The following is a 50,458-nucleotide window of genomic DNA, read 5'->3' as shown; positions in this document are numbered from 1 at the left end:
TCGACACCCGGCAAAACGAGCGACTTCAACTGGCGGGCCGGGTCGTTGGTCAGATGGAACGACGCAATACCCATTGCCGAGGCGGCCATCGCCCAGGAAGGTGTCGGGCTTTTCTTCAGGCCGGCCGTGGTGAGGAAAGGCGAGTTGGTCAGATTGCCGAACGTGGTGAGCTGGCCGTAGGTGCCACCCATGAACACGAAGCCATGGCAATCGAGTTTCGAGGTCGCGAGATAACGTACCCGCAGCCACTCGGCCGTTTTGGCAAGGTTGGTCGCATCCGCCCAGGGATGGGTGAGCTTGGTTGCCCAGGTGCTGGCAAGAAGATCAAGCGCCGGCTGTACGTCCGGATTGCCGGAACCGCCCGCCATGGCAACCACGGTGCAGGTGAGACCGGCCGGGAGCGGCTGGACTTTGGTATCGACGCGCAGATCGATCTCGTTGCCGACCTCACCGCCGTGGCGGGACGTGACGGTGACGACGCCGGCTACGGCCGTCGCGGTCACGACCATGTCGAGATCGGCATTGATCGCGGCGGCAAGCTTCGTCGCCAGTGCGGCGACGGCATCGCTGGACAGTGCCGTCATGCGCACCTGCCGGCCGCCGATCTTGAAGCGTAAGACGACGGAGCTGGTGGGCGAGCCGGCAAAGGTGAAGGTGCCGGTTGCCTTCAGCGCGCCGCCGGCGTCTGCGGCAGCGATGACGAAGAGCGGCGTATTGCGGTTCGCCTTCTTGAAGTAGGCAACCTGTTCCGCGCCGATCGAACCACGGCCGAAAAGCGCCACGGCCTGATCGGCGCGCGTGACTTCCTGGATCACGCCGGCAGCAAGCGTGCCGGTGGCAAGCTTCTGGCCAACGATGAAGGCCTGTTCGGGCCAAGGCAGAATGCCGACATTGCGATAGTTCGGCCCGATCTCGATCAACGTACCGGGTTCAAGGCGATCGACGGGGATTTCGTTGAAATCCATTACTTGTCTCCTTCAGACTTCTTCACCGGAGACCGCTTTGTCTCGGCAGGGGTTTCGGTCGTTGCCTCGATCTGGGCGAGCTGCGGCGGATCAGCCGGTGCTTCCGGCTCGGCAACCTGTACGGTCGTCTCGATTAGATCGCCGTCAGCGATGCGCCGGCGCGTGAAATGCGTCTTCGGATCGGGCAAACCTTCCTTCGGCCATACGGAGCCGTCCGGGAGGTGGACCGTGCGGCCCTCGGCCGCGATGAGAACTTTTTGAGTGGCCATGGCCGGGTTTACTCCTGGGGCAGTTGAATTTCGTCAGGGATGGTTTCGGTCGAGCCGTTCACAGACCAGGTGATGCCGAGCGCCTTGAAATCGTCGGGCTGCATCTTTCCGGTCGCAGCGGCACGGGTGGCTAAGCTGAAGGTGAAATCGATCTGGGCAATCGCGATGTTGTCGTCGCTCCAGCCATCAGCAATCACGCTGTTGGAAAGGGTGATGTTGGTGACGCCCTGGCCATCGAAGTTGACGCCCTGGAGAAGCACGGAGGCGACATCGACCATGGCGTCCATGCCTATATCTTTGGTGTCGCCTTTGAAGCGGGCTTCAAGGCCGCTCGAAACGCTGTTTATGAGGATCAGACGCCAGAGCATATTGCCCTTCAGCATCCGGCCGTTATCCGGGTCCGGTTTCATACCTGTCCACGCAAGCCCGATGAAGGGTGTCTGGCGCGCAATGCGCTTGAACTCGTTGAGGCTCAAAACCTGCGGCACGCGCTCGATCAAGAATATCTTTTTCGGGAATGCGATCCGAAGCCGCTCGATGATCAGCGGTTCCTGGTTGCGGATGGGCATCAGGGGAAAGCTGTCCATCAGAAGCCCCTCAAGGTTTCGAAGGTGACGATGCGGTCACGGTCGGAGATGCGCGGGCCGGAGCCGACCGCATTGCCGCCTGTCGGTGATGCCAACTGAATGTCCAGGTGCACGACTTCCTTGGCGATGTTCTCCAGCCACTTGATGACCTCGGTGCGGTCCTTCGTCATGCCTTCGGAAGGGCTGGAACGCTCGGTGTTGGCGAGATCGTAAAGCGCAAGGATGCAGGTGGCACGCACCATGTCCTTTGGCGGGTTGGCGATCGGCGTGAAGTATCGGCCGCGAATGTAACCGTTGATCAGCTCGGTTGCGTCGATCAGCGCGGTATTGACCTTCTCGACGTTCGGTGCCTCGATCTCGCGATCTTCCGTATTGGAGAGACGCACGATCTGCGTCTCTCCAAAGCGGGCGATCATGTCGGTGACGGTGGCGTACATGGCGAAGTCTCCAGTGGGGAAAAGGGCTGACCCGAAGGCCAGCCCCGGAAAAGTCAGTTCGATCAGCAATAAATCCAGCGGCGGTAGTGCAGAGACTGCCCGCTGGTCAGCCAGCTTTCGCGATAGATATCCTTCAGCTTGCCGATGACCTTGAAACCGAAGACCTTCGGCAGGGGCAGATGTGCCCAGAGGAAGGCGGCAGGCTTGGCCACGGCGTGCACCACGAGGCGCGCGATGTTGATGGCGAAGACAACGGTGCGCTCGGCAAACGTCGAAAACGCTGTGAGGCAGGCGAAGAGTGCGAGGCTGAAGTAGCCGTAACGTCGTGTCATGCAGATTTCCTCTTGGGTTGGCTTTGGGGTTTTGCCGCTGTTCCCGATGGCCTCTTGCGAGCCTCGTGCCATCGGAGGGCTTCGGGGCGATTGGTCCGGCGTGCTGATCCGGTGCGCCAGCCCCTCGCGGCGCTCCCGTCAGGGATTACTTTTTGGGCTTGGCCTTCCCGGCGTCGGCATTGGCCTCGCCAGCACCGCCCGCCTCGGTGCCAGACTGGTGGCTTTCAGAGGCGGAGGCCTGCATGTGCGCGGCCTCCAATACGGCGACTTTGTCTTCAGCCGCCTTCAGTTTCTTGCCGAGGACGTCCATCGCGTTGTCGTGTTCCGCCTTCGCGTCGGCGAGCTTTTCGGCGACGGCGTCCGCAACAGCCTGGTTAAAGCTGGCCTGAAGCTTCTGGCGTTCGATCTCGACACGGGCGGCCAGTGCATTTTCGATGTCGGCGCTGGAGACTTCGGCGGCCTTGCCGTGGACTTCCTGCACGATGAAGGCCGGATCGGCTTCGAAAGCCTTAATCTCATTTTCCGTCCAGCGGCCGGGTTCATAGATTGCCTGGGCGGGATGCTCGATACCATTGCGGCGAATGCCCGGTATCGAGCAGATGATCTGGATTTTCGACATGTGTGGTTCCTTGGGCTTCGGGTTTCGGGAAAGCGGCGGGTGCGGCCGTTTTCCGGAAACCCGCCAGCAATCGGGAGGATGACTGCTGGCGGTCGATCGAGCGATGTAGAACGCTCGACCATTAAGGTCAGGCGAGGTGCGGGATGACTTCGACGCGAGCCGTCTTTGCCCAGACGTTGGTTTCACCGCCATTGATGAGCGCAGCTTCGACAACCTGTCGGGCCTGTGCTTCGAGGGTCGGCGGCACCAGCAGAACGGTTGGCCGGATGGCCTTGATCTGGCCGTCACGCTGACGAATGGTCTGCATCGACGTCCGAGCTGCCGTGTAGTTCGCAACGTTCAGCGTGGCTTTCGACTTGTAGGCAAGCTGCCAGAGACCGAAACCGGCATTGCCGCGCGTGTCGGCACCCCAGACATATTCGGCCTTCCAGAAGACATTCGGGTCTTTTTCGTCGAACATCTGGGTCAGCTTGATCGGCTTGCGGCTTTGCCAGACCATGGGCTTCAGAACCTGCGTATCGTCGATCAGATACCAAGCGGGGCCGCCACCATCGGTGAAGTTCGAAACCGAGATCACATTGCCCTGCTCGTTATAGCCGGGATGGTCGGCATCGAAATAATACTGCCCGTCATAGCAGAGCGTGCTTTCACCCTTCTTGAACAGCGGCCATACAAGGCTGTCAGGGAACGCGCCGCCATCCTGGCCGAACTGCGCGGAAACGGGCGCGAAGATGCCGACCTGATCGTCCTCGATCTGTTTGCGTCTGACCTTCAAGGTCTTTTCGAAATCGCGGTTGGCGATCTGGTAGAGGTTCCCGCCGATATCATGGGCAACGCGATCACCGATCCATTCGCGGAAACCGGGCAAATCATCCAGGCGCGGATACTGATTGGCGAAGGTGGTGGAGTTCACCGTCATCGCGATCTTCTGGTAAAACGGCGTAACCGTTGCCATCGACTGGTTGAAGATGGTGGAAAGCGAGGTGTAGATGCCCCGCAGATTGGCGACGTTAATGTCCATCGTGGTTCCTTAGAGGGGCTTCAGCCAGACGCCGTCGGCGTCGATGGCATCGATTTTTCCGGCCGGCAGCAATGCGCCGGCAACGAGCGTGAAGGTGTCATCGGCAGACGCGTAGACCGTCTTGCCGATATCGGCCGGGGTTGCGCCTGCCAGCGGGATGTTCCTGATTTCCTTTTTCAGGTTGATCAGGCGATCGCCGGTCGCGCCGTCGCGGTTATCGACGGCCTCCTCGGCGAACCCGATCAGGGCGACGCAAGACGCGTGAGCAGCCGGCACGGCGGCAAGAGCGGCTGTCACGCCGCACATCGTGCCACCAAAGATGCGGACGCCGGCAAGAACGGGATAACCGTACCCATTGCCAGAGCGGGTTTTAGGGCGAATGTCAGCCGTAGCCGTCATGTCACAGGTCCTTTCCGAAGAGCGCCTTGTGCTCCTTCTTGAAGGCTTCCGGATCGACACCCATCATGGCGCCAACGGAAAGCTCTTCGCTGGTTGCGGTCTCGCCCTCCTTGGGCGGCTGACGATTGCCGAGGCCGCCGGCGTTGAGCGACGGCATCACCTTCAGCTCCGCTTCGACCTCGGCCGGGTTCTTCATGTGGCGGGAGATGAAGTGCTCGCGCAGGGAAGGAACGATCTGCATCTTGGCGATCGCGGCGTCGATGACGGTCGTGGCCCTTTCCTTGGCGGTATCGGTGACGAGGGTTTCGACACGGGTGTTGAGCGCCTTGACCTGAAGCTTCAGGTCGGCGTTTTCCTGTTCGACGCCGGTCGCGGGCGTCGTCTTCGCCTGAAGGGCGGTCACGAGGGCGTCAGCGCCGACCGAAACTTCGACGCCAGCGACTTCCGCCAGCTTCGACATCAGGGCCGCATGCGCGGTCTGGGCAGAGTGAGCCGCAGTGAGCGCCGCGAGGATCGCGGCTGCATCTGCGGTTTCCGGCAGGCCAAGCGCCTTCCGGAGAGCTTCCAAATCCATGGTGGTCTCCAAGTTCTGAGAGTGAAGCGATTTGAGGTTGAGGTTGGGATCGTTGGTCAGCGCCACGCGCAGCAGCTTGTGAACCGCAAAGGGAGCCTTGGCGCTGTGGGTGAACACCGGGGAAATGTAGCCGTAGGCTTTGCCCTGCATCATAGCGAGGCCGTCAGGCGTCCATTCGACCTTTGCCCAGACACCATCGTCTCGGCGCTCAAGGGCTGTGAGCCAGCCACGGGCAGGCGCGGAAAAACCCTGCTTTGCCGCAAGGTCTGTCGAATGGTTCTCATCGACCGGCAGCTTTTTGCCCTCGGCGTTGAAAGCCGCGATCAGCGCGTCGGCGTTGTCGAGCACGTAAGGGCCGCGACCATCGACGCCGGAGAAACGCCCGGTCGGAAGGACATGCAGCCATTCCGGCGCTGTGGCGGCCGATTGCAGGGCAACGATATGGGTCGAGACCGGCACAGCCGAGGCCGAATGAAGTGCAACAACAGTGGTCGAGATCAGGTTTCGCATGGTCCGGATATGCCATGCGCAAGGGGTGTGCGTTCATGCCCGCCAATACGGGCGGGACTGGCTTGAAAGAAATTTCAGCGGGAGGAATAGCGGGCCACAAAACCGAAGACGGTTTCGGCGATCATCGCTTCGTCATCCGACGATATACCGAGGAAGGGACGTGCGGGCAAGGTAACACTGTCGGCTTTGATAAGGTTCCCGCCGATCCGGAACCAGAGATGCGTTGCCCGAACCGGCACGATCGTCGCGCCGAACTGGTGAGCGGCCGCATAGATGACATCGGTGCCAATCTGCACCTCGTCATTGCTCGCCCTGGCATTGATGCTGTTCCGCAGCCGGCCGCTTTCGGTCAGGATGCGGGAATTGCGCTTTCCCTCGGCATAGCCCGTGTTCAAGGCCTGCCACGCCTGGCCGTCCGGATCAGTCTGGGTGACGAAGCGCATATGGGTCGAGCCGACAAGGCCGACGCCGATCGCGCGCATGACCGGCGTCGTATCCGTCATCAGACCTTCGAGCTGGCGGAAGCCGCGCCGAACTTCCGAATCGAGAACCTGTGCCGTGATGGAGATTAACGCGCCGCTCATGCGAAGAACCTCACTGCCAGCCGGAGCCGAAGGCGTCGGTCAGGTCGGAGCGGGAGACACGCTGGAGTGAGGTCATGTAAACCGTCTTCCGATCGGCCTTCATAACGATATCGACATCGGCCCGGTAGAAGACGCCATCATGCTCACCGACGAAGGCCGACCGGCCGCGATTGTCGCGCAGCAGTTTTCCCGATCGGACCAGCTGGCTGGGAATGACGCCGATAGCGTCAGGCGTCAGAGCTTCAGCGATTTGCGCCTGGCTGCGAATGGTGTCGGCCGTCAGGCGGATTTCCGTGCCGGCAGCGACATCGAGGACGGCACCCGTTGCCTTGTTTGCGGTCGCAACCGGCGTCCAGGCACCATCCGGCCATTTGCCCTTCAGCGCCGATTGAACGAAGGCGGCGACCTGCACCTGGTCGGCGCTGACAGCTTTCGGACCAGGTGCGGTTTGCGTCAGCCAGGCAGCGCCGGGATTGTAGGCGAAAGACGGATCGATGCCCCGCGGCTGATCCGTGCCGAGCTGGTCAAGGTTGGGCGGAGTGTCGGGCTTGGATTTGCCGAGGCGGCGCAGACCAAGGCGAGACACGGGCGTGACGAAGCAACCGCACCGGTAACCGTTCGGTGGGTACATCTTTGCCCAGACAGGATCGGTGGCGTCGTAGCAGTCGCCGTCCCATGCTTTGTGCTCCAGGCGCGGATGCAGCGCGCCGGAATGATTGTACATCCAGTATGGAAACGCTTCGAGCGTATCCGGGTCGCTCATCTGGGCGTAGCGGCCGGCTGCATAGGCGGTGCTGAGATTGGTTTCGAAGATGACGCGGGAGCGCCAGCCGCGCGTACCCTTGTATTGCCAGCCATGGCGCGCAACGATCGCATCGAAGTCGGCGCGGAAATCTTCGAGCGTAAGGCCCTGCTCGGCGGCCTTGACGATTGCCGCTTGAAAGTCTTCGACCAACGCCTTTTTGTTTGCGCCGGCCACCATGAACATCTTCGAATGAGCTGCGTCCCAGACATCACGATGGCTTTCTGTCGGGACGGCGGTTTTCTGGCGAAGGAAGTCGATCGCCTCGTCAAACGGCAGATTGATCGCACCCACCGTCGTCGCCATCAGAGCAACGACCAACGGCTTAAAAATTGAAGGCGGTTTAAAGGCCGTGGAAGCGTTTTTCGGGCCGGAAGCTACGGATGCCGCAAAAAGCCCCCTGAAGCGCGCCAGCGGGCCTCCCTTATTCATCGTGATCATCCTGCCTGGGGCGGTCATCTCGCCAGTTGAACGGGTCGAAGATTGCCAGACCGAAGAGCGCCCGCCAGAAGCTGCCGCCAACATCGGTAGATTGTGCGGCAGCTGGTTTAAAGGGTGGCGGAAAAACGGTCCTGCCACCAGGCAACCTGATCGGACCCTGCGTAATCTTGCCCATGTCAGCCAGCGCCCTTCAGGTCATCGATGAGCGCGGCCTGCCCGATCAGGTGCGCCATCGTCATGCTGCGGGCCATCGCTTCGGCGAGATCCTCGGCTGACAAATCGAGATCCGCGAGTTTGCGGGCGGCGTCCCGGAGATCCGTGGCGGAAGACAGGATCTCGCGAACTTCATCGATCATGCCGTCCATGGCGGCGGCGGCGTCCTTCTCTAGGCGGTCTGTCAGCTTTTCGAGCAAGTCCGGTTCTTTGCTGGAATGCGCCGAGGCGAACAGCCGATCGAGGCTCTGCTTTGCGGTCAGCGGTTTCGGCTGTGGCTTGTCCCCGGGCGGAACCGTCTCGACACGGCCGCCGACAAGATCGGCCCCGGCCGCAGGTGTCGGAATGCCGAGGCGGTCACGAAGATAGCTGGCCTCGGCCGTCAGGCCATGCTTGGCGAGCTTGTCGAACGCCTCGGCAAAGTCCTTCAGCGGCACTTCGTCCGGACGCCCGATATGAATTTTCGGGTACTCGTCCTGGGGGCCGAAGTTAAAGGCGATGATATTGGGAACTAGCTGCACATTGAGCGTGTCGGATGCGTCGAGTGCGTCAGAGCGCTCTATGTCTTCCTGGACGAGGCGATGCTCCTTGGCCACGGCGTGGCCTCCGGAAACAGCATCCGTCGTTGTCGTCTGTCCCAGGATCAGCTTGGAGACCTCGCGATTGTGCCAATCCGCCCGGCGTTCATACATGTCCGTCGAGCTGCTCTTCGAACCGACTTCCTGAAACTCGATCAGCATTTCACGCGGGATGATGGCGGCGCAGTCGCCGGCAATGCCGGACACGGCTCGCCACAGGACATCCTTTTCCTGCTCGGTTGCGCCACGGCCATATTTGCCGATGCGGAGCGGCTGGCCGTAGTTCTGCATGAAGACGGCCCAGTCCTTGACCGTAAAGCTCTTGAACATCCACAGCCAGACAGCGACGCGGGCAATGCCAGAGCGGATCGTCAATCCCGATTTGGCCTTCGACCGGTGAACAATGAACTTGTGCGGAATGAGCGGTTCGCCGGCAACGCCCTCGCGCAGCAGCAGGGTTTCGCCGTCCATGCGGTCGAACGTGAACCAACGTTGTGTCCGCCAGATCAGAGCACGCGGCAGGATATTTCCATTCTTGTGCTGCCAGTCGGTTTCCAGAACGGAGATTGCCTTGCCGATCGCATCGAGCATGTCGAAGAGGCTGGAGCGCAGCACGCCTGTCTCGATCCAGTCGCGCAAGAACTGGGCATGCTTTTTGTGCTCGGCGCTGTCCGACGCGGATGTAACTGTAATCGGCAGCTGTGCCACCGAACGGCGGCGCGTGGCGAGCTGCGCAAGATAATGGCTATCGCGTTCCTCGATATCCTCGGCCAGCTCGAAATAGGCCTCAACCTCGCCCTGGTCAGCTGCTCGCAGAATGGACGCGAGCTTAAGCGGCGTCATGCCATCGGCCGGATGACCGGAAATCCACTGGCGGACCCCGCCCACCTGTGCGCCGGCCACTTCTTCCGTCAGCTCGGCGGCGCTGACGACCTTGCCGTCCTGATCCTTCATGGAGCTGGCGAGGTGACGAGAAATCTTCTGCTTCTTCTTTTTCGCCATCAGAGCGATCCTCTCAGGTAGATATCGACAGACCCGCCACGGCGGTCATCGTCATGCATCGGCGGGCCGCCATTGTGGCCCTGCATCAATTTGGTGGGCTTGCGGTTGGTCTCATACTCGTAGGCGATCGCCTCCTGGTTGGAGGCGAACCATGCCAGCGCGCCGGCTGGCGCGGTATCGCCATGGCGATCGTAACCGTCAGCGCCTTTGGTCGAATGTTCGTCCGGAACCTTGATGATGCCGTTGACGTAGGAAAGCGCCTGGTGATCGGCGAGGACATCGGCGTCGTTCGGAAACAGGACACTCTTGTCAACAAACGCCTCGATATAACCGGGCATGTTGGCCGCGTACCATTTGGCGGAAAGCATCACCTCATGGATGCATTCCCCCCAGCGCTGGCGGGCTTTTTCCGCAAGGTACTGGCCGTTGCCTCGCGCATCGAGCGCGCCGCCGATCAGGCGCGGCAGGGCATCGCCGACGTAGAAGAGAATATCGCGCTGCTGGTCGAAGGGGATGTTCTTCAGCTCAACGATCAGGCGGGCGCGGCGGATGAGATCAGCGCCGATCTCGAAGACTACGATTGCTGTCTTGTCACCAGAGCGGGCAAAGTCCTCGCCGAAGCTATGTTCACGATCCTTGTCGAGCCGGTCTAAAAGGGGTTTTAAGAAGCCCTCACAGAACTCTTCAGCCTGTTCGGTACGCTCGAAATCGTCGAGGTTCTTGAACTCGTCCGGCCGGTCCCACCGAATGACGGCTGGCAGATCGGCGGACATGCAGCGCTCGATCAGGACGCGGGTTAGTGCGGAGCCTTCCGCCTCGGCCGGGATCGCGTCCAGCTCCTGTTTCATCTTGGAGGTGCGCGTGCCGTAGGCCGAGCGGATTTTTGCTTCCCAGGCGTCTTCCTTTTCCTGCGACCACTCGTCGCCCTTGATCAGGCAGACGCGTTTGAACAGGCCGTTCTTGACGGCATCGCCGAAGGTGAAGGTGTGGAAGTTGAAGCCGTTCTTTCCGGCCTCGGCTTCCTTGATCAGCTCATTAAACGGGTTGCTGACGCCGTTGTGCGAGGAAATCACACGGACCTTGCCGCCCCAGATCAGAAGGGCGGCGACGGAATCAATGACTGCGCGAACATCACGGTGGAAGGCAGCTTCGTCGATGCAGACGGTGCCCTGGAGACCGCGAATGTTTTCCGGTCGGGAGGACAACGCTTCAATGCGGAAACCGGACTTGAAGCGAATGACATAGCTGGAGATCGCGTTCGTGGTGCCGTCGTCGCGCTGATCGAAGAAGATGCCATCCTCGATCGTCAGCAGTTCCTTGGCGACTGTCTTAGCGAAATGCGCGGCGTAGCCGATGAACTCCCGACCCTTCGGCTTGGTGTCGGGGATATAAAAATAGTTCTGCCCGCCTGCCGATCGCTTGGCGGCGGCGATAAGCGTTGCATCCAGAGCCTCGGCAAAGGTGATGCCCGTACGTCGGCCTTTGGCGCAGCCCTTCAGCAAACTGTCGTCGGCAATCCACTCGGCCTGGTGCTCCATAAGGACGCCTTCAGCCAGTGGATCGAGATCAGCCGGAATATCGGCACCACGAGGCAATTCGTCCGGCAACTTGGCCGGATCGATCGGAAGCACTGGCGGGTCGGTCCATTTGCCTTGCGGCAAACCGGGCAAGGCTTCAGCCACGCTGTTCCTCCATGCAGGCGAGACCGGTCCCTTTGCAGGACCGGCAATCGTTCTTCAGGTCATAGACGGTGCTGGAGATCGTACCGTCGCGCCGGCGGTTGATCCGCTTGATGGCGCGACCGGTGCCATCGCACCTGCTGCACGGGTCTTTCGGAAGGGCAACGGTCATTGCTCGCCATCCTTCTTTTCGGCTTCCGGAGAGACCTCGGGAACGGATTTCGCTTTGACCTTTTGCCGCACGCCAAGGAAGTCGCGACGGGCGCGGGCGATAGCCTCTTTCGAAATGCCGGGTTCGTTGGACAGCATGTCGAACGCCTGTTCTGCCTTGGCCTTCATCTCGGCCTCGATGCGGCGCGCCTTTTCTTCGGCTTCCAGCTTCAGGCGGCGGTTGGCGCTGGCCGTCTGGGCGATGGCAAGGTTTTTGATGGCGCTGGAAAACTCGGCCGCGTCTTTCGAGGACAGCCCGCCATTGCCGACCTTCATCATCGCAGCATCGAGCACGAGAGCCTTGAACGCTTCCGCCGCCACGATCGTCAGATCATCGGAGCCGGCCGCGTCGAAGCGATCTGCAAGGGTGCTGGCGATCTGACGTGCCTGTTCGACCGCCTTGGACAGATTAGCCAGGCGAACGGAATAGCGGCTAAAACTGCGATAATGCGGGATGTCGAAATCAAGGCCCTGTTCGCCCTGGAGAGCAATCAGCTTTTCCTTGAACTCGTGATAGACATCGACCTGTGTCCGGTCGAGGTTCGCCAGCTCCTTCACCGCCCAGGTGACGATCGGCTGGCACTCGTCCGGAAGTTTGTCGATCGAGGAAAGCCATCCACGGCCCTTGCTGGACATGGTCAGGCTCCGCTGCGAGCGCTCGGGCGAAGAACGCCGGGGATGCTGATCAGGCCCTGCAGGTGAAACTCACCACGCTCGGCAAGGCGGGCAATCTTGACACTGTCCGCCTGGACGATCGTCACAGCACCCATGTCGCGCAGGAAAATAAACTGTTCTTCCACCCACTCGCGCGGCTTGTCGATCAGCAGTCGCGTCAACAGGTAGACCTGCATGCGCGCCGACGAAATCGCCTGATTGTCTTCCTTGGCAAGCTCCTTCAGGATCGCCAGACGGGCCTCTTGTTCCATCAACTTCTCCATGATCATTTGTCGCTGCTCTCCAGCAGATATTCCTGCAGACGCGAATTGGTGGCGGCGATCGGCTTCAGCTTCTCGTCCATCGTGTCGAGCCGCCCGAGCATCCGTTCCAGGGTGACTTCCAGTCGGTGGGTGGTTTCGCGGTTCGGCATGTGCGCCAGATCGTTCTCGATCTTCTGGATGCGACGATCATGCGAAACGAGTGTGCTTTCCGCCTTTGCCATGCGCTCGGCGAGCTTCTTTTCGCCTTCGGACATGATGTTGCGAACAGCAGCCACGAGATTGAGGGTCGAAAGCGCAAGAGCAACCAGCGCCGTCAAAAGCGAAAGGTCGAAGCTCATCTGCGCCCCTTCTCGAACATCGTCTGACAGACGATGCACCGGGTGGCCGAGGGCAAGGCAATACGGCGCTCGCGGGCGATATCGTTGCCGCAGTCTTCGCATTCCATCGTTCCCGGCGTGCGCAACGCGCGTGAGGCAGCGGCGATCGCTGCCTCACGTTCTTCTTCGGTGCGCTTCTCGGCCAGATCGAGCGCGGCGTTTCCACCAAAGTTCATCTAAGGGTCTCCACCGACTGGCGGACGCTGACACCCTGGATCATCTCCGGCAGCTTCGACATGATGATCTCGTTCAAAGCCTTGGCGTTGACGCCGAGCTTCGCGATCGCGTCCGGGTTCTTCTCGATGACGTATTTTGCCGCGTCCGCGATGATCGCTTCGCTGACATGCCCGCCGATGTGGATGACGCCGGCCTTCGCCAGGGCAAACCGGACGGCATTGGCGGCCGACTGATGCAGGGCATCGCGCAGTTTGCTTTCGATATCGATGCGCTGTTTCTCGTCTGTGATCGCCAGTAGCGAAATGACGCGGGCGCTGATCCAGGCGACCAACACCGGCCCAACGGTCGAGAAGAGCAGAACGACAACCGGCTGCACGATCGTCCAGACTTCATACCAGATCGAAGACGGTGCTATGACCGGGGCAGCGTCCTGGGCGAAGGCTGGCGTCAAAATGAACCAACTGATGCAGGCGAAAGCCACCACTCCAGCAAGGTAATAAAACAGCCTGGCCATGATTTACCCCTCGACCTTTCTGGCTTCGCGCAAGGCGAGCGTGATGGCGGCATAGGCCTCGGCAACCTTCACCAGGGCGTTTGCAGCGGTGACCGAAGACGGGTCACGGCAAACCACGTCCGCCGCATCCCAGGCGGCTTTTTCCCTGGCGACGACGGAGGACTTGATGGTGCCGGTGCTGGCAACAACCACGAAAGCGCTATGCGCCGTCGCAGCGGCCGAGCAGACCTGCGGCAAAATCTTCTGGATCGCATTGTCGATCGATCCGGTGGACTGGCAGGCGGACAACGCAAGCGTTGCAGCGACTGCGACGAAGACAGACTTGAACATCGTGGACCTTTTGATGATGGGAGGTTGGATGGGCATTGCGCGTCAGGCCTCGGTTTTCGAGACCTGAGCGCCGGCGCTGGAAAGCTCGACCTTGCCGCCGATCGGTGCGTCGGCCGTCTTCGGCCAGCGGACACCGCCCGCGACGAGGCGGCTTTTTTCGATACGGGTGATCGAAACCGAATTGTTCTGGTTGCCGCCCAACACATGGTAATGCGTCCGGTCCTCGCCGACATAAAGTCCGACATGAGCGCCGCCCTTGCGTCTGAAGACGAGGATTGCGCCGCGTGCGATCCGACCCTCGACGCCGAATTTTTTCCAGTTCATGGCACCGAGCGGATTGGCGGGAAGGGCTTCTTTCGGAAGCGTGGCGGCGATCAGATGGCCGACGAAGAGGCCGCACCAGGGAATATCGTCATCGGTGAAGAAGCTTGCGACCCAGCCGCCGAGTTTCTTGGCCCAACCCATGATGATCGGATTGGATTTCGAGCCGGCGATTTCCTTCAGGCCCATGAAGCGGCGGGCCTCGCGCATCCAGACGGGCTCGGCCGGAACCACGACCTTGTCGTGAACGACAAGCGTGCTGCTCGGGTTTTTGCTCTTTACGCCACGAAGGAGGTTTACGGTGGCAGTATCAGCGCGGCCGGTCTCATTTAGGCCTGCTGCATGCTGAAAACGCAAAAGTGCTGCGATAACCTCACGGCCATGAACGCCGTCTGTGATGCCGCCATAAGCGCCGGCGACACGCAGGCGGTCGATCAGCCATTCATCAAAGGTCTGGGTGGTCAAGGAAAGCCCCGTCAAGATGGCAACTGGCGGACATCGCGCGGGCCGATATGGGGGCAAATTAGAGTTTGGGGGGGAATAAATTCAGGCCCGCCGTGACGGGCGGGCCTTTAAAACATCTCAATCTGGCGGGGGTCTTTCTTTCGCCTCGGCTTGAGCGGCTCCCGGTTTCGAGCACGCTTTAAAAGCCTTTCAACACCGCTTTCAGTGAGGCCGAGGCGTTTGGCAATCTCGCGATTGCTCATTTCGGCATCGACATAACGGCGGGCGCGAAACTCTCGCGCCAGAGGCACTCTTATATATCCACCCGGAATAGCTTTGGCTAGCCGGTATGCAGCATCAACGCCGATCGTCGCCGGAAGTTCACTTCGCTCCGGATCGGACGGCACGTAAAGCCTGACGCCGGCATGCGCCTCTACCAGGGCGAAGAAACCATCCTCGCCAAGCGTTGCGTAGAGATCGATCGTATCTTCATTGGCCACGGGAAATCCTGTTCGAAATGATGAGCTGCTCTTCTGTCAGCGCCCGCAGGCGCGCTTCCAGCTCGATGCGTCGATGGGAGAAGCGCGGCAGCTTGGCGATCCTTGCCGCCAGTTGGTCGCGCCGGGATTGGAGAACGTCGATCGCCTGCCGGTCCGGCCAGCCAAATAGCGGCATGCCAGTCGGGGGAGCGACGTTCCCGGTCATCACTTTTTGGCCTTCTGAGCTGCCTTGTGCTTGCGCACCTGGCTACCGAGGTAATTCATGACGGACATCCATTCGGCATCTGTCACGTCGCGGTATGTGGCCTTTTGCTTCAGCAGTTCCGTCACGAAAGGCCAAAAATCGTCGCGGCCGCCACCCGGTGCCAGGATCGCCCACTGCGCGCGGGCGATCTTGTAACCGTGACGTTTTTCGTAAGGCTGGCATGTAACAGGATCGGCCCACGCGACACCCGCCCGCGCAAGCATCCCCTTCAGCGCTTCGATGACGCTCGCGCCGTCGCTGCCCTTATGGACGAAACGCATGTCGGAAATGTTCGGCAGCTGCCGGCCCATGGCGAAAGCTTCAAGCGCACTGTCGCGGCGATCGTCAATGACGCCGAGATTGTAACAGGCGATCCAGAGCGCCCGCATCTTCGGCAGGTATTTGCCGGAAAGAGGACGCTTGCCGTCGCGGTCGTCCTGGCGAACCGGTGCAGGACGTTCGTCGTTGCCGCGCAGGTTATCGAGGACCTTCTGGCGCTCGGCTTCCGTCATGTCCTTGGTGGATGTCTTGCCGGTCAGAATATGCAGCTTGGCGCGATAGGCAAAGTCGTCCAGGCCGAGTTTCTTCTGCTCGATCTTGATGGCGGCAATGGATTTGCTCATTTCGACATCCTCCGCGCTGCGTGTTCTGCAATGTCGGACAGGCAAAACTCGGAAGATGCGACTTCTTCATCGTCGTTGATGGTCATGATACGGACAAAGAGCTTGCCGCCGTTCGAGAGAACGAAATGACCGTCTTTCTGGAATGCATCGACCAGCGCCGGAAGGAGCTGCTCGGCTTCAAATGTCCTCGGCATCGTATGCCTCGCTGATTTCGGTGGTGGTGAAGGTGGTTTTGAAGACCGGCACGAAAAAGCGCACATAGACGAGCTGGACGGACCAGCCCCGGCTTTGCGCCTTTTCCCAGGTGTCGCGTTTGCGGTATTTCGATGCGATCGCCTTGGCGGAGGTCTCGCTCCATGTTTTCGGCTGAAGCTTTCCGGACGGAGAGCAAAGCACATAGCCTTTCGAGAAGGCCGCAGGAATTTGGCGTTTACTCGTCATGCAGCACCGCCTTCGGGTCTGGGGCGGCGCGCCAGCGACCAGGCGCTGAAGGCGCTATTCTGGCAGCGGGAGCATGGGCGCATCTTGCCGTCGATATCTTCCACCACTTTGGTGTCGTCACAGCACAGGCATTTTACGGGGGTCATTGCGGCCTTATTCATCGGCATCCCCATAGTAGGGCAACTGTTTCGCAGGAGCCGGAAGCGCGAGCAAGGGCGCATCCGTCTTCTTGGCGGGAACTTTGCGGGGCGTTTTCGCAGCCTTCTGCTCGGCTTCGATTTCATCGAGCTGGTTGAGAATGCTGGCCATCTGGTAGCGGTCTGCCGTCTCGATCTCGATCTTGATCGTGGACTTTCCACCCTTGGTGGCGGCCGAGAAGGATTTCAGGGTGGCGTCAGAAAAATAGATGCTGGTCACTGCGCACCGCCTTCCGCATCATCGAGCACGGCATCGATGAGGTTGCCGTCAGCGATCGCCGTAACAAGATCGGCGATCAACCGGTCGGTGCTCACGCCGCGCTTGGCGGCGTGAGGGCGAAGACGCTGGCGCACGGTGAGCGGGATAAGATCGGCAACCGTGGAACCCGATAGAGAAACCCTCTTTGCCGATCGGTTTCTGGCCCGCTTCGCGCAGCTTTCGAGGCCGGAGGCAGCGTTTTCGCTGATGCCAAGGATGCGGGCGATCTCGCTGATCCCTTTACCCTGCTCGCGCATGGCGAGGACAGCAGCGGTTTTCGTGGCGTAGCCCATGATCTCCGTCATGCCGCACCGCCCTTCGAGGCATAGTAAGCAAGCCTTTCCTCAATGCCCGGCACCAACCCATTGTTGAGCATACCGGCAGCTAGACGCGCATCGCCCATGACCGTGAGCAGGACGGCCGCGATGGCATGTTCTGCCGTCACAAGTATTTGGGCCTGCTTTGCGATCGGGTCGCGACCGTCGATAATCGTTTTGGCGGCTGCGATGGCGCGTACGGTATCATTGGCGCTCTCGCTCATGCCGCACCGCCCTTCGCGGGCGTCAGATGCCGCGACACCATCGCCTCGATTTCGGTGAGCGGTACGTTGGCGCGAGCAACGCTGGTGAGTTCCGCGACGAACCACGTGCACATGTTCTCGTCGAGCGCCGCCAGTAGCGCTTTTTCCGGGTTGGCGATGATGAGGCGTTTTAAATGCCATTCAAGCGGATCAACGGGCGAAGCGGCAGGTGCAATGCGCTCACCGCGCGCAATGAGGAAAGCGCAGAAATTGGCGACATCGACAGGATCACCTTTTTCGACGTGCTCTCGCAACATGCGGGAAAGGTCCGCATTCGTGCATTGCGTAGGATCGTCCCAACCGCTGCGACCCTTCCTGCGGGCAAGGAACAGCTTGTTTTTCATCCTCGCCGCAGCGATGAGCAAATCAACGGCCTCATTGTCCGCGTGCGGATAATGGCCGTCATCAACCGGCAGCGCCGATCCCGTCGGCTTCGTGGCCTGCTTGGCTCTGATCGCCTCGATCTTCGTCCAGACGCGGGCAAGCTCGGTCTTTGCCGCTTCGTCCATGTCGATACCGTGCGAAACGCAGAACGAGGCCAGCGTGACCATAGTGCCGCCGATCTCCTGGTGAGGTTCGCCGGCCGGTCGGCTATAGACGTAGGACAGAAGCGACATGACGCGCGTGGCCGGATAACCGACCGACTGGACGAGTTCTAACGCTTCCTCAATGAAACGATCGGCGCGCTCTGTCTTATCAGCGGCAATGGCAGGGCCGAAGCATTCGAGCAGCCACTTCGCAACGCCGTCCTGGAAAGAAAGCTTGCTCATGCCGCACCGCCTTTCGACACGACATCGGTGTCGAGATTGTTATGCACGAAGGCTTCGACGCCAGCATCACGCGGGTAGCCGTAGCCCTCGACAAAATAGTGAGGCTCAAAATCCGTTCCGGACGCCGCCAAACGCGCGATGTGTTTGGCATGCTCCTCGAACGCACCTTCATCCGTGCCGAAGTCGGAGATGCATTCGTTGAACTCGGCCATCAGCTTAGCCGTGAACTTGGTTTCATCAATGCGGACGGTGATGCGCTGCGTTACATCAACAACAAAGGTTTTCATGTCGAGCCTCACGCGTCAGCAATGTTGAGGGAGATGCGAACCCACTCCGCATCGTGCGATTCCCGGAAACTGAAATGCAGGTACTCTTTCGAGCCGATCACCCGCACAGCCGCGTTGATGGCTTCCATCGCCTTAACCCAGCGCGGATCGTCGCTTTCGATCTTGAACAGTTCGAATACGGCGTCCTTGCTGATCTTGCCGGCCTGATCGACATTGAAGGCGCGAGTGACGAGGCCACGGATTTCGGCGCGGCCGTCTTCCGTCCACTCGTTCAAGCATTCGTCGATAAGCCCTTTCGCGACCTGCAGCTGCGGCCCGAACTCGATCAGCTTGTTTACACGGGTCTCAACAGACATCAGCCCGTCGATCGTGCGGTATTTCTGGTTTCCGGCTCCGGCGCGGCCGCGCTTGACGAGGCCGTATTTGGCCTCAAGGTTACGATCGAACTCGGCGATATCGGCGCGGGTATGCGCCTTGAAGCGCGCCAGTTCGGCGGAAAGCGGCTTGGCGAACCCGATGATCTTGCGGACCATCTGGTCCTCAAGGAAGTCTTCTGCCTTCACCAGGGCAAGCGGCGTCAGGCCGCCGTCGGCGTTGGTGACATATTCCTTGCCGTTGACGACGGTGATGCCGGCTGCGGCCTTTTCTTCCAGAATTACAGCTTCCATGGGTAAAACCTCATAAATTAATGTGAAGGGGATCAGGCCGCGTCGCCACCGGGCGGCGCGGAAGGTGGTGAATTGTCGGGCTTGGCGCGGAAGGGGATGACGTTGCCGCCATCCTCGGTGTCGGGCCGCATGAGACCGAGAACCTCGGCCGTGACCCGGTTCATGTTGGTGATGAGCGCCAGGCGATCTTGCGAGGCGCGACGGTTCCACTCCGCCTGCGACCAGGCGTTTTCGAGCTTGCGGGCGAGATCGGCAATGCGGCCGATGTGAACGATGACGTTCGCCGAGGTCACCTGATCAAGGTTGATCGTGCCACGTTCGGTGATGACGCCATTCAAATCACGCGCCAGCTGAAGCAGATAATCGGAAACGCATTCAGGCTTCGCCGTCATTGGAAGGCTCCTTTACGAGGCTGTGAGGGCATCTGTTCCGGCACGCCTGGAACATGCGGACGGAGTTGGCGCTGGCGGTCGAGAAAGGCCGTTTCTGCCAGCCGAGGCAGACATCCCGGCCGATCTCCTGCAGGACCGGGCAAACGACCGTCTTGTGCATCAGAGCGCCGCGCACGATCTGCTCGATGCGGTTGACATCGCCGGGATAGCTGTTCGACAGCAGCTGGCTGACGGTCGAGCCGGAATAGCCGATGCGCTTGCCGATCGCCGTCTGGTTCTCGGCATTGCAGGCTTCGCCGAGCGCGACGATCCAGTCCGGGGCAGAGCCGCCCCAGGCGGTGTGGGCCTTCTCGACATTGTCGAGTTTCAGCTTCAGAACCGTCATGGCTGCACCTCAACGGTCACCGGCTCGCCAAAAATCTTCTGGGCGTTCGGGTCGTAGACGGTTTCGGTTTTCAGGAGCTTCGGCGCTTCGGGACCGGTGTTGCGGATGAGACGCCAGATCGTCGGCTTTGAGCTGGTCCCACGCTGCAGCACGATCAGATATTCGGCGCGCAACAGGCAGGAGATATAAAGCCGTGACGAACGCTGAGCGACCTTCAGCGTGTCGGTCGATGCGTGCACCGAAATATCAAGCAGCGTGAACCCGTTGCGGAAGAATGGCGAGCGCATGGCATTCCAGAGCGCCTGGCGCGCTGTCATATGATCGGCGATCAGCGTGCCATCCCGCTTGAACACGGGGGTGGCGGACTGCCGGACGGCAACGCGGAAGAACGCCATGCCGCGCGGGTTCTGTTCGCCAGTGCGGTTGATAAGCTGCGCTTTCTCGCACATGGCAAGGAACGTCGAAATCTGTTCCCGGCCACGATTGTTGGAGAAGTCGAAGATATCATCGACGCTGAAGGACTGGCCGCGCATCTCGGCGTCCATCATCAGTTTCCAGTAATGGTCCTGGCCGGTCAGGACGCGCTGTCCCTTGGCGACGGCGATCTTGAGGGCGATCGACATTATGCGGCCTCCCTTCTGGTCGGCAGACGCGACCGGGAGAAGTGACCGGAACCACCTTCGTAGGTGGCAAGGTCGATCGAACTGACGCCCGCCTTCGCCGCCGCCTCGGCGATCGCGTGCAGGGTGTTGCCGATACGGCGTACCCGGCCTTCGCCCTCGATCCGCGCCTTGTCGAGCAGGTCAGCCGCGATCTTCAGCTGCGGATAGAATGTGCGGGCGAGCGTGTCGGTATCAGCGAGATCGCACGGGCTGGCGAATTTGGTGTCGAGCACCAAATCCTTGAACCTGTCACCCGTCGCTTCCAGCTTCTGCGGGAAATGCTCTTCACCGATCAGCATGACCGGAACGCCGCTCGCCTTGACGATGCCGCGCACCAGCTCGATCAGGTTGCGCTTGATGAGCAGATCGCCTTCGTCGATGATGAGCGGGCGTTTCGGATCACGGGCGAGCAGACCGATGATCTGATCTTCCAGATCGGTGAGCTTGCCACGTGGCTGGAAAATGCCGAGTTCCGACAGGATGGAGCGCAGCAGCTTGTCACGCGTCCAGGTATCGCGGACTTCGACATAGGCAGCACCGGTCTTGTTCTGGCAATAGAGCGCCGCCACGCTCTTGCCGTAACCAGAATAGCCGGCCAGTACACCAAGGTTCGGCTGAAGGGGGTGGCGGTTCTGCAGAGACCGCACAAGCGCCATCGCAGTCGCGACGTTCTTCAGCGGCGCTGTCTCGCCATTGACTTTTACGGGTTCCATCGTCATGTTGATCCTCGTTTTGATTGGTAGAGAATGAGGGGGTCGGTGCCAGCCGGCCCCTTTTTCGTGGGCGTCAGCCGCGCAAGGCGACCTCCATCCCGAAATCTTCCAGAAGGTCCGTGCGGACCTGATAATCGGTGCTGCTTTTGTACCGGACGAGCCGGATGGCATCTTCGTCGGACACATGCGCGCCGGAGGCGATCGCCGCCTCGATCGACATGGCCCACTGGAACATGCGGGCGTCCTCGGAGAGCGACGACACTGGATCAAGCTGGACAACGTTGGTGGCCGCCTTGATCTCGGCCTCGCGCACCATCGCCTCGTGCAGCTTCTGCGCCGCCTCGGTGAGTGTTCTGGCCTTCGGCATACGCGGCCCGGTGATCGCATCCAGTGCCGCCGCAATGGCGGGGGTGGAATACTGTTCCTCGCGCTTCGGCAGCTGGATGACGTTGGCGGCCTCGGCCTGGCGTTCTTCCAGGCGCTTGCGGCGGACTTCGAGCGAACGAAGGATCGCGGCCGGGCCTTTTTTGATCTCGCGGATTTCCGCTTTCACTTCCTTGACGCGCTCGGCCACCATCGCCTTGTTTTCGGCAATGAGGGCGGCCGCAAACTCGGCCGGGTTGACGCCGGAGAACTGCGGGCAGACGGCGACATCGAGGAACTCGCTGCCATCGGCGCTGTAGACGTAAATCCGGCCGAGATCGTCGGGATGCTGGCGGCAGAACACTTCCGTGCCGACCATGATCTTGCCGGACAGATAGAACTTGTGGTCGTTGCGGATGCCCTGGTGTCCCATCTTGCGGATGCCGTTGGCACCGACAAGCGGCATGAGCAGCGCATCAAGGGCGCGTTCGTCGATCCGGCGAACCTTCGTCGCCGATTGCGCCGCCGCTTCGTTCGGCGACTTCTTGAGGGTAAAGTGCTCACGGGCGTTGTAGTCGACCCTAAGCCATTCGTCCGTCCAGGCGCGCAGCTGGTCGATCGTCATCGTGACTTCGAACAGCTCGCGATCGTCGGCGCCGAGGCGCTGTGCAAAACTCTTCTTGCTCTCGATCGCTTTCCGATCGGCAACGTTGTGGCCGATGTAACCCGGCAGCTGTGGCGCAACGTCGTGCTGAAACGTCTTGATGGCGCGCTCGACAATGCCCTTTTCGGCGGGGCTGTAGGCATTCGACGTGTCCGGCTTGATGTCGAGATCGTCGAACAGGCGTTTGGTGGCGTGCGCGACGAAATCGGAACCGTTGTCAGTCTTGATGACTTCCGGCACGCCCCATTCGAGGATCGCCTTGCGGATCAGCAGGGCCACGGCCTCGGCGCGCGGTGTTTTCGAAAAGATGATGATATAACGGCGGGTCGCAACATCGACACAGGCATACATCGACCAGCGCCCGTCAACGCAGAGCGCATCGACCGGCGAAGCGTCGATCATCCACATCTGGTTAGGGCGGGTGACGAAGCGATAGGCTCCGGTTCCCACGAGTTTCATGCGGGAGCGATACTGGTCGGGGTTGCTAACCGCCATGATGACGGCCTTTTCTTCCTCGCGCAGGTTCGCCATGAAATGCTGAAAGGTGCGCGGTGGCGGAAGGGGTTTCAGTTCGCCATTACGGTCGGAAAGCTCGCGCCCGAACTTGAACTCGACATAGTCGCGCACGTACTTGGCAGAGACTGCCGGCGCATCGGTGATCCAGGCGAGAATATGGGCGCGCACGCGACCACTGTTGGCCGTATCGAGCAGGCCGGTTCCCTTGCGGGCATCGGCAGGATCATGGGCGAGCGTCAGCCCGTCATTGTCACGGGCCGCCGCCCGCCAGCGCTGCAGGGTACGAACGGAAAGGTTTCCGATGGTTTTGGCAACCCAATCCGGCAATCCGTCAACCTCACCGGCATTGAAGGCAAGCACGAACATGTGGTCGGACGCCATGACGGTCATACGGTTCAGCCGCTTGAAGCGATCGGAAAGCCGCACCACGATCATGCGGGCGCTGCGTTCTTCCCGCGCCCGTTCCGTCAAATTGGCGTCGATCGCGCCGGAGACGCGCAGATCGTCCGGCACGACGCGGATGAACCGCTTCAGGTAGACCTGACGGACATCGAGCGGCAGCAGGTCGATGTGGTAGCGGGTGATCGTGCCGCCACGGCCCTTTTCCGACTTCACCAGGGCATGGTAGCGCTGCCAGTTTTCGCGGCGCGCGAGATCGTTGATGCCCTGCTTGGTGGCGGGGATGCCGGTCAACACGCCGTTCGCCGCCGCCTCGGCCATTTCCTGGGCGGTAAACCATACCTGCAACTCGTCTTTAACAGCGGCTTGAAGCATCTTAAATCCCCGTCAGTCCCGCGCCGGCCGTCAGGCCAGGTCGCCCTGTTCCTTCAAAATGGAAATGATCTCGGCCTTGTAGGCGGCGACGAAACTGCGCTTCTGGCGGATTTCGAAGCGCGACCACTTGTCGGCAAAAGCGGAGTAGGATTTCTCGACCGTATCCTCCGGCTTGATGCCCTTGGCGAGCGCGATGGCCTCGCCCACCGACGTGGTTTCCGGCTCATCACCAAGTACAAGGTCGAGAGCGGCAGACTGGATCGGCGGTTCTTCGTCGGAAAGCGCCTTCAGGTCGGACTGCTTTTTCTCGACCCATGTGCCGCGAATGCGCTCTTTCGAGACGAGCGACAGGTGCTCATATGTTGCCACCGCGATTTCAATCGCTCGGGTTGAAAAACCCGTTGCTTCGGCGGCAGTCTGGCTAAACGAAAAAATTTCGCTTTGCCTCTTTTTGCCACCAGTATGCTGATTGCCCTTATCGCCACCCTTGCGCGTTTCAGGGTGCAGGGCCTCATAGGCATGCTTCAGGGTGTGCAACGCCTCGCAACGCTCGAAGGCGGTATAATCCTCGCGGTTGAGGTTGGCCATCAACCCGCGCACGGTGCGTTCTTCCGGTCGCAGCCATGCCACCTTGGTGACGCGGGCGTCGATCTCATCAGCCTTTATGGACCGGAGTGCCAGAACGCGCAGCGCGCCATCGTCGATGGCGAAACGGCCGTCCTCAAGTTCGACGGCGATGATGGGTTGAAGCTGACCGTTGACGGTGATGTCCTTCGCCAGCGTTTCGATGCGCTCTGGGCGCTCGCTGCGAATGCGACGGTTGGGAAGGTCGATCAGATAGAGAGGAATTTTGCGGTAGTCGTATGGAGCGGTCATTTATGGCTCTGATCAAGAGTGAATGGATGCTTTTGGCGATACCGGGGCGACGGGGGCATGCCGCCCCGGCATCTGGCGTCGCTCCCTGGGGTAACAGAGCGACGATTGGGAAAATCAGCGGGAGCGGACGAGGATGCGGCAAAGCTCGGTCTGCATGTCCATCGTCAGGCAATCGACAAGCTTCGCGTCGATATCTTCGTCGCCCTCGCCAAGCAGGAGATCGACCAGCTTGTTTCCGGGTGTCATGTGGACATCGGCGTCCATGACGGTGGCGTTCGCCTCTGCAGACAGAACCTCCTGCAGGGCTTGCTGCAGGATCGTATCATCGAGCGGGATGGATGCAGGGCTGTAACCGGCCGCGAGCTTCGCCAGGTTGAATTCGTGGGCTGCGCTTACGATCGCGCGTGCCTGTTGCAGGCGAAGATCGTTTCGGGCGATCTGGGCAACCTCACATGCGATGTCTCGATCGGAGTTCTCAGGGAACTCAACGACGGTGCTGGGTCCCAGAAAGCGATCTCGGATTTTTTCGGAAGCCTCTGCACTGATGGTGGCTACGGCCGCCAGCAACCGCTGGCGCTCGGATGGATTTTCAGCCGCAGTGCTCGACTGAACCTCGGACGGGTGCGGACGCTCGATCAGGCCGTTTTTCACCCGCTCATGCCAGTCGGCGAACTCGACGAAGGTCGGCCCCTCGAACTGGCGCTTCTTCACGCCGTTGGCGAAGAAATGATAGGCCTCACGCTGCGACTGTGCGCGCTCGACGATGTTGTCAAAGGTAATCAAGACGAGGTCCATGACACGCGGAGGTACGCGGTCGAAGAACGGCACGGCGACGTAATTGCGAACTGCATTCATTGCATGGCTCCGATCTGGTTGATGAGTGCGAAAATGGCGGCTGACACGCCCGCGAACGCGAGACTGAAAATCAGCAGGGTGTCAGCCATCCGGCAGACGCGATCGCGGGCCGGAATGAAAGGATTGCGCACGAAGTTCGCACGTTTGGGACTGCGACTTGCGCCAAAAGCTGGAGAGGCGGGGCGGCGGCGCATCACGCCGCCGCCTTGTCACGGCTAGCCGGATTCTTTTTGGTTTCGCCGTCGCCCCATTTTTTGCTATCGAAGATGCTGGAAGTTTTCTTGGGATAACGGTCCGGCCACAAGTCTTCTGGCTTTTGGTCAATAAAGGAGGCGAGCGCGTCCTGGCCGGCATAGTGCGTCATGGACTTTACCTTCCGCAGAATGGAAGGATGCAGTCCTGAACGGCTTGCCAGTTCAGTAAGCGTCATGCCCCGGCGATGGACTTCTGCCTTGATGGCATCCCAGTCCATGGTGGGCTTAACTTTTCCCATTAGGAAACTCCGCTTTAAGGAACGGGCACGGCAATGCCCGTTTTTTAAGGTTTTGTTCATCGCAAAAGCGAAGCGCTGTTGCGGTTCGCATGAATGGGAGAATAGACACGTTTGGGATATTTTCAAGGAGTAATTTCAAACGTGCGGATATTATGACCCAAAATGAGACCATCGGTGAGCGCTTGGCGCTTCTGCATCCTGGAGTTTCACGCCTTAGCTTTGCTAAAAAGCTAGGCGTTTCAGATAGTACATTGGGGAACTATGAGCGGGATGAGCGCATACCGGATGCCAAGTTCTTGGCGCATCTGCGTCGAGAGACGGGTGTCGATATCAACTGGCTAGTTTCAGGCGAATCGATTTCGGATGTCGCCTTGCCCTCGGACAACGTCACGGCCTTTAGACCCGCGCCCGTCACCAAGAATGGCATAGAAAGCTCTGACCTAGTAACGATACCAGCCTACGGCGAGGTTCGACCTTCCGCAGGTGCTGGGTCTGTATCCCCCAATCAGCAGAGCACAAGTGTCGTGGCGTTCGATCGAGGATGGTTGCGCGAGATTGGCGTTAACCCAGGCTACGCAGTTGTTCTCTTCGCAGACGGCGATAGCATGTACCCAACAATCCCAAATGGATCGGCTATGGTGGTAGACACATCGAAGCTGGAAATCCGTCATGGGTGCATTTACGTTTTTGATCTCGACGGTGACCTAATGGTAAAGAGGATTGAGCGTCTTCCAGATGGCACGATCGATCTAATTTCCGATAACAGAGACCGATATCCTACTCGCAACGTCACAAAGGATCGTCTTGAGAAAATGCACGTGGTCGGCAGGGTTTATTCCGCCGTACGCACCTTTTAAGGCGGTTTTGAAATTTTCCGCTTATGGGCAGTCCTCGAAGTTGAAGCTTTGGAGGAAGTTATTGATTTTTAAGAAGGAAAGGATAAGTGGAAAACGCGCTTTTAAATGCCAAAATCTCTTTCCACTTTTTTGCGCTCAACCTGTTATTTTTCAGCGAGTTAGCGTGACCATAATTTTTTGCTATCCCTCACTTACCGCCAAACGTTCTCGCGCATCGTGTTTTCTAACCTGACCAGTCGACCCGCCCGCATTGGCGGTTTTTGCCATTTAAATCAGTGTATTGGACACGGATTGACGGGCAGTGACAGGAAATGACGGGATATGCTCTACCTGCCATCTGTTATTGCGGGGTACACTTGAGCCGGAATCCAGGCGACACGCGTCTGCGCGGCGGAAAGACTCTTTTCAGCTCAAGGACTTGAGCTGACTGGATTCCGGCTCAAGGCCGGAATGACGGAGGTTTTTGATATAACGCACCATAACAAGTGAGGGGAGCACCGCACAAAATATCGTCGTGCACCATAATACCCGCCACATCCAAATCCCTAGTCACAATGCCTGTAACCTGACTTGCGCGTGCGCAAGTCGAAGTGAAAATGGTTCCAGTGGTTGGGATCGCTGCCCGGCCCGAGAACGGTCGAGAAATATTTACAGCTGTCCGATCTGACAGCCTTCAGCAGCGCCTTTTCGCGGAAAGCGAAGAAGCTCTTCTTGCGAACATCGATTTCCTTGCCGTTCTTCAGCGTGATGGTGCCGATATCGATGGCATTACCGCGTGCGTGTTCCGACCACGGGTTGCTGGAGCGCGAATTCATCTTGCGGCAGGAATATCCGCCCATCGGCGTGATGCGGCCGACGCCCGAGAGATAACGGAAGCGCGAGGATGGCACGAGTTCGAACTTCACCCATTTCGCAAAGGCAAGCGTGACCTGACAATTGAGCTTCACCGCCGGCCGGACGGCGACGCCGCTGGCGAGACCGCTGAGTTCGATCGGATAGTCGATACCGCAGGTTGGACCATCGGCAATACGCGCGACATCGCGGAAAGCGACACCGAGGCGGCGCAGCTCAGAACGGCAGGCAACTTCGGAAGGTGGCATGACGCCGGGCGGCATGGACCGGTTGCTTTGCAGCCCGCCGCCCGCCATCGGATTATCAGGCATCAGCATGGCCACTTCTTCCACCGGCTGACGACGGGAAGAGGCGCCGAGCGGCGGCGGTGGGACGAGCCGAGATTGGCTGGCCCGTTGCGTCTGGCGGGCCGGAGGCACGGCCATGGGATTATCCGTGCCGATACCATCCACCACCGGCTGCGCCGAAGCGCCTTCGGCGATATCCGCATCCTGTTCTTCGGCAAGTCCGCGAACCGGCTCCACGCCCAGCATGGAATCCATATTCACCCCGCCTTCGCCTTCGGCGATCTGGTTGCTGGCCATCTGCTGCGCGGGCATCGTCTGGCCCTGCATGGTCTGCGCCGGTGCAGCCGTGTGGCCACTGGCCGCCATGCGCGCCTGATGCTGGGAATCGAGTGTCGAATAAGCCTGCCCGCCCTGCGGCGATTGCAGCAGGGGATCCTGCGAAGCGTAAGGCTCCGGCATCGGCTGTGAAACGGCGGCAGGATAGTCGGTACCCTGCCCGGCCTGCCCGGCCTGCTCGGCCTGATACACCGCACCTGCCGGCGCGCTGTAACCCTGCTGCCGCGAGGAGCGGATGGCGCTGACGCGCGTGGTGCCGTCCACTTCCGCCGGCGGCACGAGGCCTTCCGCCGAACACGACACCATGACCGTGGAAATCAACAGCAACGTCACAAGACGACGCGGAAGGGAAACATACGCCATACGAGAACCTGTACCTTCAGCGGCCGCTATTCGCGGCAATACAGGCTAAATTTTAAAGAAATGAGGTAAACGAAACCTTATTGGTTGCGGGAAATAACGAATGGCTGGTGCTATGGCACTCAAAAAAGAAAGGGCGCTGTCAAGCTGCGCCAATCAATCTCGGCACTCATCCGCAAGGCATGGCGCCTCTTAAGCGACGCTCTTTTCCTCCGTCATGCCGGCCTTGAGCCAGCATCCAGCCAGCCCAAGTCCTTGGGCTGAGAAGAGTCCTTTCGCCACGCAGACGCGTGGACTGGATTCCGGCTCAGGGCCGGAATGACGGAAAGAAATTCCCCGATCAGCTCCACACCATGAAAATCACGCCGCCCGCGAAACCTCGCGCCCGGCGCCCTGTCCAAGTTCGAAACGCGAAAGCAGCGAGCGCAGCTGGCGGCTTTCCTCGGCGAGCGTCTGGCTGGCCGCCGTCGTTTCTTCCACCATGGCGGCATTCTGCTGTGTCATCTGGTCCATGTGGTTGACGGAGGTGTTGATCTCCTGCAGGCCGGTCGCCTGCTCGCGCGCGGCCGTGGCGATGGAGTTGACGTGGCCATCGACGCGGTTGACCAGCGCCACGATCTCATCCAGCGCATCGCCCGTCGAGCGCACAAGTGCGACACCGCCGCCGACCTCTTCCGCCGAACGATTGATGAGGGTCTTGATTTCCTTGGCCGCATTGGCGGAACGTTGCGCCAGTTCGCGAACCTCTTGCGCCACCACCGCAAAACCACGCCCGGCCTCGCCCGCACGCGCCGCTTCCACACCGGCATTCAGCGCCAGAAGATTGGTCTGGAAGGCGATTTCATCGATGACCGAGATGATCTGGCCGATGCGTTTCGAAGATTCCTCGATACGGCCCATGGCTTCGACGGCATTGCGGACGATCTCGCCCGAGCGGCCGGCGCTGGTTTTCGTGTCCTGCACCATCTGCCGGGCTTCGTTGGCACGCTCGGAAGCGGTGCGCACCGTGGCGGTAATCTCGTCCAGCGCGGCCGCCGTCTCCTCCAGAGCCGCCGCCTGCTGTTCGGTGCGGCGGGAAAGATTGCCGGTCGCGCCGCTGATGTCGGAGGCGCTGTCATTGACCACATGGCCGGTTCTGGCAATCGCCTCGATCGCACCGTGCAGCGCACCGACGGCACGGTTGAAGTCCATGCGCAGCTTTTCGTAATCCGCGCCAATATCTCTGAGTGAAACGGTCAGATCGCCATTAGCTAGCGCTTCGAGCGCATTGCCCAGTTGCTCCATGGCATGTGCCTGCCGCTCGGATGCGGAGCGCAGAACCATCTCGTTACCATGCCGCTCCGCCTCCAGCGCCCGCTGCTGATCCGCCTCGCGGGCCTGCAGCGCGCTGCGCTCATTGACACTGTCGCGCAATACCAGCAGCGTCTTGGCAATCGCGCCGATTTCATTGCGCCGGTCGGCGAACTGGATATCCGCCGCGCCGTCACCATCGGCGATCCGCCGCATGCTTTGGCGGATGAGGTCGATCGGCCGCGTTACGCTGCGCACGACGGCTGCAGCCACGCCGACAACCAGAAGACCTGCGGCGATGCACAGACCGCCAGTAAAATAAACGTCGCGCCAGAACACCGCTTCAAGATCGTCAACATAAACACCGGTGCCGACAATCCAGCCCCAGGGGGCGAAACCGGCGACATGGGAAAATTTCTCGACCGGCTCCGGCGCACCGGGCTTCGGCCAGTAATAGTCGACAAAACCCTTGCCGCCCGCCTTGACCGTGTTCACGAACTCGACGAACAGCGCCTTGCCGTTCGGGTCCTTGTTGGCGGTAAGGTCCGTGCCGTTCATTTCCGGTTTGATCGGATGCATCACCATTTTGGGATGCATGTCGTTGATCCAGAAATAGCCGCTGCCATTGCCGTAGCGCATGGCCGCAATGGTCGTCTTGGCCTGCTGTTGCGCCGCCTCCCGCGTCAGGCTTCCGCCCTGCTCCAGCCGGTAATATTGATCGAGAATGGCAACAGCGGTTTCGTTCATTGCCGCAAGCCCGGCTTTCCGTTCGCGCTCCATTTCATGGTAGCTTTCAAACAGGCTGAATGTCAGGGCCGCGGCCAGTATTGCCAGAAACAATGCGACCAGCGCATAAAGGCGCATAGATATTGTTACGTTTTTCATGTTCCCCCTCAACGTCGCTGATGCACTTCGACCAGCCGATGTTAAAGGCAAAAAATTTATTATTATTAAATACACATATTATACGTTGGTATTATTCTTATATGCCCGTCCTTCATGGCGACACCATTCCGGACAGGCACAACAGCCATGAATTTTCAAACCGGCCGGCGGCATTTAAAGACACCGTTAACCGTGTGGCTCCTATCCTCTTTGACCGAAATACTTTACAGGGAGGCGCGCGATGGCCCGGCCGAATTTCCGCTATACGCATTATGACCTGAAGGAATTGCGGGCAGGCACGGTCATTGAAATATCCCTGTCGGCCGTCAACAATGTCCGGCTGATGACGGGCGCGAATTTCCAGCGTTTCACCGAATTGCTGGATTTCAAATATCTCGGCGGCGTCGCGAAAAAATCACCGATCCGCATCGCCATTCCCGAAACATTGCACTGGCATCTGGTGATCGATGCCGAAGGCCATAGCGGTCTCGCCGAATCCTCGGTCAAGATGCTGCCCGCGCAGCCGCAGGCGGCACCACATCGCAAGGCATCCTGATTTCCTTTAAAAACAGTGGGTTATCGCGGTTTCGCGACTCTTTTTGCCAGCACCCTGAATCTTTTTCTCAAGATCGGCCGCAATAGGGTTTTCGGATCAAACCGCGTAAAATCTAGCGCGATTCCCGCTCCCGGCGCAGCTTCGCCCACCAGTCCAGACGCTTGCGGATCTCCCTTTCGAAACCCCGGTCTGGCGGATCGTAAAAGGTCGTGCGCCCCATTTTTTCGGGGAAATAATCCTGCCCGGAAAAGGCGTCCGGCTCGTCGTGATCGTAACGGTAACCATCGCTATAACCCTCGCCCTTCATGAGCTTGGTCGGCGCATTCAGAATATGTTTCGGCGGCACCAGCGAGCCGTTTTCCTTGGCCGCCCGCATCGCCGCCTTGAAGGCGGTATAGACGGCGTTCGATTTCGGCGCAGTGGCGAGATAAACGCAAGCCTGCGCCAGCGCCAGCTCACCCTCGGGCGAACCGAGATAATCATAGGCGTCCTTGGCGGCGTTGCAGACCGCCAGCGCCTGTGGGTCGGCAAGGCCGATATCCTCCACCGCCATGCGCACCAGCCGCCGCCCGAGATAAAGCGGGTCTTCACCGGCATCGAACATGCGGGCGAGATAATAAAGCGCCGCATCCGGGTCCGAACCGCGCACGGACTTATGCAGCGCGGAAATGAGATTGTAGTGGCCGTCCTGGCTCTTGTCGTAAACCGGGGCGCGGCGCTGCACGATACGCGTCAGCCCTTCCGTGTCGAATATCTCGTCTTTCCGCGCCGCGCGCCAGACCTCTTCGGCAAGGGTCAGCACGGCACGGCCATCGCCATCGGCCATGCGGATCAGGCTCGCCCGCGCCTCTTCCGTCAGCGGCAGGGGCTTACCCTCCGCCTCTTCGGCGCGCTTCAGAAGCTCGCTCAGGCTCTCCTCGTCATGCGAGCGGAATGTCAACACACGCGCCCGCGACAAGAGAGCGGCATTGAGTTCGAAAGACGGGTTTTCGGTGGTGGCGCCCACCAGAATAATGGTGCCGTCTTCCATGACAGGCAGGAAACTGTCCTGCTGGGCGCGGTTGAAACGATGAATCTCGTCCACGAAAAGCAGCGTCTGCCGGCCATTCATCCGCCTTGTGCGCGCCGCTTCAAAAACCTTCTTGAGATCGGCAACACCGGAAAAAATCGCCGAGATCTGCTCGAAGGCAAGCCCCGCCTCGCCGGAAAGCAAGCGGGCAACCGTGGTCTTGCCGGTGCCGGGCGGCCCCCAGAAGATCATCGATCCCAGTGAGCCACTGTCGATCATGCGGCGCAGAACGCCCTCCTCGCCCGTCAGATGCGGCTGCCCGCTCACCTCCGCCAGCGTTTTCGGACGCAGGCGATCGGCGAGAGGCCGCCGGTTGGCGACCTCCACGGGCACTTGCGGGGCGAAGAGATCGTCGCTCATCGCAGGAACTGCCGGATGCGCTGCCCGTCACGCAGGATTTCCACCCGCCAGAAGCCGGGATTATCGTCCAGCGCCTTCTCGACCGCAGCCGTCGAGCCGATATCCTCACCATTCAGCGACAGGATCACGTCCTTCGGCTGGAAACCGACACGATAGGCCGGGGAACCGCGCTTCACATCGGTGATGACAACGCCCGTCACCTGCGAGGGCATGCGCAATTCATCGGCAAGCTTGGGTGAAAGATTGGCGACAGTCGCGCCGGCGAAGGGGTTGCGGCCCTCGATCAGGCGTTCATCGCGCGGTGCGGTCTCCGGCGCCGTATCGAGCGCGATGGTCAGCTTCTCCTCTTTGCCCTTGTCCATGACAGTCAGTTCGGCGGATTTGCCGATACCGGCGGTCGTCAGGCGATAACCCAGCGCATCCGGATGTTCCACCTCGAAACCATTGACGGCGGTAACGACCTGTCCGGGCTCGATACCCGCCTTTTCGGCCGGCCCTCCCTTGACGACGCTGACGACAAGCGCGCCACGGGCGCGGTGCAGGCCAAGCGCTTCGGCGACATCCGAAGTCACGGGATCGAAAGTCGCGCCGATATAGGGCCGCTGGAAGTTCGCGTCACCGCGCTCGGCGGCAGCCACGAAAACCCGGACCAGATTGGCCGGAATGGCGAAACCGATGCCATTCGAGCCGCCGCCCTTGGAGAAGATAGCCGTATTGATGCCGATCAGCTCACCCGCCATGTTCATCAGCGCGCCGCCGGAATTACCGGGATTGATGGAGGCGTCAGTCTGAATAAAGAAGCCGAAATCACCCTTTGTCACCTGGTTGCGCGCCAGACCCGAGACGATGCCGCTCGTCACCGTCTGGCCGACACCGAAGGGGTTGCCGATGGCCAGCACCAGATCGCCCACCTCAATCGCATCGGAATTGCCGAGCGACAGCACCGGGAACTGCTCCTTCGCATCGATCTGCAGAATGGCGAGATCGACGCGGTCATCTTTCAGCAGCACCTTGGAGGAGAACTCGCGCCCATCCGCCAGCGCCACCTTGATGTCGTCAGCACCGTCGATGACGTGATTGTTGGTCACCACGAGGCCGCCGGCGGTCACGATCACGCCGGAGCCGAGCGACGACTGCTTTTCCGTGCGGTTCGGCATCTGCTGGCCGAAGAACTGTTCGAAGAAAGGATCACCGGCAAAGGGCGACAGACGCCGCTGCACGACGCGCTCGGCATAGACATTCACCACCGCGCCTGCGGTGCGCTTGACCAGCGGCGCGAAGGAAAGCTGCATTTCCGTGTGGCTCGCCGGCACGGTCCTGTTATCCTGCGCCGCAGCACCCACGGGCAGGAGAATGAGTGCGGCGAGAAGGCCGGTGGACAGATACTTCAACACGCTTCGCATGTGATTCCTCATCGTCATCAGTATGATGGAGTTATAACGCCAAAGCCTGTAAAGCAAAGAGCGGCAAGATGATGGCCGTCCTTTTCCAGGCATGGATAGGCTGGCGCCATTGGAACCAACCGCGCCCCTTTTCGGTTTCACCGGCATCTGACTTTCCGTTAAAAGAGACGACCCATGCATCTGAAACCGATCCTCCTTGCCTGCGGCATCCTCCTCGCCCCCTCTTTTGTTTCGCTGGCCAGCGCGGCGAGCTTCGATTGCGCAAAGACCGATCTGGCCGCGGATGAAAAGGCCATCTGCGACAACCGCACCCTGAACGATCAGGATGTTAAGATGGCCACCACCTTCGACATCCTTACCCAGTTGATGGCCATGGGCGCACGCGACACGCTGCGCGACGAGCAGAGCCAGTGGCTGAAGAAACGCCAGGAATGCGCAGCGGACGTTGCCTGCCTTACCAGCGCCTACGAGGAACGCATGAAACGTCTCGGAGAGGCATTCCAGAGTATCAACCGGCCGCTCTGACCTCCTCAAACCGCCCGGATGATGTTCTCCATAAGGCCATGCAGCTGGTCGCGATAACCGGTTCGGGCGGAAGGTGCGTCCTCGCGGGAGGTCATCACGACCGATAGCCGTCTGGCGGGCACGATATAGAGCATCTGTCCGCCATAACCCCAGGCGTAATAAACCGTCTCACCCGCCATCTCCTTGATGAACCAGCAATAGCCATAGCCGTCGCCGTTAAAGACGGAATTTGTTCGCTGCCGCCATGACTCATCGATCCAGCTCTGCGAAATCAACCGCTGACCGCCGGGTGTCACGCCACCCAGGCGGTAAAGCTCCCCGAAGGCCAGCAAAGACCGCGCCGTCATCGCCATCTGGTTACCGCCGAGATAGATGCCCTGCGGATCGCGCTCCCAGCCGCCGATGGAAAATCCTTCGAGCGGACGGAACCAGTCGCGCGCAAGCGACAGTGTCGAACGGCCCGACGCTTTTGTCAGGATCGCCGAGAGCAGATGCGTGGAGCCGGTGGAATAAAGCATGCCGCCGCCCGGCTCTCCGGCAAAACCGGAACCCAGCGCCATTCTCACCCAGTTGCGGCTGGCGACCCAGCGGCCGTAATTCGGCCCGGACATGCGCTCAAGGCCAGACTGCATGGAAAGCAGATTGCCGACAGTGATCCGTTCCAGCCTGGGATCGGGCTTTTGCGGAAAATCGCCGCGCAGAACGGTCGCAATCGGCTGGTCGGCGCCTTCGAGAATCTTGCGATCGATGGCCATGCCGACGAGCGCCGAAATGATCGATTTTGACGCTGACTTGATATTGGTGGAGCCGTTCAAACTGGCGCCGTGATAGGCCCGACTCGCGATCTCCCCACCATCGATGCTGATGATGACGGCCTTGAGGCTGGAAAGCGCATCCGCATCCCTCAGCAACGGATCGAAACGGATGCCATTGCCCGAGCTTTGCGCGTCGGCAAGCCGGGTAAAAGGCAGGGAAGCGATGACGGCGAGTGCGGTTCGTCTTTTCATGATGCTGAAGTTAGGCATCGCGCCACGTTGGAAAAGGTCTGGTGACCGAACATCACTCCAATGTGACTGCGAGGATGGCGCGCAAGTAGTTGAAGGCGTGCGAATTTATAAATGAAAAACAGCATGTTGGCCGCTTTTGGAGAATCATCCTCTGAGGCAATTGAATCTGTTTCTGAACCGCGACGCTACAGCCACCGAAATGACAGCAAAAAGCCGCCCGAAAGAGCGGCTGATTGGGACGATAAATCCGCCCCCGCCTCAACGTCATCCTCGGGCTTGACCCGAGGATCCCATGACGTTAGCGGCTTATGGATCCTCGCCTCAAGGGCGAGGATGACGGAGGAGAGGCGGCGTACTTCGCCCTCCACCGGAAACCGTCTGAACGACAGCTTACTCCGGCAGAATCCGCACAGCACCCTTGTCAGCGCTTGACGCAAAGGCGGCATAGGCCTTCAGCGCCGTGGTGACATTGCGCTTGCGCGGTGCTTCCGGCTTCCAGCCCTTTTCTTCCTGCTCGGCCCGGCGCGAAGCCAGTTCCGCATCGGTGACCTTCAGGTTGATGGTGCGGTTCGGAATGTCGATCTCGATCAGGTCGCCCTGGCGCACGAGGCCGATGGCGCCGCCCTGTGCCGCTTCCGGCGAGGCGTGACCGATGGAAAGACCCGAGGTGCCACCCGAAAAACGGCCATCGGTGATCAGCGCGCAGGCTTTGCCGAGGCCCTTGGATTTCAGATAGCTGGTCGGATAGAGCATTTCCTGCATGCCCGGCCCGCCCTTCGGCCCTTCATAACGGATGACGACGACGTCGCCGGCCTTGACCTCGTTGCCGAGAATGCCCTTCACGGCGGCATCCTGGCTTTCATAGACCACTGCCGAACCATTGAATTTCAGGATGGATTCATCGACACCCGCCGTCTTCACGATGCAGCCGTCGAGCGCGATGTTGCCGTAAAGCACGGCGAGACCGCCATCCTTGGAGAAAGGCTTTTCAACCGAGCGGATGACGCCGTTTTCGCCGTCCGTATCGAGATCGTCCCAGCGCGAGGACTGGCTGAAGGCCACCTGCGTCGGCACGCCGCCCGGAGCCGCCTTGAAGAACTGACGCACCGTCTCGCTGTTGGTGCGGGTGATGTCCCAGCGGTCGATGGCGTCGCCCAGCGTCGCCTCATGAACGGTATAGGTATCGCGATTGATGAGGCCGCCGCGTTCCAGCTCGCCGAGAATACGCATGATGCCGCCGGCGCGGTGAACGTCTTCCATGTGCACGTCCTGCTTGGCAGGCGCGACCTTGGAAAGGCAGGGAACCTTGCGGGAAAGACGGTCGATGTCTTCCATGCCGAAATCGACGCCGCCCTCATGCGCCGCCGCCAGAATATGCAGCACCGTATTGGTGGAGCCGCCCATGGCGATATCCAGCGACATGGCGTTTTCGAACGCCGCCTTGTTGGCGATGGTGCGCGGCAGAACGGTTTCGTCCTCCTGCTCGTAATAACGGCGCGCCAGATCGACGATCAGATGGCCGGCCTCGACGAACAGCCGCTTGCGATCGGAATGGGTGGCGAGTGTCGAACCGTTGCCGGGCAGCGACAGACCCAGCGCCTCGGTCAGACAGTTCATCGAATTGGCGGTGAACATGCCGGAGCAGGAACCGCAGGTCGGGCAGGCCGAACGCTCGATGACCTTGACGTCCTCGTCGGAGACCTTGTCGTCGGCGGCAGCCACCATGGCGTCGACCAGATCGAGCGCGACAGTCTTGCCGTGCAGGACGACCTTGCCGGCCTCCATCGGGCCGCCGGAGACGAAGACGGCGGGGATGTTGAGGCGCATCGCCGCATTCAGCATGCCGGGGGTGATCTTGTCGCAGTTGGAAATGCACACCATGGCATCGGCGCAATGGGCATTGACCATATATTCCACCGAATCCGCGATGATCTCGCGCGACGGCAGCGAATAGAGCATGCCGTCATGGCCCATGGCGATACCGTCATCGACCGCGATGGTGTTGAATTCCTTGGCAACACCGCCGGCCGCTTCGATTTCGCGGGCAACCAGCTGGCCGAGATCCTTCAGATGCACATGGCCCGGCACGAACTGCGTGAAGGAATTGACCACCGCGATGATCGGCTTGCCGAAATCGCTGTCCTTCATGCCGGTGGCGCGCCAAAGGCCGCGCGCGCCCGCCATGTTGCGGCCGTGGGTTGTCGTTCTGGAGCGATAGGCTGGCATGGTGTTTTCCTCAATCTCTTGGGCGAAGACGCGTCTTCCGCAGCGCGGTCAAAACGGCCTTTCGCCCTATTTTGCGGTTTTTCTAGCGCAAACCGCAAGCCCTGTCACTGTCACCTTGGGGCAAAACAGTACGGTTCGGTACGGTACGCCCCTCTCCGGCTCCGCTGAAAAAGGACATGCCATCACAAATGCGCGATTTCCACCTGTTCAGCACTGTTTTTCCTGAGAGCGCTGAAACATATCTGTGCAGCGACCGTATTGGCTATCATAATCGATTTATCGCCGATGCACCCGGCTTTTGTGGAGGTTTTTATGCCCGCCTATCGTCCGCCCCATATCGCGTCGTCAGAGATAACGCCCAAATCCTTTTATCTGTCCCGACGCAACTTCCTCGGAACGGCGGCAGGTCTTGCTGCCATAGGGCTGGCCGGGCGTGAGGCCATTGCCGCGCCGCTTTCCGCAAAACCCGGCGCCTATAAGCTGGATGAGAAGCTCACCCCGCTCGACGCTGTTACCAGCTATAATAATTTCTACGAATTCGGCGTCGGAAAATCCGACCCGAAGGAAAATTCCGGCAAGTTCAAGCCAACCCCCTGGACGGTGAAGGTGGATGGCCTCGTTTCCAAACCACAGGAATTCGGCATTGAAGAGCTGATGAAATATCCACTGGAGGAGCGCACCTATCGTATGCGCTGCGTCGAGGGCTGGTCGATGGTCATTCCGTGGATCGGTTTCCCGCTCGCCACGCTGCTCGATAAGGTAGAGCCGCTGGGCAGCGCGAAATACGTTTCCTTCGAAACCGTCGTGCGGCCGGACGAGATGCCGGGCCAGAGCGGCCTTTTCCAGCCTCTGTCTTGGCCCTATGTCGAGGGCCTGCGTCTTGATGAAGCGCGCCATCCGCTCACCATTCTCGCCGTCGGGCTCTATGGCGAGACCCTGCCGAACCAGAACGGCGCACCGATCCGCCTTGTCGTCCCGTGGAAATACGGTTTCAAGGGCATCAAATCCATCGTCCGCATTTCGCTCACCGAGAAACAACCGGAAACGACCTGGAAAAATTCCAACGCCCGCGAATATGGCTTCTACTCCAACGTCAATCCGCATGTGGATCATCCGCGCTGGAGCCAGGCGACGGAACAGCGCATCGGCGAAGGCGGCTTTTTCGGCACGCAGAACCGCCCCACCCTGATGTTCAACGGTTATGACGACGTCGCGAGTCTTTATTCGGGCATGGACCTGAAGGCGAATTATTGACCATGGCTTTTGCCCTGCCCCTTCCCTCGCTGCCGAAGCGTTACCAGCCGGCGGCCGTCTGGTCGCTTTATGTGATCGGCCTCTGTCCGGGCCTCTGGTATTTCTACCTCGCCGCAACCGGCGGCCTCGGCTTCAACCCGGTCAAGGATTTCGAGCACCTGCTCGGTATCTGGGCGTTGCGCTTTCTGTGCCTCGGCCTGCTGGTGACACCGCTGCGCGATCTCTTCAACATCAATCTAATCGCCTATCGCCGGGCGCTGGGCCTGATCGCCTTTTATTATGTGCTCGCCCATTTCACCGTCTATCTGGTGCTGGATCGCGGCCTGATGCTCGGCTCCATCGCCGGCGATATTCTGAAACGCCCCTATATCATGCTCGGCATGGCGGGGCTGATCATGCTCATTCCGCTGGCGCTTACCTCCAACCGCTGGTCGATCCGTAAACTCGGCAGCCGCTGGAACACGCTGCATAAACTCGTTTATCTCGTGCTCATCGTCGGCGTGCTGCATTTCGTGCTGGCGCGGAAGTCGATCACGCTAGAACCGGTGTTTTACATCAGCACGATGGTGCTGTTGCTGGGTTATCGACTGGTGCGGCCTTCGATTATGGCGCGGAAGCGAGGAAAACGCGCTGACAGGAGCCCTCTCCGACCCCAGTCAAAATCATGAAACCGACTGGTCGAAACCGGCAGACATCTTACGACGTTGAAATTTCCCTCAGCGGTCGAGTTGCGCTTTCGCAGATATTCGATGCAATGGCAAACGACGCGGCTTTCTGTCCCTCTCACATTGCCAGAACCTTGACCGGCACACATCAACGAGCCCTTGCAAGGCTTGTCGAGCGTATCGAGATGGATGAAATCAAAGAAGAAGACCTGCAAGTTCTTTGGCGGGCGCGTCACGCTTCCGACCGATTCTTCATGCTCGCGCCCATCGCCGATCTTCTTGGTTAAATCAGCCGGCATCTGAACTGTCGCCAGCCCTGAAGAAAACACCAACGCAAAAAGCCGGGTGATCTCTCACCCGGCTTTTTAACTAGTGACGCCTGAACGGCGTCAAACCTTATGCAGCTTCGGCAGCAGCAGCTTCTGCAGCAACGCGAGCCTTGTCGGCTGCGCCCTTGGCGTCAACGTCGCGCTCGACGAATTCGATGACGGCGAGAGCGGCATTGTCGCCCTGGCGGAAGCCGGCCTTCATGATACGCAGGTAGCCGCCATTGCGCGTTGCGTAACGCGAAGCGATCGCGTCGAACAGCTTGCGAACGGCGTCCTGATCCTTGATCTGCGAAATCGCCTGACGACGAGCGTGCAGGTCGCCGCGCTTGCCGAGAGTGACGAGCTTCTCAACGATCGGGCGAATTTCCTTCGCCTTCGGAAGCGTGGTGACGATCTGCTCATGGGTGATGAGCGAAGCAGCCATGTTGGCAAACATTGCCTTGCGGTGGCTGGCGGTTCTATTGAGCTTGCGGCCTGAATTACCGTGGCGCATTGCTATTCTCCTTCTACGCAGGTTCCTTCTCTAAGGCCTGCCGTTTCCTGGCACATGCAGATGACTTATCTGCTGTTTGACGGGGAAAGGCAGTCTTTAAAGGGTCTGCCTTTTTGATTGACTTGTTTTCTGTCGCAGCATGCGGGCGGAAAACCGCTTCACACTTTTCCTCATGCTGCTCAGTACTGGTCTTCGTAACGCTTTGCGAGATCTTCGATGTTCTCAGGCGGCCATGCCGGCACTTCCATGCCGAGGTGCAGACCCATGGAAGCGAGAACTTCCTTGATTTCGTTCAGCGACTTGCGACCAAAGTTCGGCGTGCGGAGCATTTCGGCTTCGGTCTTCTGGATCAGGTCGCCGATATAAACGATATTGTCGTTCTTCAGGCAGTTAGCCGAACGAACGGACAGTTCGAGCTCGTCGACCTTCTTGAGAAGCGCCGGGTTGAACGCGAGTTCGGTAACCGATTCTTCTTCTGCTTCCTTCTGCGGCTCGTCGAAGTTGACGAAGACGCCCAGCTGGTCCTGAAGAATGCGAGCGGCGAAAGCAACGGCGTCTTCGCCGGAAACCGAACCGTTGGTCTCGATCGTCATGATCAGCTTGTCATAGTCGAGAACCTGGCCTTCACGGGTGTTTTCCACCTTGTAGGACACTTTCTTGACCGGAGAATAGAGGCTGTCCACCGGAATGAGGCCGATCGGGGCATCTTCCGCGCGGTTGCGCTCAGCCGGTACGTAACCCTTGCCGTTGTTGACGGTGAATTCCATGCGGATTTCAGCGCCATCGTCGAGCGTGCAGATCACGTGGTCGGGGTTCAGGATCTCGATGTCGCCAACCGTCTGGATGTCACCAGCGGTTACGGCGCCCGGGCCCTGCTTGCGCACGACCATGCGCTTGGAATCATCGCCGTCCATCTTGATGGCGATTTCCTTGATGTTGAGCACGATATCCGTCACATCTTCCCGAACGCCGGGGATGGAGGAGAATTCATGCAGGACACCGTCGATCTGCACGGCCGTTACAGCGGCGCCACGCAGAGAAGACAACAGAACGCGACGCAGCGCGTTGCCGAGGGTAAGACCGAAACCACGTTCCAGCGGCTCGGCAACCAGCGTTGCCTTGGTGCGGCTGGACGAGGTGAACTCGACCTTGTTCGGCTTGATAAGTTCCTGCCAGTTCTTCTGAATCATCTTTAAACCTTCCGTTCGCCGCCACCATCCAATCGTGACGGACCGAGCATGAAAACACCGAGAGGAACCGAATTCAGTGGTTCATCAGTGGGTTCTTGAGCGCAAGTCCGTCGATCGAAATCGACGCGCACACGCCAGATACACGAAAATTCCGCCAGACCTGAGGTAAGGCGGAATTTCCGAACCACGGTCGCGTCAGACGCGGCGCTTCTTGCGCGGACGGCAACCATTGTGCGGGATCGGCGTCACGTCGCGAATGGAAGTGATCATGAAACCGGCAGCCTGCAGGGCGCGAAGTGCCGATTCGCGGCCGGAACCCGGACCGCAAACTTCAACTTCAAGCGACTTCATGCCGTGTTCCTGAGCCTTCTTCGCGCAATCTTCAGCAGCGATCTGGGCAGCGAACGGGGTCGACTTACGCGAACCCTTGAAGCCCTTGGCACCAGCGGACGACCAGGCAATGGCGTTGCCCTGTGCGTCGGTGATGGTGATCATCGTGTTGTTGAAGGTCGAGTTGACGTGCGCGACGCCCGACGTGATGTTTTTACGTTCGCGACGGCGAATACGTGCGGCTTCCTTGGCCATTTTATACCTTTCATTGATCTCTTCACCGCCGTAACACCAGCGGCTACACCGGCGATCAGCCCCATCGGAGCCTCACGCCAAACTCAGAAAGGCTGGCGCGGACTGCACCAGCCTCCCCTTTCCGGAGAACCGGAAAATTACTTCTTCTTACCAGCGATAGCCTTCGCCGGACCCTTGCGGGTGCGGGCGTTGGTGTGCGTGCGCTGACCGCGGACCGGAAGGCCACGACGGTGACGCAGGCCGCGGTAGCAACCGAGGTCCATCAGACGCTTGATGTTCATCGAGGTCTCACGACGCAGGTCACCTTCAACCTGGTAGTCGCGGTCGATGGCTTCACGGATCTGAAGAACTTCAGCATCCGTCAGCTGATGAACGCGCTTGTCAGCCGGAAGACCGACCTTGTCCATGATTTCCTGCGCGAATTTCGGACCAATCCCGTGAATGTAGGTCAGCGCAATAACAACGCGCTTCGCAGTCGGGATGTTGACGCCAGCGATACGTGCCACGTCTCTTCTCCTTGGTTCCAGTTGCCATCCGGCAAGTGGTGATTCCATTTGAGCGGCCGACAAGACCGCCAGTTCAAATTGGTGTCCGTGACAAGTCAAAACGACCGAACCCGGATCTCCCTTCCCTAAGGGAAATCCGCGCCAGTCGCTTGGGATGTCGCGAGTTGGCGCGGTGTTTAACGGAATCAGCGCAAAAAAGCAACCGGCTCCGCCAAGATTCTTTTACGATCCAAAGGATCAGCCGCCCTTCGAAAAAGGAACATGGGCAAGAACGCAACAGTCCTCACCCATCCATTCCCTCGATCAGGCAGAGGCCTTCTCGAGAACGCGCTCGATGGCCTCGGTGACGGCATCGACATCGGCCATGCCATCCAGCGTCACCAGCTCGCCCTGTTCGCTGTAATAGGCAGACAGCGGCGCGGTCTTTTCGCGATATTCCGTCAGGCGTTTGCGGAAAGCTTCCGGATTGTCATCCGAGCGAACCGTGCCGCCGGCGGCAATGGTTTCTGCGACGCGGTTTTCGATTCGGCGAATCAACGCCTCTTCGTCCACCTTCAGTTCGATGACGGCATCGAGGACCAGATTCTTCTTCCGCATGTTGTCGGCAAGCGCCTTGGCCTGCGGAACGGTGCGCGGATAGCCGTCGAGAATAAAGCCCTTGGCACAGTCAGCAGCTTCGATGCGTTCGGAAACGATCTGATTGACGATATCGTCGGAAACGAGCCCGCCGGCATCCATGACGGCCTTGGCGCGCTTGCCGATTTCGGTGCCCGCGCTGACCGCAGCGCGCAGCATGTCACCGGTGGAAAGCTGCGGGATCCCGTATTTGTCAGTCAGCCGCTTGGCCTGGGTTCCCTTGCCCGCACCCGGCGGACCCAAAAATATCAGTCTCATCGTCCCCTCTTTCCTCCACGCAACTTCGACTTCTTGATCAGACCTTCATACTGCTGGGCGATCAGGTGACCCTGGATCTGCGCAACCGTATCCAGAGTTACACTGACAACGATCAAAAGCGAAGTACCACCAAGGGCTAATGGAATGCCCGTACGTGCGATAAGTGTCTCAGGAAGGATACAGACGAAGACCAGATAAATCGCGCCGACCACGGTGATGCGGGTCAGGACGTAATCGATGTACTCCGCGGTGCGCTCACCCGGACGGATACCCGGAATGAAGCCGCCATGCTTCTTGAGATTGTCAGCCGTATCCTTCGGATTGAACACGATCGCCGTGTAGAAGAAGGCGAAGAACGCGATCAGCAGGCCGTAGAGCGCCATGAACAGCGGCTGGCCGTGCTGCAGCGACGCGATGATCGAGGTCGCCCATGTCGGCAGGTTGGTGTTGCCGGCAAAACCTGCGGCCGTTGCCGGCAGAAGCAGAAGCGACGATGCAAAGATCGCGGGAATGACGCCGGCCGTGTTGAGCTTCAGCGGCAGATGCGAGGTATCGCCCTGGAACATCCGATTGCCGACCTGTCGCTTCGGATATTGGATCAACAGACGGCGCTGGGCGCGCTCCACAAAGACGATGAGCGCGATGACGCCGATGGCGACCACAACAACCGTGAGGATGAGCGGGGTCGAAAGCGCACCGGTACGGCCGAGTTCCAGCGTGCCGGCCAGAGCCTTGGGCAGGCCTGCGGCGATGCCCGCGAAGATGATCAGCGAAATACCATTGCCGATACCGCGCGAGGTGATCTGCTCGCCGAGCCACATCAGGAACATCGTGCCGCCGAGCAGCGTGATGACGGTGGAAATGCGGAAGAACCAGCCTGGATCGACCACGAGACCATTGCCGCTTTCAAGGCCGACCGCAATGCCATAGGCCTGCAGCGTGCCGAGCAGTACCGTGCCGTAGCGGGTGTACTGGTTGATGATCTTGCGGCCGGCTTCGCCTTCCTTCTTCAACGCTTCGAGCGAGGGCACGACCGAGGTCATGAGCTGCACGATGATCGAAGCGGAGATGTAAGGCATGATGCCAAGCGCGAAGATCGCCATGCGCTCGACAGCGCCACCCGCAAACATGTTGAAAAGACCGAGAATACCGTTGGCCTGGCCACGGAAGGCCTGCGCATAGGCTTCGGGGTTGAGGCCCGGAAGCGGAATATGGGTGCCGAGACGGTAGACGAGAAGTGCGGCAAGAGTAAACCAGAGACGCTTTTTCAGATCCTCCGCCTTAGCGAAGGTCGAAAAATTCAGGTTCGAAGCCAGTTGTTCCGCTGCTGAAGCCATAAATTTCTCCGAATGACCCTTGCCAGCCAGCAACACCGGCCAATGCGGAAAGGTCTAAAAGATACTGGTCAAAACCGGGCTTCGGACGAATGCGGCTCTTGGCCGCCATCATGCCTCACCCTGTTTTTTATGTCCTATCCCCTCCCCTACGGAAGTTCAAGAACTGTGAGGCTCTCCCTGCAGCACTTTCTGCCGCAAGCGGGGCCGTGAAAGCACACCGCGAAGAGATTGCCCTGATGCCTCTATAAATCGATTTAGATCGAAAGCACCAGTGGCCAGGGAGCGCAAACGCCCGGAGCGACGATGCCCCGGGCGTCTGAAGTCTATATATTACTCGGCGGCTTCTGCTGCAACTGCGAGAAGCTTGATCGAGCCGCCAGCCTTTTCGATCTTTTCGATTGCGGGCTTGGAAGCACCGGCAACTTCGAAAGCGACCTTGGCCTTCAGCTCGCCGTCGGCGAGAATGCGTACGCCGTCCTTGGCGCGGCGGATAACGCCGGCAGCCTTGAGAGCAGCGGCATCGATCGTTGCGGAAGCGTCAAGCTTCTTGGCGTCGATGGCGGTCTGAATGCGGCCGAGCGATACGACAACATATTCGGAAGCGAAGATGTTGTTGAAACCGCGCTTCGGCAGACGACGGTAGATGGGCATCTGACCGCCTTCGAAGCCGTTGATGGCGACGCCGGAACGAGCCTTCTGACCCTTCACACCGCGACCACCGGTCTTGCCCTTGCCGGAACCGATACCGCGACCTACGCGGATACGATCCTTGGAGGCGCCTTCGTTGTCTCTGATTTCATTGAGTTTCATGATAGGTTACTCCGTCTCACTTCTCGTCAACGACGCGAACGAGATGCTGGACCGCACGGATCATGCCGCGAACCGCCGGAGTGTCTTCCAGGGTGCGCTGACGATGCATCTTGTTGAGACCCAGACCGACCAGCGTCTGACGCTGGATTGCCGGGCGGCGAATAGGGCTGCCGATCTGTTCGACCGTGACAGTCTTCTTGGCTTCAGTAGTTTTCTTGGCCATGATCCAGCTCCTTATTCTTCAGAAGCGTTGCCGGAAGCGGCACGACGAGCCTGAAGGGTCGCATATTTCAGACCGCGCTGTGCAGCGATGTCCTTCGGATGAACCTGATGCTTCAGAGCGTCGAACGTGGCGCGAACCATGTTGTACGGGTTCGACGAACCGGTCGACTTCGCAACAACGTCATGAACGCCGAGCGTTTCGAAAACGGCGCGCATCGGACCACCGGCGATGATACCGGTACCGGCCTTGGCCGAACGCAGCAGAACCTTACCTGCGCCGTGACGGCCATTGACGTCGTGGTGCAGCGTGCGGCCATCGCGCAGCGGAACGAAGATCAGATCGCGCTTTGCGCTTTCAGTTGCCTTGCGGATCGCTTCCGGAACTTCACGAGCCTTGCCGTGACCGAAGCCAACGCGGCCCTTCTGGTCGCCAACGACGACGAGAGCGGCGAAACCGAAACGACGGCCACCCTTAACAACCTTTGCAACGCGGTTGATCGCGACCAGCTTGTCGACGAATTCGCTATCGCGCTCTTCGCGGTTCTGGCGATCTTCGCGAGAACCTCTTTTATCCTGTGCCATTGTCCTTGTCCTTTTTCTTTTGCGGGTGGAACGGCAAACGAAAAGACCAGCGGCCTCAATGAAGAGATCCGCATGGTCCGGTGAAATTCCGCCCGGATCATTGTCCGGGCGGAAAAAAATCAGAAGTTCAGACCGCCTTCGCGGGCAGCGTCTGCCAGGGCCTTGATGCGGCCGTGATAGATGAACGCGCCACGGTCGAATACGACATCCTTGACGCCAGCCTTGACGCCACGCTCGGCAACCAGCTTGCCAACAACGGTTGCTGCTGCAACGTCGGCGCCGGTCTTGAGCGAGCCGCGCAGATCGGCTTCGAGCGTGGAGGCGGACGCAAGCGTCTTGCCAGCAACGTCATCGATGATCTGGGCGTAGATGTTCTTCGACGAGCGATGAACCGACAGGCGCGGGCGGCCGTTGGCAACCGCCTTGATCTGGCGGCGCACACGGCTCGCGCGACGTGCAAGTGCTTCTTTCCTGCTAGCCATTTCGCGTGATCCTTACTTCTTCTTGCCTTCTTTGCGGACAATACGCTCTTCAGCGTATTTCACGCCCTTGCCCTTGTAGGGCTCGGGACCGCGGTATTCGCGGATTTCCGCGGCTACCTGGCCAACCTGCTGCTTGTTGATGCCGGAAACGATGATTTCCGTCGGCTTCGGCACGGCAATGGTGATGCCGACCGGCGGCTCGTAAACAACGTCGTGGGAGAAGCCGAGAGCCAGCTGCAGGTTCTTGCCCTGCATGGCGGCACGGTAACCAACGCCATTGATTTCGAGCTTGCGCTCATAGCCGTCCTTAACACCCTTGAAGATGTTCTCGATCATCGTGCGGGACATGCCCCACTTCGAACGAGCTTCCTTGGTGCCGTTTGCCGGCGTTACGGAAACGCCGTTATCTTCGAGCTTCAGCTGGATGTCGTCGTTAGCGACGAAAAACAGCTCGCCCTTCGGGCCCTTCGCAGTGACCTTCTGGCCGTCGACATTGGCCGTCACACCTGCGGGAACCGGAACGGGCTTTTTACCGATACGAGACATTATTCAATCCTGTCTGTTCGTTATGGAGATCCTTGCTCGGGTCTTAGAAGACCGAGCAAAGAACCTCGCCACCAACGTTCTGTTCGCGAGCCTGGTGATCGGCCATCACGCCCTTCGGAGTCGAAAGGATGGTGATGCCGAGGCCGTTCGCGACCTGCGGAATGGACTTTACCGAGACATAAACCCGGCGGCCCGGCTTGGACACGCGGCCGATCTCACGGATCACCGACGCGCCTTCGTAGTACTTCAGCTCGATCGTGAATTCGGACTTGCCGTTTTCAAAATCGACCTTGGAATAACCGCGGATGTAGCCCTCAGACTGCAGCACGTCGAGAACGCGTGCGCGCAGGCTGGAAGCAGGCGTGCTTACCGAAGACTTGCGGCGAGCAGCACCATTGCGGATGCGGGTGAGCATATCACCCAAAGGATCAGTCATGGTCATGTGCCCGTCTCCTTACCAGCTCGACTTGACAATGCCCGGCACCTTGCCGGAATTGCCCAGCTCACGAAGCGCGATACGCGACATCTTGAGCTTGCGATAGAACGCGCGCGGACGGCCCGTTACTTCGCAGCGGTTGCGGATACGCGTCTTCGAGCCGTCACGCGGCAGCGAAGCGAGCTTCAGGGTGGCCTTGAACCGCTCTTCGATCGGAAGGGACTGGTTCATCACGATCGCCTTCAGTGCGGCGCGCTTGGCGGCCTGCTGGGCGACCGACTTGCGGCGGCGCTTGTTCTTTTCAACTGCGCTTGTTTTCGCCATATCGGAGTTCCTTTTCTACGCTCGTCGTTACGGTTAGTGACGGAACGGGAAGTTGAACTCTGTCAGCAGAGCCCGAGCTTCGTCGTCCGACGTCGCCGTCGTGCAAACGATGATGTCCATGCCCCACATCTGATCAACCTTATCGTAGTTGATCTCAGGGAACACAATGTGTTCCTTGATGCCCATGGCGAAGTTGCCACGGCCGTCAAAGCTCTTCGGGTTCAGGCCCCGGAAGTCGCGAACGCGCGGCAGCGCGATGTTGACCAGACGATCAAGGAATTCGTACATGCGGGCGCCACGAAGGGTAACCTTCGCACCGATCGGCATGCCTTCGCGAACCTTGAAACCTGCGATCGAGTTGCGAGCGCGGGTAACCACCGGCTTCTGGCCGGCAATCGCAGCCAGGTCACCGGCAGCGATGGTGGGCTTCTTGGAGTCGGCGGTTGCTTCGCCGACGCCCATGTTGATCACGATCTTTTCAAGCTTCGGGATCATCATGACGTTCGCGTAGGAGAACTTCTCCTGCATGGCGCCACGGATACGGGAAACGTATTCCGTCTTGAGACGCGGCTCGTACTTATCAGCCATCGATCACTTCTCCCGAACGCTTGGCCACACGGACCTTCTTGCCATCCACAACCGAGAAGCCAACGCGGGTCGGCTTGCCATCCTTGTCGACGATGGCGATGTTGGAGATGTGCAAGGATGCTTCCTTGTTGATGATGCCGGCTTCCTGGGCCTGGGTCTGGCGCTGGTGACGCTTCACCATGTTGACGCCACGCACAACGGCCCGATCTTCCTTCGGCAAAACCTGGATTACTTCGCCGGTACGGCCCTTGTCCTTACCGGTCAATACGACAACCTTGTCGCCTTTACGAATCTTCTGCATCGCATACGCTCCTTACAGTACTTCCGGAGCCAGCGAGATGATCTTCATGTGGTTCTTGGCGCGAAGTTCGCGCGGAACCGGTCCGAAGATACGGGTGCCGATGGGCTCTTTCTTGTTGTCGATAAGAACGGCTGCGTTGTTATCGAAACGGATGACGCTGCCGTCAGCGCGGCGGATGTCCTTGGCGGTGCGCACGACAACCGCCTTCATCACGTCGCCCTTCTTGACGCGGCCGCGCGGAATAGCTTCCTTGATGGAAACGACAATAATGTCGCCAACAGAAGCATATTTGCGCTTCGAGCCGCCCAGCACCTTGATGCACATGACACGACGTGCGCCGGAATTATCCGCCACGTCGAGGTTTGTTTGCATCTGAATCATGTCAGGTCGCCTTCTTGTTGTTACCGGAACGGTTGGGCAAACTCTCCCGAGCGAGCCCCCTGCCCCAGCTTATGAATATCTCTTTTTTTGCGCGGAAATGTCGTGACAGGGTGGTTTCCCGAAGGACCTTCCGTGCGCATCAAAGCAAAAGACGCCCGGGTCACGAGCGTCCTTGCGCTGCTTCATACAGGATTCCGCGCCAAGTACAAGAGACCTGGCGCGATTCTGATGAAATTAAGCCTGGGCGGAAACGACCGTCCAGCGCTTGTCCTTGGAAATCGGTGCGCATTCCTCGATGGAAACGACATCGCCGACCTTATACTGATTGTTTTCGTCGTGCGCCTTGTACTTCTTCGAACGACGAACGGTCTTTTGCATGAGCGGGTGAGCGAATCGACGCTCAACCCGGACCACGACAGTCTTCTCGTTCTTGTCGGACACTACGACGCCCTGCAGAATGCGTTTCGGCATATTATTCTTCCTTAGGCCTTGGCTTCTGCCGCCTTCTGGCGGGCAATGGTTTTAACGCGGGCGATGTCCTTGCGGACTTCGTTGATGCGCGAGGACTTCTCCAGCTGGCCAGTTGCCTTCTGGAAGCGCAGGTTGAACTGCTCCTTCTTCAGATCGGCGAGCTTGTCCTTGAGCTGGTCGGCGCTGAGGCCGCGAACTTCATCGGCTTTCATGTGCCTTGCTCCTTACTCTGCGATGCGCTGTACGAAGCGCGTCTTGACCGAGAGCTTGGCAGCGCCGAGACGAAGCGCCTCACGGGCGATCTCCTCGGTAACACCGTCGATCTCGAACATCATACGACCGGGCTTGACCTTGCATGCCCAGTAATCGACCGAACCCTTGCCCTTACCCATACGAACTTCGGTCGGCTTGGCCGTAACCGGAACGTCGGGGAATACGCGGATCCACACACGACCTGCGCGCTT

75 protein-coding genes (2 of these 75 cut by a window edge) are annotated in these 50,458 nt (G+C 59.7%); 7 read left to right on the top strand and 68 right to left on the bottom strand.

The window, feature by feature from the left end:
- The 11 genes from AC5YUO_RS13075 to AC5YUO_RS13025 all read right to left on the bottom strand — a co-directional run.
- A protein-coding gene (locus AC5YUO_RS13075) for a phage tail protein (protein WP_496153588.1) crosses the window boundary here: on the bottom strand, positions 1 to 965 show its 5' portion. The gene continues 523 nt to the left of window position 1, outside the view; 965 of the gene's 1,488 nt are visible here — the first part of the coding sequence; its start codon is at positions 963 to 965; its stop codon lies off the left edge, out of view.
- Entirely contained in the window at positions 965 to 1,234 is a 270-nt protein-coding gene (locus AC5YUO_RS13070; RefSeq protein WP_496153587.1) for a DUF2635 domain-containing protein, read from the bottom strand. Before AC5YUO_RS13070 ends, AC5YUO_RS13075 begins: the two co-directional genes overlap by 1 nt.
- 8 nt (positions 1,235 to 1,242) lie before the next feature.
- Positions 1,243 to 1,821 (bottom strand): hypothetical protein, encoded by a 579-nt coding sequence (locus AC5YUO_RS13065; RefSeq protein WP_496153586.1) that lies wholly within the window; start codon positions 1,819 to 1,821, stop codon positions 1,243 to 1,245.
- The gene (locus AC5YUO_RS13060) at positions 1,821 to 2,258 is read right to left on the bottom strand and encodes a gp436 family protein (RefSeq protein WP_496153585.1); all 438 of its coding nucleotides are present in this window, start codon (positions 2,256 to 2,258) and stop codon (positions 1,821 to 1,823) included. The genes AC5YUO_RS13065 and AC5YUO_RS13060 overlap by 1 nt, the downstream gene beginning before the upstream one ends.
- A gap of 62 nt (positions 2,259 to 2,320) precedes the next feature.
- A complete protein-coding gene (locus AC5YUO_RS13055) occupies positions 2,321 to 2,590 on the bottom strand; it encodes a hypothetical protein (RefSeq protein ID WP_496153584.1) in 270 nt (89 codons plus the stop codon).
- A gap of 145 nt (positions 2,591 to 2,735) precedes the next feature.
- Positions 2,736 to 3,209, bottom strand: coding sequence for an HI1506-related protein (locus tag AC5YUO_RS13050; protein ID WP_496153583.1), 474 nt, complete (start codon positions 3,207 to 3,209; stop codon positions 2,736 to 2,738).
- A 127-nt stretch (positions 3,210 to 3,336) separates the two neighbouring features.
- On the bottom strand, positions 3,337 to 4,230 hold the full coding sequence (locus tag AC5YUO_RS13045; RefSeq protein WP_496153582.1) for a Mu-like prophage major head subunit gpT family protein: 894 nt from the start codon (positions 4,228 to 4,230) through the stop codon (positions 3,337 to 3,339).
- A gap of 9 nt (positions 4,231 to 4,239) precedes the next feature.
- Positions 4,240 to 4,629: a hypothetical protein gene (locus AC5YUO_RS13040; RefSeq protein WP_496153581.1), complete on the bottom strand. Its 390-nt coding sequence runs from the start codon at positions 4,627 to 4,629 to the stop codon at positions 4,240 to 4,242.
- A 1-nt stretch (position 4,630) separates the two neighbouring features.
- The gene (locus AC5YUO_RS13035) at positions 4,631 to 5,713 is read right to left on the bottom strand and encodes a phage protease (protein WP_496153580.1); all 1,083 of its coding nucleotides are present in this window, start codon (positions 5,711 to 5,713) and stop codon (positions 4,631 to 4,633) included.
- A 74-nt stretch (positions 5,714 to 5,787) separates the two neighbouring features.
- Positions 5,788 to 6,297: a phage virion morphogenesis protein gene (locus tag AC5YUO_RS13030; RefSeq protein WP_496153579.1), complete on the bottom strand. Its 510-nt coding sequence runs from the start codon at positions 6,295 to 6,297 to the stop codon at positions 5,788 to 5,790.
- Positions 6,298 to 6,307: 10 nt separating this feature from the next.
- Entirely contained in the window at positions 6,308 to 7,405 is a 1,098-nt protein-coding gene (locus AC5YUO_RS13025; protein ID WP_496153578.1) for a phage head morphogenesis protein, read from the bottom strand.
- Between AC5YUO_RS13025 and AC5YUO_RS13020 the strand changes: the two genes are divergently transcribed.
- Complete coding sequence (locus tag AC5YUO_RS13020; RefSeq protein WP_496153577.1) at positions 7,380 to 7,745, top strand: hypothetical protein; 366 nt, start codon at positions 7,380 to 7,382, stop codon at positions 7,743 to 7,745. The genes AC5YUO_RS13025 and AC5YUO_RS13020 overlap by 26 nt on opposite strands.
- Here the strand turns inward: AC5YUO_RS13020 and AC5YUO_RS13015 are convergent.
- The 31 genes from AC5YUO_RS13015 to AC5YUO_RS12865 all read right to left on the bottom strand — a co-directional run bounded on the left by AC5YUO_RS13015 (position 7,717) and on the right by AC5YUO_RS12865 (position 25,585).
- Positions 7,717 to 9,333 (bottom strand): DUF935 domain-containing protein, encoded by a 1,617-nt coding sequence (locus AC5YUO_RS13015; RefSeq protein ID WP_496153576.1) that lies wholly within the window; start codon positions 9,331 to 9,333, stop codon positions 7,717 to 7,719. The two genes, AC5YUO_RS13020 and AC5YUO_RS13015, sit on opposite strands and share 29 nt — an antisense overlap.
- On the bottom strand, positions 9,333 to 10,871 hold the full coding sequence (locus AC5YUO_RS13010; protein ID WP_496154859.1) for a hypothetical protein: 1,539 nt from the start codon (positions 10,869 to 10,871) through the stop codon (positions 9,333 to 9,335). The genes AC5YUO_RS13015 and AC5YUO_RS13010 overlap by 1 nt, the downstream gene beginning before the upstream one ends.
- Positions 10,872 to 11,007: 136 nt before the next feature.
- Positions 11,008 to 11,184: a hypothetical protein gene (locus AC5YUO_RS13005; RefSeq protein ID WP_496153575.1), complete on the bottom strand. Its 177-nt coding sequence runs from the start codon at positions 11,182 to 11,184 to the stop codon at positions 11,008 to 11,010.
- Positions 11,181 to 11,858, bottom strand: coding sequence for a phage protein Gp27 family protein (locus AC5YUO_RS13000; RefSeq protein ID WP_496153574.1), 678 nt, complete (start codon positions 11,856 to 11,858; stop codon positions 11,181 to 11,183). Before AC5YUO_RS13000 ends, AC5YUO_RS13005 begins: the two co-directional genes overlap by 4 nt.
- A 2-nt stretch (positions 11,859 to 11,860) precedes the next feature.
- A complete protein-coding gene (locus tag AC5YUO_RS12995; RefSeq protein WP_496153573.1) occupies positions 11,861 to 12,148 on the bottom strand; it encodes a hypothetical protein in 288 nt (95 codons plus the stop codon).
- 14 nt (positions 12,149 to 12,162) lie between these two features.
- Positions 12,163 to 12,498: a DUF2730 family protein gene (locus AC5YUO_RS12990; protein ID WP_496153572.1), complete on the bottom strand. Its 336-nt coding sequence runs from the start codon at positions 12,496 to 12,498 to the stop codon at positions 12,163 to 12,165.
- On the bottom strand, positions 12,495 to 12,713 hold the full coding sequence (locus tag AC5YUO_RS12985; protein WP_496153571.1) for a TraR/DksA C4-type zinc finger protein: 219 nt from the start codon (positions 12,711 to 12,713) through the stop codon (positions 12,495 to 12,497). Before AC5YUO_RS12985 ends, AC5YUO_RS12990 begins: the two co-directional genes overlap by 4 nt.
- Entirely contained in the window at positions 12,710 to 13,228 is a 519-nt protein-coding gene (locus AC5YUO_RS12980) for a hypothetical protein (protein ID WP_496153570.1), read from the bottom strand. The genes AC5YUO_RS12985 and AC5YUO_RS12980 overlap by 4 nt, the downstream gene beginning before the upstream one ends.
- Positions 13,229 to 13,231: 3 nt before the next feature.
- Entirely contained in the window at positions 13,232 to 13,558 is a 327-nt protein-coding gene (locus AC5YUO_RS12975) for a cell wall anchor protein (protein WP_496153569.1), read from the bottom strand.
- 42 nt (positions 13,559 to 13,600) lie between these two features.
- Positions 13,601 to 14,344, bottom strand: coding sequence for a TIGR02594 family protein (locus tag AC5YUO_RS12970; protein ID WP_496153568.1), 744 nt, complete (start codon positions 14,342 to 14,344; stop codon positions 13,601 to 13,603).
- Between the two features lie 107 nt (positions 14,345 to 14,451).
- Entirely contained in the window at positions 14,452 to 14,823 is a 372-nt protein-coding gene (locus AC5YUO_RS12965) for a sigma factor-like helix-turn-helix DNA-binding protein (protein WP_496153567.1), read from the bottom strand.
- Complete coding sequence (locus AC5YUO_RS12960; protein ID WP_496153566.1) at positions 14,813 to 15,028, bottom strand: hypothetical protein; 216 nt, start codon at positions 15,026 to 15,028, stop codon at positions 14,813 to 14,815. Before AC5YUO_RS12960 ends, AC5YUO_RS12965 begins: the two co-directional genes overlap by 11 nt.
- A complete protein-coding gene (locus AC5YUO_RS12955) occupies positions 15,028 to 15,690 on the bottom strand; it encodes a regulatory protein GemA (protein ID WP_496153565.1) in 663 nt (220 codons plus the stop codon). Before AC5YUO_RS12955 ends, AC5YUO_RS12960 begins: the two co-directional genes overlap by 1 nt.
- Positions 15,687 to 15,884 carry a hypothetical protein gene (locus tag AC5YUO_RS12950; protein ID WP_496153564.1) on the bottom strand — a complete coding sequence of 66 codons (198 nt, stop codon included), beginning with the start codon at positions 15,882 to 15,884 and terminating at the stop codon, positions 15,687 to 15,689. The genes AC5YUO_RS12955 and AC5YUO_RS12950 overlap by 4 nt, the downstream gene beginning before the upstream one ends.
- On the bottom strand, positions 15,868 to 16,131 hold the full coding sequence (locus AC5YUO_RS12945; RefSeq protein ID WP_496153563.1) for a hypothetical protein: 264 nt from the start codon (positions 16,129 to 16,131) through the stop codon (positions 15,868 to 15,870). Before AC5YUO_RS12945 ends, AC5YUO_RS12950 begins: the two co-directional genes overlap by 17 nt.
- Entirely contained in the window at positions 16,128 to 16,292 is a 165-nt protein-coding gene (locus AC5YUO_RS12940; protein ID WP_496153562.1) for a hypothetical protein, read from the bottom strand. Before AC5YUO_RS12940 ends, AC5YUO_RS12945 begins: the two co-directional genes overlap by 4 nt.
- Entirely contained in the window at positions 16,285 to 16,548 is a 264-nt protein-coding gene (locus AC5YUO_RS12935) for a hypothetical protein (protein ID WP_496153561.1), read from the bottom strand. Before AC5YUO_RS12935 ends, AC5YUO_RS12940 begins: the two co-directional genes overlap by 8 nt.
- The gene (locus AC5YUO_RS12930; protein ID WP_496153560.1) at positions 16,545 to 16,892 is read right to left on the bottom strand and encodes a hypothetical protein; all 348 of its coding nucleotides are present in this window, start codon (positions 16,890 to 16,892) and stop codon (positions 16,545 to 16,547) included. The genes AC5YUO_RS12935 and AC5YUO_RS12930 overlap by 4 nt, the downstream gene beginning before the upstream one ends.
- On the bottom strand, positions 16,889 to 17,128 hold the full coding sequence (locus AC5YUO_RS12925; RefSeq protein WP_496153559.1) for a hypothetical protein: 240 nt from the start codon (positions 17,126 to 17,128) through the stop codon (positions 16,889 to 16,891). The genes AC5YUO_RS12930 and AC5YUO_RS12925 overlap by 4 nt, the downstream gene beginning before the upstream one ends.
- On the bottom strand, positions 17,125 to 17,937 hold the full coding sequence (locus tag AC5YUO_RS12920) for a hypothetical protein (RefSeq protein ID WP_496153558.1): 813 nt from the start codon (positions 17,935 to 17,937) through the stop codon (positions 17,125 to 17,127). Before AC5YUO_RS12920 ends, AC5YUO_RS12925 begins: the two co-directional genes overlap by 4 nt.
- Positions 17,934 to 18,224 (bottom strand): hypothetical protein, encoded by a 291-nt coding sequence (locus AC5YUO_RS12915; protein WP_496153557.1) that lies wholly within the window; start codon positions 18,222 to 18,224, stop codon positions 17,934 to 17,936. The genes AC5YUO_RS12920 and AC5YUO_RS12915 overlap by 4 nt, the downstream gene beginning before the upstream one ends.
- A gap of 8 nt (positions 18,225 to 18,232) precedes the next feature.
- Entirely contained in the window at positions 18,233 to 18,892 is a 660-nt protein-coding gene (locus AC5YUO_RS12910; RefSeq protein WP_496153556.1) for a DUF3164 family protein, read from the bottom strand.
- 32 nt (positions 18,893 to 18,924) lie between these two features.
- Positions 18,925 to 19,284, bottom strand: a complete 360-nt coding sequence (locus AC5YUO_RS12905; protein ID WP_496153555.1) for a hypothetical protein — start codon at positions 19,282 to 19,284, stop codon at positions 18,925 to 18,927.
- Complete coding sequence (locus AC5YUO_RS12900) at positions 19,268 to 19,669, bottom strand: transcriptional regulator (protein WP_496153554.1); 402 nt, start codon at positions 19,667 to 19,669, stop codon at positions 19,268 to 19,270. Before AC5YUO_RS12900 ends, AC5YUO_RS12905 begins: the two co-directional genes overlap by 17 nt.
- Entirely contained in the window at positions 19,666 to 20,292 is a 627-nt protein-coding gene (locus AC5YUO_RS12895; protein WP_496153553.1) for a hypothetical protein, read from the bottom strand. The genes AC5YUO_RS12900 and AC5YUO_RS12895 overlap by 4 nt, the downstream gene beginning before the upstream one ends.
- Entirely contained in the window at positions 20,292 to 21,050 is a 759-nt protein-coding gene (locus AC5YUO_RS12890) for an AAA family ATPase (protein WP_496153552.1), read from the bottom strand. Before AC5YUO_RS12890 ends, AC5YUO_RS12895 begins: the two co-directional genes overlap by 1 nt.
- Before the next feature lie 67 nt (positions 21,051 to 21,117).
- Entirely contained in the window at positions 21,118 to 23,361 is a 2,244-nt protein-coding gene (locus AC5YUO_RS12885) for a TnsB C-terminal domain-containing protein (protein ID WP_496153551.1), read from the bottom strand.
- 30 nt (positions 23,362 to 23,391) lie between these two features.
- Complete coding sequence (locus tag AC5YUO_RS12880; protein ID WP_496153550.1) at positions 23,392 to 24,237, bottom strand: ParB/RepB/Spo0J family partition protein; 846 nt, start codon at positions 24,235 to 24,237, stop codon at positions 23,392 to 23,394.
- A 114-nt stretch (positions 24,238 to 24,351) separates the two neighbouring features.
- Positions 24,352 to 25,092, bottom strand: coding sequence for a hypothetical protein (locus AC5YUO_RS12875; RefSeq protein WP_496153549.1), 741 nt, complete (start codon positions 25,090 to 25,092; stop codon positions 24,352 to 24,354).
- A complete protein-coding gene (locus AC5YUO_RS12870; protein WP_496153548.1) occupies positions 25,089 to 25,286 on the bottom strand; it encodes a hypothetical protein in 198 nt (65 codons plus the stop codon). Before AC5YUO_RS12870 ends, AC5YUO_RS12875 begins: the two co-directional genes overlap by 4 nt.
- Positions 25,286 to 25,585, bottom strand: a complete 300-nt coding sequence (locus tag AC5YUO_RS12865) for a helix-turn-helix domain-containing protein (protein ID WP_496153547.1) — start codon at positions 25,583 to 25,585, stop codon at positions 25,286 to 25,288. Before AC5YUO_RS12865 ends, AC5YUO_RS12870 begins: the two co-directional genes overlap by 1 nt.
- Positions 25,586 to 25,737: 152 nt before the next feature.
- On the opposite strand from AC5YUO_RS12865, the gene AC5YUO_RS12860 reads away from it, so the two are divergent.
- The gene (locus AC5YUO_RS12860) at positions 25,738 to 26,442 is read left to right on the top strand and encodes an XRE family transcriptional regulator (protein ID WP_496153546.1); all 705 of its coding nucleotides are present in this window, start codon (positions 25,738 to 25,740) and stop codon (positions 26,440 to 26,442) included.
- Positions 26,443 to 26,987: 545 nt separating this feature from the next.
- Here AC5YUO_RS12860 and AC5YUO_RS12855 read toward each other — a convergent pair.
- Together AC5YUO_RS12855 and AC5YUO_RS12850 are read right to left on the bottom strand one after the other, a co-directional pair.
- The gene (locus AC5YUO_RS12855) at positions 26,988 to 28,280 is read right to left on the bottom strand and encodes an extensin-like domain-containing protein (protein ID WP_496153545.1); all 1,293 of its coding nucleotides are present in this window, start codon (positions 28,278 to 28,280) and stop codon (positions 26,988 to 26,990) included.
- Positions 28,281 to 28,637: 357 nt separating this feature from the next.
- Positions 28,638 to 30,452, bottom strand: a complete 1,815-nt coding sequence (locus AC5YUO_RS12850; RefSeq protein WP_496153544.1) for a methyl-accepting chemotaxis protein — start codon at positions 30,450 to 30,452, stop codon at positions 28,638 to 28,640.
- A 241-nt stretch (positions 30,453 to 30,693) separates the two neighbouring features.
- Between AC5YUO_RS12850 and AC5YUO_RS12845 the strand changes: the two genes are divergently transcribed.
- Positions 30,694 to 31,008: a DUF1883 domain-containing protein gene (locus AC5YUO_RS12845; protein ID WP_400813440.1), complete on the top strand. Its 315-nt coding sequence runs from the start codon at positions 30,694 to 30,696 to the stop codon at positions 31,006 to 31,008.
- A 112-nt stretch (positions 31,009 to 31,120) separates the two neighbouring features.
- On the opposite strand, the gene AC5YUO_RS12840 is transcribed toward AC5YUO_RS12845, so the two are convergent.
- Both AC5YUO_RS12840 and AC5YUO_RS12835 read right to left on the bottom strand, forming a co-directional pair.
- On the bottom strand, positions 31,121 to 32,437 hold the full coding sequence (locus AC5YUO_RS12840) for a replication-associated recombination protein A (RefSeq protein ID WP_496153543.1): 1,317 nt from the start codon (positions 32,435 to 32,437) through the stop codon (positions 31,121 to 31,123).
- The gene (locus tag AC5YUO_RS12835; RefSeq protein WP_496153542.1) at positions 32,434 to 33,840 is read right to left on the bottom strand and encodes a DegQ family serine endoprotease; all 1,407 of its coding nucleotides are present in this window, start codon (positions 33,838 to 33,840) and stop codon (positions 32,434 to 32,436) included. Before AC5YUO_RS12835 ends, AC5YUO_RS12840 begins: the two co-directional genes overlap by 4 nt.
- A gap of 174 nt (positions 33,841 to 34,014) precedes the next feature.
- Between AC5YUO_RS12835 and AC5YUO_RS12830 the strand changes: the two genes are divergently transcribed.
- Positions 34,015 to 34,365, top strand: a complete 351-nt coding sequence (locus AC5YUO_RS12830) for a lysozyme inhibitor LprI family protein (RefSeq protein WP_496153541.1) — start codon at positions 34,015 to 34,017, stop codon at positions 34,363 to 34,365.
- A 5-nt stretch (positions 34,366 to 34,370) separates the two neighbouring features.
- Here the strand turns inward: AC5YUO_RS12830 and AC5YUO_RS12825 are convergent, their stop codons facing one another.
- Positions 34,371 to 35,372, bottom strand: coding sequence for a serine hydrolase domain-containing protein (locus AC5YUO_RS12825; RefSeq protein WP_496153540.1), 1,002 nt, complete (start codon positions 35,370 to 35,372; stop codon positions 34,371 to 34,373).
- A gap of 390 nt (positions 35,373 to 35,762) precedes the next feature.
- Complete coding sequence (ilvD, locus tag AC5YUO_RS12820; RefSeq protein ID WP_400813435.1) at positions 35,763 to 37,598, bottom strand: dihydroxy-acid dehydratase; 1,836 nt, start codon at positions 37,596 to 37,598, stop codon at positions 35,763 to 35,765.
- A 312-nt stretch (positions 37,599 to 37,910) separates the two neighbouring features.
- On the opposite strand from ilvD, the gene msrP reads away from it, so the two are divergent.
- Genes msrP through AC5YUO_RS12805 form a run of 3 tightly spaced genes read left to right on the top strand, consistent with a single transcriptional unit; the run spans position 37,911 to position 39,804 of the window.
- Positions 37,911 to 38,852: a protein-methionine-sulfoxide reductase catalytic subunit MsrP gene (gene msrP, locus AC5YUO_RS12815; protein ID WP_496153539.1), complete on the top strand. Its 942-nt coding sequence runs from the start codon at positions 37,911 to 37,913 to the stop codon at positions 38,850 to 38,852.
- A 2-nt stretch (positions 38,853 to 38,854) separates the two neighbouring features.
- Complete coding sequence (gene msrQ / locus AC5YUO_RS12810) at positions 38,855 to 39,520, top strand: protein-methionine-sulfoxide reductase heme-binding subunit MsrQ (protein ID WP_496153538.1); 666 nt, start codon at positions 38,855 to 38,857, stop codon at positions 39,518 to 39,520.
- The gene (locus tag AC5YUO_RS12805; protein WP_496153537.1) at positions 39,517 to 39,804 is read left to right on the top strand and encodes a hypothetical protein; all 288 of its coding nucleotides are present in this window, start codon (positions 39,517 to 39,519) and stop codon (positions 39,802 to 39,804) included. Before msrQ ends, AC5YUO_RS12805 begins: the two co-directional genes overlap by 4 nt.
- 109 nt (positions 39,805 to 39,913) lie before the next feature.
- Here the strand turns inward: AC5YUO_RS12805 and rplQ are convergent, their stop codons facing one another.
- From rplQ to rplP, 20 genes are all read right to left on the bottom strand, one after another.
- On the bottom strand, positions 39,914 to 40,339 hold the full coding sequence (rplQ, locus tag AC5YUO_RS12800) for a 50S ribosomal protein L17 (protein WP_496153536.1): 426 nt from the start codon (positions 40,337 to 40,339) through the stop codon (positions 39,914 to 39,916).
- 179 nt (positions 40,340 to 40,518) lie between these two features.
- Positions 40,519 to 41,529 carry a DNA-directed RNA polymerase subunit alpha gene (locus AC5YUO_RS12795; protein ID WP_003495228.1) on the bottom strand — a complete coding sequence of 337 codons (1,011 nt, stop codon included), beginning with the start codon at positions 41,527 to 41,529 and terminating at the stop codon, positions 40,519 to 40,521.
- A 195-nt stretch (positions 41,530 to 41,724) separates the two neighbouring features.
- Positions 41,725 to 42,114, bottom strand: coding sequence for a 30S ribosomal protein S11 (gene rpsK / locus AC5YUO_RS12790; RefSeq protein ID WP_003521013.1), 390 nt, complete (start codon positions 42,112 to 42,114; stop codon positions 41,725 to 41,727).
- A gap of 137 nt (positions 42,115 to 42,251) precedes the next feature.
- On the bottom strand, positions 42,252 to 42,620 hold the full coding sequence (gene rpsM, locus AC5YUO_RS12785; protein WP_003516122.1) for a 30S ribosomal protein S13: 369 nt from the start codon (positions 42,618 to 42,620) through the stop codon (positions 42,252 to 42,254).
- Between the two features lie 303 nt (positions 42,621 to 42,923).
- Positions 42,924 to 43,514, bottom strand: coding sequence for an adenylate kinase (locus AC5YUO_RS12780; RefSeq protein WP_269340890.1), 591 nt, complete (start codon positions 43,512 to 43,514; stop codon positions 42,924 to 42,926).
- Positions 43,511 to 44,851 carry a preprotein translocase subunit SecY gene (gene secY / locus AC5YUO_RS12775; RefSeq protein WP_004442582.1) on the bottom strand — a complete coding sequence of 447 codons (1,341 nt, stop codon included), beginning with the start codon at positions 44,849 to 44,851 and terminating at the stop codon, positions 43,511 to 43,513. The genes AC5YUO_RS12780 and secY overlap by 4 nt, the downstream gene beginning before the upstream one ends.
- Complete coding sequence (locus AC5YUO_RS12770) at positions 44,796 to 44,963, bottom strand: hypothetical protein (protein WP_269340887.1); 168 nt, start codon at positions 44,961 to 44,963, stop codon at positions 44,796 to 44,798. Before AC5YUO_RS12770 ends, secY begins: the two co-directional genes overlap by 56 nt.
- Before the next feature lie 218 nt (positions 44,964 to 45,181).
- The gene (rplO, locus tag AC5YUO_RS12765; protein ID WP_003521009.1) at positions 45,182 to 45,661 is read right to left on the bottom strand and encodes a 50S ribosomal protein L15; all 480 of its coding nucleotides are present in this window, start codon (positions 45,659 to 45,661) and stop codon (positions 45,182 to 45,184) included.
- A 16-nt stretch (positions 45,662 to 45,677) separates the two neighbouring features.
- Positions 45,678 to 45,884: a 50S ribosomal protein L30 gene (gene rpmD / locus AC5YUO_RS12760; protein ID WP_003495212.1), complete on the bottom strand. Its 207-nt coding sequence runs from the start codon at positions 45,882 to 45,884 to the stop codon at positions 45,678 to 45,680.
- Positions 45,885 to 45,895: 11 nt separating this feature from the next.
- A complete protein-coding gene (gene rpsE / locus AC5YUO_RS12755; RefSeq protein WP_035224070.1) occupies positions 45,896 to 46,465 on the bottom strand; it encodes a 30S ribosomal protein S5 in 570 nt (189 codons plus the stop codon).
- Between the two features lie 119 nt (positions 46,466 to 46,584).
- Complete coding sequence (gene rplR / locus AC5YUO_RS12750) at positions 46,585 to 46,947, bottom strand: 50S ribosomal protein L18 (RefSeq protein WP_003521008.1); 363 nt, start codon at positions 46,945 to 46,947, stop codon at positions 46,585 to 46,587.
- Between the two features lie 12 nt (positions 46,948 to 46,959).
- Complete coding sequence (gene rplF / locus AC5YUO_RS12745; protein WP_003495204.1) at positions 46,960 to 47,493, bottom strand: 50S ribosomal protein L6; 534 nt, start codon at positions 47,491 to 47,493, stop codon at positions 46,960 to 46,962.
- Positions 47,494 to 47,536: 43 nt separating this feature from the next.
- Positions 47,537 to 47,935 carry a 30S ribosomal protein S8 gene (gene rpsH / locus AC5YUO_RS12740; RefSeq protein ID WP_004442588.1) on the bottom strand — a complete coding sequence of 133 codons (399 nt, stop codon included), beginning with the start codon at positions 47,933 to 47,935 and terminating at the stop codon, positions 47,537 to 47,539.
- Positions 47,936 to 47,947: 12 nt separating this feature from the next.
- Complete coding sequence (gene rpsN / locus AC5YUO_RS12735; protein WP_400813424.1) at positions 47,948 to 48,253, bottom strand: 30S ribosomal protein S14; 306 nt, start codon at positions 48,251 to 48,253, stop codon at positions 47,948 to 47,950.
- Positions 48,254 to 48,286: 33 nt separating this feature from the next.
- Positions 48,287 to 48,841, bottom strand: coding sequence for a 50S ribosomal protein L5 (gene rplE, locus AC5YUO_RS12730; protein ID WP_003495201.1), 555 nt, complete (start codon positions 48,839 to 48,841; stop codon positions 48,287 to 48,289).
- The gene (gene rplX, locus AC5YUO_RS12725; RefSeq protein ID WP_003521006.1) at positions 48,834 to 49,142 is read right to left on the bottom strand and encodes a 50S ribosomal protein L24; all 309 of its coding nucleotides are present in this window, start codon (positions 49,140 to 49,142) and stop codon (positions 48,834 to 48,836) included. Before rplX ends, rplE begins: the two co-directional genes overlap by 8 nt.
- 12 nt (positions 49,143 to 49,154) lie before the next feature.
- Positions 49,155 to 49,523, bottom strand: coding sequence for a 50S ribosomal protein L14 (gene rplN / locus AC5YUO_RS12720; protein ID WP_003495199.1), 369 nt, complete (start codon positions 49,521 to 49,523; stop codon positions 49,155 to 49,157).
- Between the two features lie 234 nt (positions 49,524 to 49,757).
- The gene (rpsQ, locus tag AC5YUO_RS12715; protein WP_077983837.1) at positions 49,758 to 49,994 is read right to left on the bottom strand and encodes a 30S ribosomal protein S17; all 237 of its coding nucleotides are present in this window, start codon (positions 49,992 to 49,994) and stop codon (positions 49,758 to 49,760) included.
- 11 nt (positions 49,995 to 50,005) lie between these two features.
- On the bottom strand, positions 50,006 to 50,206 hold the full coding sequence (gene rpmC / locus AC5YUO_RS12710) for a 50S ribosomal protein L29 (protein ID WP_003495193.1): 201 nt from the start codon (positions 50,204 to 50,206) through the stop codon (positions 50,006 to 50,008).
- 12 nt (positions 50,207 to 50,218) lie between these two features.
- Positions 50,219 to 50,458: the 3' portion of a 50S ribosomal protein L16 gene (gene rplP / locus AC5YUO_RS12705; protein WP_003507774.1), read on the bottom strand. It continues 174 nt past the right edge of the window; 240 of the gene's 414 nt are visible here — the last part of the coding sequence; its start codon lies beyond the right edge, outside the window; its stop codon occupies positions 50,219 to 50,221.

The organism is Agrobacterium sp. LEGMi-208b (genome assembly GCF_059511785.1).
Note: the sequence above shows the minus strand (reverse complement) of the source record. Positions and strands in the feature narration are given on the sequence as shown.

Bases quoted from the DNA above. Each gene is read 5' to 3' on its own strand.
- AC5YUO_RS12880 (WP_496153550.1), bottom strand. From the start codon at position 24,237: ATGACCGCTCCATACGACTACCGCAAAATTCCTCTCTATCTGATCGAC.
- AC5YUO_RS13015 (WP_496153576.1), bottom strand. From the start codon at position 9,333: ATGGCGAAAAAGAAGAAGCAGAAGATTTCTCGTCACCTCGCCAGCTCC.
- AC5YUO_RS13000 (WP_496153574.1), bottom strand. From the start codon at position 11,858: ATGTCCAGCAAGGGCCGTGGATGGCTTTCCTCGATCGACAAACTTCCG.
- AC5YUO_RS12950 (WP_496153564.1), bottom strand. From the start codon at position 15,884: ATGCCGAGGACATTTGAAGCCGAGCAGCTCCTTCCGGCGCTGGTCGAT.
- AC5YUO_RS12825 (WP_496153540.1), bottom strand. From the start codon at position 35,372: ATGAAAAGACGAACCGCACTCGCCGTCATCGCTTCCCTGCCTTTTACC.
- AC5YUO_RS12960 (WP_496153566.1), bottom strand. From the start codon at position 15,028: ATGACCGGGAACGTCGCTCCCCCGACTGGCATGCCGCTATTTGGCTGG.
- rplF (WP_003495204.1), bottom strand. From the start codon at position 47,493: ATGTCTCGTATCGGTAAAAAGCCCGTTCCGGTTCCCGCAGGTGTGACG.
- AC5YUO_RS12850 (WP_496153544.1), bottom strand. From the start codon at position 30,452: ATGAAAAACGTAACAATATCTATGCGCCTTTATGCGCTGGTCGCATTG.
- AC5YUO_RS13030 (WP_496153579.1), bottom strand. From the start codon at position 6,297: ATGAGCGGCGCGTTAATCTCCATCACGGCACAGGTTCTCGATTCGGAA.
- AC5YUO_RS12930 (WP_496153560.1), bottom strand. From the start codon at position 16,892: ATGACGGAGATCATGGGCTACGCCACGAAAACCGCTGCTGTCCTCGCC.
- AC5YUO_RS12860 (WP_496153546.1), top strand. From the start codon at position 25,738: ATGACCCAAAATGAGACCATCGGTGAGCGCTTGGCGCTTCTGCATCCT.
- rplO (WP_003521009.1), bottom strand. From the start codon at position 45,661: ATGAAACTCAATGAAATCAGAGACAACGAAGGCGCCTCCAAGGATCGT.
- AC5YUO_RS12900 (WP_496153554.1), bottom strand. From the start codon at position 19,669: ATGACGGTTCTGAAGCTGAAACTCGACAATGTCGAGAAGGCCCACACC.
- AC5YUO_RS12845 (WP_400813440.1), top strand. From the start codon at position 30,694: ATGGCCCGGCCGAATTTCCGCTATACGCATTATGACCTGAAGGAATTG.
- AC5YUO_RS12895 (WP_496153553.1), bottom strand. From the start codon at position 20,292: ATGTCGATCGCCCTCAAGATCGCCGTCGCCAAGGGACAGCGCGTCCTG.
- rplN (WP_003495199.1), bottom strand. From the start codon at position 49,523: ATGATTCAGATGCAAACAAACCTCGACGTGGCGGATAATTCCGGCGCA.
- AC5YUO_RS12985 (WP_496153571.1), bottom strand. From the start codon at position 12,713: ATGAACTTTGGTGGAAACGCCGCGCTCGATCTGGCCGAGAAGCGCACC.
- AC5YUO_RS12955 (WP_496153565.1), bottom strand. From the start codon at position 15,690: ATGAGCAAATCCATTGCCGCCATCAAGATCGAGCAGAAGAAACTCGGC.
- AC5YUO_RS13005 (WP_496153575.1), bottom strand. From the start codon at position 11,184: ATGACCGTTGCCCTTCCGAAAGACCCGTGCAGCAGGTGCGATGGCACC.
- AC5YUO_RS12940 (WP_496153562.1), bottom strand. From the start codon at position 16,292: ATGAATAAGGCCGCAATGACCCCCGTAAAATGCCTGTGCTGTGACGAC.
- AC5YUO_RS12905 (WP_496153555.1), bottom strand. From the start codon at position 19,284: ATGACGGCGAAGCCTGAATGCGTTTCCGATTATCTGCTTCAGCTGGCG.
- AC5YUO_RS12875 (WP_496153549.1), bottom strand. From the start codon at position 25,092: ATGAATGCAGTTCGCAATTACGTCGCCGTGCCGTTCTTCGACCGCGTA.
- rpsQ (WP_077983837.1), bottom strand. From the start codon at position 49,994: ATGCCGAAACGCATTCTGCAGGGCGTCGTAGTGTCCGACAAGAACGAG.
- AC5YUO_RS12870 (WP_496153548.1), bottom strand. From the start codon at position 25,286: ATGCGCCGCCGCCCCGCCTCTCCAGCTTTTGGCGCAAGTCGCAGTCCC.
- AC5YUO_RS13010 (WP_496154859.1), bottom strand. From the start codon at position 10,871: ATGGAGCACCAGGCCGAGTGGATTGCCGACGACAGTTTGCTGAAGGGC.
- ilvD (WP_400813435.1), bottom strand. From the start codon at position 37,598: ATGCCAGCCTATCGCTCCAGAACGACAACCCACGGCCGCAACATGGCG.
- AC5YUO_RS12980 (WP_496153570.1), bottom strand. From the start codon at position 13,228: ATGGCCAGGCTGTTTTATTACCTTGCTGGAGTGGTGGCTTTCGCCTGC.
- AC5YUO_RS13040 (WP_496153581.1), bottom strand. From the start codon at position 4,629: ATGACGGCTACGGCTGACATTCGCCCTAAAACCCGCTCTGGCAATGGG.
- AC5YUO_RS12910 (WP_496153556.1), bottom strand. From the start codon at position 18,892: ATGGAAGCTGTAATTCTGGAAGAAAAGGCCGCAGCCGGCATCACCGTC.
- rplQ (WP_496153536.1), bottom strand. From the start codon at position 40,339: ATGCGCCACGGTAATTCAGGCCGCAAGCTCAATAGAACCGCCAGCCAC.
- AC5YUO_RS13045 (WP_496153582.1), bottom strand. From the start codon at position 4,230: ATGGACATTAACGTCGCCAATCTGCGGGGCATCTACACCTCGCTTTCC.
- rpsN (WP_400813424.1), bottom strand. From the start codon at position 48,253: ATGGCGAAAACAAGCGCAGTTGAAAAGAACAAGCGCCGCCGCAAGTCG.
- rplE (WP_003495201.1), bottom strand. From the start codon at position 48,841: ATGGCTGATAAGTACGAGCCGCGTCTCAAGACGGAATACGTTTCCCGT.
- rpsK (WP_003521013.1), bottom strand. From the start codon at position 42,114: ATGGCCAAGGAAGCCGCACGTATTCGCCGTCGCGAACGTAAAAACATC.
- AC5YUO_RS12890 (WP_496153552.1), bottom strand. From the start codon at position 21,050: ATGACGATGGAACCCGTAAAAGTCAATGGCGAGACAGCGCCGCTGAAG.
- AC5YUO_RS13055 (WP_496153584.1), bottom strand. From the start codon at position 2,590: ATGACACGACGTTACGGCTACTTCAGCCTCGCACTCTTCGCCTGCCTC.
- AC5YUO_RS12995 (WP_496153573.1), bottom strand. From the start codon at position 12,148: ATGGAACAAGAGGCCCGTCTGGCGATCCTGAAGGAGCTTGCCAAGGAA.
- msrP (WP_496153539.1), top strand. From the start codon at position 37,911: ATGCCCGCCTATCGTCCGCCCCATATCGCGTCGTCAGAGATAACGCCC.
- AC5YUO_RS12805 (WP_496153537.1), top strand. From the start codon at position 39,517: ATGAAACCGACTGGTCGAAACCGGCAGACATCTTACGACGTTGAAATT.
- AC5YUO_RS12830 (WP_496153541.1), top strand. From the start codon at position 34,015: ATGCATCTGAAACCGATCCTCCTTGCCTGCGGCATCCTCCTCGCCCCC.
- rplR (WP_003521008.1), bottom strand. From the start codon at position 46,947: ATGGCTAGCAGGAAAGAAGCACTTGCACGTCGCGCGAGCCGTGTGCGC.
- AC5YUO_RS13060 (WP_496153585.1), bottom strand. From the start codon at position 2,258: ATGTACGCCACCGTCACCGACATGATCGCCCGCTTTGGAGAGACGCAG.
- AC5YUO_RS12795 (WP_003495228.1), bottom strand. From the start codon at position 41,529: ATGATTCAGAAGAACTGGCAGGAACTTATCAAGCCGAACAAGGTCGAG.
- AC5YUO_RS12840 (WP_496153543.1), bottom strand. From the start codon at position 32,437: ATGAGCGACGATCTCTTCGCCCCGCAAGTGCCCGTGGAGGTCGCCAAC.
- AC5YUO_RS12835 (WP_496153542.1), bottom strand. From the start codon at position 33,840: ATGCGAAGCGTGTTGAAGTATCTGTCCACCGGCCTTCTCGCCGCACTC.
- AC5YUO_RS12865 (WP_496153547.1), bottom strand. From the start codon at position 25,585: ATGGGAAAAGTTAAGCCCACCATGGACTGGGATGCCATCAAGGCAGAA.
- AC5YUO_RS13025 (WP_496153578.1), bottom strand. From the start codon at position 7,405: ATGGCGACGACGGTGGGTGCGATCAATCTGCCGTTTGACGAGGCGATC.
- AC5YUO_RS12975 (WP_496153569.1), bottom strand. From the start codon at position 13,558: ATGTTCAAGTCTGTCTTCGTCGCAGTCGCTGCAACGCTTGCGTTGTCC.
- AC5YUO_RS12915 (WP_496153557.1), bottom strand. From the start codon at position 18,224: ATGAAAACCTTTGTTGTTGATGTAACGCAGCGCATCACCGTCCGCATT.
- AC5YUO_RS12855 (WP_496153545.1), bottom strand. From the start codon at position 28,280: ATGGCGTATGTTTCCCTTCCGCGTCGTCTTGTGACGTTGCTGTTGATT.
- rpsE (WP_035224070.1), bottom strand. From the start codon at position 46,465: ATGGCACAGGATAAAAGAGGTTCTCGCGAAGATCGCCAGAACCGCGAA.
- rpmD (WP_003495212.1), bottom strand. From the start codon at position 45,884: ATGGCCAAGAAAACTACTGAAGCCAAGAAGACTGTCACGGTCGAACAG.
- msrQ (WP_496153538.1), top strand. From the start codon at position 38,855: ATGGCTTTTGCCCTGCCCCTTCCCTCGCTGCCGAAGCGTTACCAGCCG.
- AC5YUO_RS12990 (WP_496153572.1), bottom strand. From the start codon at position 12,498: ATGAGCTTCGACCTTTCGCTTTTGACGGCGCTGGTTGCTCTTGCGCTT.
- AC5YUO_RS12770 (WP_269340887.1), bottom strand. From the start codon at position 44,963: ATGATGGCGGCCAAGAGCCGCATTCGTCCGAAGCCCGGTTTTGACCAG.
- AC5YUO_RS13070 (WP_496153587.1), bottom strand. From the start codon at position 1,234: ATGGCCACTCAAAAAGTTCTCATCGCGGCCGAGGGCCGCACGGTCCAC.
- secY (WP_004442582.1), bottom strand. From the start codon at position 44,851: ATGGCTTCAGCAGCGGAACAACTGGCTTCGAACCTGAATTTTTCGACC.
- AC5YUO_RS12780 (WP_269340890.1), bottom strand. From the start codon at position 43,514: ATGAGACTGATATTTTTGGGTCCGCCGGGTGCGGGCAAGGGAACCCAG.
- AC5YUO_RS12945 (WP_496153563.1), bottom strand. From the start codon at position 16,131: ATGACGAGTAAACGCCAAATTCCTGCGGCCTTCTCGAAAGGCTATGTG.
- AC5YUO_RS13050 (WP_496153583.1), bottom strand. From the start codon at position 3,209: ATGTCGAAAATCCAGATCATCTGCTCGATACCGGGCATTCGCCGCAAT.
- rpmC (WP_003495193.1), bottom strand. From the start codon at position 50,206: ATGAAAGCCGATGAAGTTCGCGGCCTCAGCGCCGACCAGCTCAAGGAC.
- rplX (WP_003521006.1), bottom strand. From the start codon at position 49,142: ATGCAGAAGATTCGTAAAGGCGACAAGGTTGTCGTATTGACCGGTAAG.
- AC5YUO_RS13065 (WP_496153586.1), bottom strand. From the start codon at position 1,821: ATGGACAGCTTTCCCCTGATGCCCATCCGCAACCAGGAACCGCTGATC.
- rpsH (WP_004442588.1), bottom strand. From the start codon at position 47,935: ATGACCATGACTGATCCTTTGGGTGATATGCTCACCCGCATCCGCAAT.
- AC5YUO_RS12920 (WP_496153558.1), bottom strand. From the start codon at position 17,937: ATGAGCAAGCTTTCTTTCCAGGACGGCGTTGCGAAGTGGCTGCTCGAA.
- AC5YUO_RS12925 (WP_496153559.1), bottom strand. From the start codon at position 17,128: ATGAGCGAGAGCGCCAATGATACCGTACGCGCCATCGCAGCCGCCAAA.
- AC5YUO_RS12885 (WP_496153551.1), bottom strand. From the start codon at position 23,361: ATGCTTCAAGCCGCTGTTAAAGACGAGTTGCAGGTATGGTTTACCGCC.
- AC5YUO_RS13035 (WP_496153580.1), bottom strand. From the start codon at position 5,713: ATGCGAAACCTGATCTCGACCACTGTTGTTGCACTTCATTCGGCCTCG.